This is a genomic window from Microvirga sp. 17 mud 1-3, from assembly GCF_003151255.1.
Lineage (GTDB): Bacteria > Pseudomonadota > Alphaproteobacteria > Rhizobiales > Beijerinckiaceae > Microvirga.
On the sequence record NZ_CP029481.1, the window covers coordinates 1702645 to 1757244 of the forward strand.

General features: G+C 64.1%; 63 protein-coding genes and 2 pseudogenes (2 of these 65 cut by a window edge). 53 read left to right on the forward strand and 12 right to left on the reverse strand.

Annotated features, from left to right (window positions below; translation table 11 throughout):
• The 28 genes from rpoC to C4E04_RS08095 all read left to right on the forward strand — a co-directional run.
• A protein-coding gene (gene rpoC / locus C4E04_RS07960) for a DNA-directed RNA polymerase subunit beta' (RefSeq protein ID WP_109596492.1) crosses the window boundary here: on the forward strand, positions 1-1484 show its final stretch. The gene continues 2692 nt to the left of window position 1, outside the view; only the last 1484 of its 4176 coding nucleotides appear in the window; its start codon lies off the left edge, out of view; its stop codon occupies positions 1482-1484.
• Between the two features lie 482 nt (positions 1485-1966).
• Positions 1967-2338, forward strand: a complete 372-nt coding sequence (rpsL, locus tag C4E04_RS07965) for a 30S ribosomal protein S12 (protein ID WP_109596495.1) — start codon at positions 1967-1969, stop codon at positions 2336-2338.
• 34 nt (positions 2339-2372) lie between these two features.
• Positions 2373-2843: a 30S ribosomal protein S7 gene (gene rpsG, locus C4E04_RS07970; protein ID WP_109596497.1), complete on the forward strand. Its 471-nt coding sequence runs from the start codon at positions 2373-2375 to the stop codon at positions 2841-2843.
• 26 nt (positions 2844-2869) lie between these two features.
• Positions 2870-4945, forward strand: coding sequence for an elongation factor G (fusA, locus tag C4E04_RS07975; protein ID WP_109596499.1), 2076 nt, complete (start codon positions 2870-2872; stop codon positions 4943-4945).
• A gap of 43 nt (positions 4946-4988) precedes the next feature.
• A complete protein-coding gene (gene tuf, locus C4E04_RS07980; RefSeq protein ID WP_109596476.1) occupies positions 4989-6179 on the forward strand; it encodes an elongation factor Tu in 1191 nt (396 codons plus the stop codon).
• Positions 6180-6240: 61 nt separating this feature from the next.
• Positions 6241-6549, forward strand: coding sequence for a 30S ribosomal protein S10 (rpsJ, locus tag C4E04_RS07985; RefSeq protein WP_009764298.1), 309 nt, complete (start codon positions 6241-6243; stop codon positions 6547-6549).
• A gap of 48 nt (positions 6550-6597) precedes the next feature.
• Complete coding sequence (rplC, locus tag C4E04_RS07990; RefSeq protein WP_109596501.1) at positions 6598-7326, forward strand: 50S ribosomal protein L3; 729 nt, start codon at positions 6598-6600, stop codon at positions 7324-7326.
• Complete coding sequence (rplD, locus tag C4E04_RS07995) at positions 7326-7946, forward strand: 50S ribosomal protein L4 (RefSeq protein ID WP_109596503.1); 621 nt, start codon at positions 7326-7328, stop codon at positions 7944-7946. The genes rplC and rplD overlap by 1 nt, the downstream gene beginning before the upstream one ends.
• The gene (locus tag C4E04_RS08000; RefSeq protein ID WP_109596505.1) at positions 7943-8239 is read left to right on the forward strand and encodes a 50S ribosomal protein L23; all 297 of its coding nucleotides are present in this window, start codon (positions 7943-7945) and stop codon (positions 8237-8239) included. Before rplD ends, C4E04_RS08000 begins: the two co-directional genes overlap by 4 nt.
• A 20-nt stretch (positions 8240-8259) precedes the next feature.
• Positions 8260-9096 carry a 50S ribosomal protein L2 gene (gene rplB, locus C4E04_RS08005; RefSeq protein WP_109596507.1) on the forward strand — a complete coding sequence of 279 codons (837 nt, stop codon included), beginning with the start codon at positions 8260-8262 and terminating at the stop codon, positions 9094-9096.
• 15 nt (positions 9097-9111) lie between these two features.
• Positions 9112-9390, forward strand: a complete 279-nt coding sequence (gene rpsS, locus C4E04_RS08010; RefSeq protein ID WP_109596509.1) for a 30S ribosomal protein S19 — start codon at positions 9112-9114, stop codon at positions 9388-9390.
• Position 9391: 1 nt separating this feature from the next.
• Positions 9392-9772 (forward strand): 50S ribosomal protein L22, encoded by a 381-nt coding sequence (gene rplV / locus C4E04_RS08015; RefSeq protein WP_109596511.1) that lies wholly within the window; start codon positions 9392-9394, stop codon positions 9770-9772.
• Positions 9773-9783: 11 nt separating this feature from the next.
• Positions 9784-10488 (forward strand): 30S ribosomal protein S3, encoded by a 705-nt coding sequence (rpsC, locus tag C4E04_RS08020; protein ID WP_109596513.1) that lies wholly within the window; start codon positions 9784-9786, stop codon positions 10486-10488.
• A 24-nt stretch (positions 10489-10512) separates the two neighbouring features.
• Positions 10513-10926, forward strand: a complete 414-nt coding sequence (rplP, locus tag C4E04_RS08025; protein ID WP_109596515.1) for a 50S ribosomal protein L16 — start codon at positions 10513-10515, stop codon at positions 10924-10926.
• 10 nt (positions 10927-10936) lie between these two features.
• A complete protein-coding gene (gene rpmC, locus C4E04_RS08030) occupies positions 10937-11149 on the forward strand; it encodes a 50S ribosomal protein L29 (protein ID WP_109596517.1) in 213 nt (70 codons plus the stop codon).
• Positions 11150-11160: 11 nt separating this feature from the next.
• Positions 11161-11400 carry a 30S ribosomal protein S17 gene (gene rpsQ, locus C4E04_RS08035; protein ID WP_109596519.1) on the forward strand — a complete coding sequence of 80 codons (240 nt, stop codon included), beginning with the start codon at positions 11161-11163 and terminating at the stop codon, positions 11398-11400.
• Between the two features lie 162 nt (positions 11401-11562).
• Entirely contained in the window at positions 11563-11931 is a 369-nt protein-coding gene (gene rplN / locus C4E04_RS08040) for a 50S ribosomal protein L14 (protein ID WP_009764309.1), read from the forward strand.
• Positions 11931-12248, forward strand: a complete 318-nt coding sequence (gene rplX / locus C4E04_RS08045) for a 50S ribosomal protein L24 (protein ID WP_109596521.1) — start codon at positions 11931-11933, stop codon at positions 12246-12248. Before rplN ends, rplX begins: the two co-directional genes overlap by 1 nt.
• On the forward strand, positions 12241-12807 hold the full coding sequence (gene rplE, locus C4E04_RS08050; RefSeq protein ID WP_109596523.1) for a 50S ribosomal protein L5: 567 nt from the start codon (positions 12241-12243) through the stop codon (positions 12805-12807). Before rplX ends, rplE begins: the two co-directional genes overlap by 8 nt.
• Positions 12808-12846: 39 nt before the next feature.
• Positions 12847-13152: a 30S ribosomal protein S14 gene (gene rpsN / locus C4E04_RS08055; protein ID WP_109596525.1), complete on the forward strand. Its 306-nt coding sequence runs from the start codon at positions 12847-12849 to the stop codon at positions 13150-13152.
• A gap of 13 nt (positions 13153-13165) precedes the next feature.
• Positions 13166-13561, forward strand: coding sequence for a 30S ribosomal protein S8 (rpsH, locus tag C4E04_RS08060; RefSeq protein ID WP_109596527.1), 396 nt, complete (start codon positions 13166-13168; stop codon positions 13559-13561).
• A 37-nt stretch (positions 13562-13598) separates the two neighbouring features.
• On the forward strand, positions 13599-14132 hold the full coding sequence (gene rplF, locus C4E04_RS08065) for a 50S ribosomal protein L6 (protein WP_109596529.1): 534 nt from the start codon (positions 13599-13601) through the stop codon (positions 14130-14132).
• Positions 14133-14144: 12 nt separating this feature from the next.
• On the forward strand, positions 14145-14507 hold the full coding sequence (gene rplR, locus C4E04_RS08070) for a 50S ribosomal protein L18 (RefSeq protein WP_109596531.1): 363 nt from the start codon (positions 14145-14147) through the stop codon (positions 14505-14507).
• A 63-nt stretch (positions 14508-14570) separates the two neighbouring features.
• A complete protein-coding gene (gene rpsE / locus C4E04_RS08075; RefSeq protein WP_109596533.1) occupies positions 14571-15137 on the forward strand; it encodes a 30S ribosomal protein S5 in 567 nt (188 codons plus the stop codon).
• Positions 15138-15149: 12 nt separating this feature from the next.
• Positions 15150-15359, forward strand: a complete 210-nt coding sequence (gene rpmD, locus C4E04_RS08080) for a 50S ribosomal protein L30 (RefSeq protein WP_109596535.1) — start codon at positions 15150-15152, stop codon at positions 15357-15359.
• Positions 15360-15369: 10 nt separating this feature from the next.
• Positions 15370-15843: a 50S ribosomal protein L15 gene (gene rplO, locus C4E04_RS08085; RefSeq protein ID WP_109596538.1), complete on the forward strand. Its 474-nt coding sequence runs from the start codon at positions 15370-15372 to the stop codon at positions 15841-15843.
• 106 nt (positions 15844-15949) lie between these two features.
• Entirely contained in the window at positions 15950-17290 is a 1341-nt protein-coding gene (gene secY, locus C4E04_RS08090) for a preprotein translocase subunit SecY (protein WP_109596540.1), read from the forward strand.
• A gap of 51 nt (positions 17291-17341) precedes the next feature.
• Entirely contained in the window at positions 17342-17923 is a 582-nt protein-coding gene (locus C4E04_RS08095; protein ID WP_109596542.1) for an adenylate kinase, read from the forward strand.
• Between the two features lie 22 nt (positions 17924-17945).
• Here C4E04_RS08095 and C4E04_RS08100 read toward each other — a convergent pair whose 3' ends face one another.
• Positions 17946-18284: a hypothetical protein gene (locus C4E04_RS08100; RefSeq protein ID WP_109596544.1), complete on the reverse strand. Its 339-nt coding sequence runs from the start codon at positions 18282-18284 to the stop codon at positions 17946-17948.
• A gap of 382 nt (positions 18285-18666) precedes the next feature.
• Between C4E04_RS08100 and rpsM the strand changes: the two genes are divergently transcribed.
• The 11 genes and pseudogenes from rpsM to C4E04_RS08155 all read left to right on the forward strand — a co-directional run bounded on the left by rpsM (position 18667) and on the right by C4E04_RS08155 (position 27624).
• On the forward strand, positions 18667-19035 hold the full coding sequence (gene rpsM, locus C4E04_RS08105; protein WP_109596546.1) for a 30S ribosomal protein S13: 369 nt from the start codon (positions 18667-18669) through the stop codon (positions 19033-19035).
• A 79-nt stretch (positions 19036-19114) separates the two neighbouring features.
• Positions 19115-19504: a 30S ribosomal protein S11 gene (rpsK, locus tag C4E04_RS08110; protein WP_047186967.1), complete on the forward strand. Its 390-nt coding sequence runs from the start codon at positions 19115-19117 to the stop codon at positions 19502-19504.
• 87 nt (positions 19505-19591) lie between these two features.
• Entirely contained in the window at positions 19592-20614 is a 1023-nt protein-coding gene (locus C4E04_RS08115; protein WP_371682043.1) for a DNA-directed RNA polymerase subunit alpha, read from the forward strand.
• Between the two features lie 121 nt (positions 20615-20735).
• On the forward strand, positions 20736-21158 hold the full coding sequence (gene rplQ / locus C4E04_RS08120; protein ID WP_109596550.1) for a 50S ribosomal protein L17: 423 nt from the start codon (positions 20736-20738) through the stop codon (positions 21156-21158).
• Between the two features lie 211 nt (positions 21159-21369).
• Positions 21370-22806 (forward strand): Do family serine endopeptidase, encoded by a 1437-nt coding sequence (locus tag C4E04_RS08125; RefSeq protein WP_109596552.1) that lies wholly within the window; start codon positions 21370-21372, stop codon positions 22804-22806.
• Positions 22803-23279 (forward strand): GNAT family N-acetyltransferase, encoded by a 477-nt coding sequence (locus C4E04_RS08130; RefSeq protein ID WP_109596554.1) that lies wholly within the window; start codon positions 22803-22805, stop codon positions 23277-23279. Before C4E04_RS08125 ends, C4E04_RS08130 begins: the two co-directional genes overlap by 4 nt.
• A 6-nt stretch (positions 23280-23285) precedes the next feature.
• A pseudogene (locus C4E04_RS08135) lies at positions 23286-24595 on the forward strand (replication-associated recombination protein A).
• Positions 24596-24618: 23 nt separating this feature from the next.
• Positions 24619-25002: a fluoride efflux transporter CrcB gene (crcB, locus tag C4E04_RS08140; protein WP_109596557.1), complete on the forward strand. Its 384-nt coding sequence runs from the start codon at positions 24619-24621 to the stop codon at positions 25000-25002.
• Positions 25003-25125: 123 nt separating this feature from the next.
• Positions 25126-26307, forward strand: a complete 1182-nt coding sequence (locus C4E04_RS08145; RefSeq protein ID WP_245416268.1) for an RluA family pseudouridine synthase — start codon at positions 25126-25128, stop codon at positions 26305-26307.
• A 178-nt stretch (positions 26308-26485) separates the two neighbouring features.
• Positions 26486-26890, forward strand: a complete 405-nt coding sequence (locus C4E04_RS08150; protein WP_210204610.1) for a hypothetical protein — start codon at positions 26486-26488, stop codon at positions 26888-26890.
• A 128-nt stretch (positions 26891-27018) separates the two neighbouring features.
• The gene (locus C4E04_RS08155) at positions 27019-27624 is read left to right on the forward strand and encodes a GNAT family N-acetyltransferase (RefSeq protein ID WP_109596561.1); all 606 of its coding nucleotides are present in this window, start codon (positions 27019-27021) and stop codon (positions 27622-27624) included.
• A 37-nt stretch (positions 27625-27661) separates the two neighbouring features.
• On the opposite strand, the gene C4E04_RS08160 is transcribed toward C4E04_RS08155, so the two are convergent.
• On the reverse strand, positions 27662-28996 hold the full coding sequence (locus tag C4E04_RS08160) for a globin-coupled sensor protein (RefSeq protein WP_109596563.1): 1335 nt from the start codon (positions 28994-28996) through the stop codon (positions 27662-27664).
• Between the two features lie 221 nt (positions 28997-29217).
• On the opposite strand from C4E04_RS08160, the gene C4E04_RS08165 reads away from it, so the two are divergent.
• The 3 genes from C4E04_RS08165 (at position 29218) to C4E04_RS08175 (ending at position 31858) form a co-directional block, all read left to right on the forward strand.
• Positions 29218-30285: a patatin-like phospholipase family protein gene (locus tag C4E04_RS08165; protein ID WP_109596565.1), complete on the forward strand. Its 1068-nt coding sequence runs from the start codon at positions 29218-29220 to the stop codon at positions 30283-30285.
• A 97-nt stretch (positions 30286-30382) separates the two neighbouring features.
• Positions 30383-31060 carry an HAD-IA family hydrolase gene (locus C4E04_RS08170; RefSeq protein WP_109596567.1) on the forward strand — a complete coding sequence of 226 codons (678 nt, stop codon included), beginning with the start codon at positions 30383-30385 and terminating at the stop codon, positions 31058-31060.
• An 18-nt stretch (positions 31061-31078) separates the two neighbouring features.
• Complete coding sequence (locus tag C4E04_RS08175; RefSeq protein ID WP_109596569.1) at positions 31079-31858, forward strand: ATP12 family chaperone protein; 780 nt, start codon at positions 31079-31081, stop codon at positions 31856-31858.
• 16 nt (positions 31859-31874) lie between these two features.
• Here C4E04_RS08175 and C4E04_RS08180 read toward each other — a convergent pair whose 3' ends face one another.
• Positions 31875-32252, reverse strand: coding sequence for a hypothetical protein (locus tag C4E04_RS08180; RefSeq protein WP_109596571.1), 378 nt, complete (start codon positions 32250-32252; stop codon positions 31875-31877).
• Between the two features lie 180 nt (positions 32253-32432).
• On the opposite strand from C4E04_RS08180, the gene C4E04_RS08185 reads away from it, so the two are divergent.
• Together C4E04_RS08185 and C4E04_RS20850 are read left to right on the forward strand one after the other, a co-directional pair.
• Complete coding sequence (locus C4E04_RS08185) at positions 32433-33965, forward strand: acyl-CoA carboxylase subunit beta (protein WP_109596573.1); 1533 nt, start codon at positions 32433-32435, stop codon at positions 33963-33965.
• Positions 33962-34699, forward strand: coding sequence for a hypothetical protein (locus tag C4E04_RS20850; protein ID WP_162559318.1), 738 nt, complete (start codon positions 33962-33964; stop codon positions 34697-34699). Before C4E04_RS08185 ends, C4E04_RS20850 begins: the two co-directional genes overlap by 4 nt.
• Before the next feature lie 225 nt (positions 34700-34924).
• Here the strand turns inward: C4E04_RS20850 and C4E04_RS08190 are convergent, their stop codons facing one another.
• Entirely contained in the window at positions 34925-35536 is a 612-nt protein-coding gene (locus tag C4E04_RS08190; RefSeq protein ID WP_109596575.1) for an alpha/beta hydrolase, read from the reverse strand.
• A gap of 48 nt (positions 35537-35584) precedes the next feature.
• Positions 35585-36514: a ring-cleaving dioxygenase gene (locus C4E04_RS08195; RefSeq protein ID WP_109596577.1), complete on the reverse strand. Its 930-nt coding sequence runs from the start codon at positions 36512-36514 to the stop codon at positions 35585-35587.
• 262 nt (positions 36515-36776) lie between these two features.
• Here C4E04_RS08195 and C4E04_RS08200 point away from each other — a divergent pair, with 262 nt between their 5' ends.
• The 6 genes and pseudogenes from C4E04_RS08200 (at position 36777) to C4E04_RS08225 (ending at position 41342) form a co-directional block, all read left to right on the forward strand.
• Entirely contained in the window at positions 36777-37190 is a 414-nt protein-coding gene (locus tag C4E04_RS08200) for a hypothetical protein (protein ID WP_162559319.1), read from the forward strand.
• A gap of 102 nt (positions 37191-37292) precedes the next feature.
• Positions 37293-39293: an acetyl/propionyl/methylcrotonyl-CoA carboxylase subunit alpha gene (locus tag C4E04_RS08205; protein ID WP_109596581.1), complete on the forward strand. Its 2001-nt coding sequence runs from the start codon at positions 37293-37295 to the stop codon at positions 39291-39293.
• Between the two features lie 23 nt (positions 39294-39316).
• Positions 39317-39727: pseudogene (locus C4E04_RS08210) on the forward strand (gamma-glutamylcyclotransferase family protein); the annotation flags it as partial.
• 190 nt (positions 39728-39917) lie between these two features.
• Positions 39918-40343, forward strand: coding sequence for a DUF6766 family protein (locus C4E04_RS08215; protein ID WP_109596585.1), 426 nt, complete (start codon positions 39918-39920; stop codon positions 40341-40343).
• Positions 40344-40364: 21 nt separating this feature from the next.
• Complete coding sequence (locus tag C4E04_RS08220; RefSeq protein ID WP_109596587.1) at positions 40365-40655, forward strand: acylphosphatase; 291 nt, start codon at positions 40365-40367, stop codon at positions 40653-40655.
• Positions 40656-40715: 60 nt separating this feature from the next.
• Positions 40716-41342, forward strand: coding sequence for a glutathione S-transferase family protein (locus tag C4E04_RS08225; protein ID WP_109596589.1), 627 nt, complete (start codon positions 40716-40718; stop codon positions 41340-41342).
• 102 nt (positions 41343-41444) lie between these two features.
• Here C4E04_RS08225 and C4E04_RS20855 read toward each other — a convergent pair whose 3' ends face one another.
• Positions 41445-43037 carry a M10 family metallopeptidase C-terminal domain-containing protein gene (locus tag C4E04_RS20855; RefSeq protein WP_162559320.1) on the reverse strand — a complete coding sequence of 531 codons (1593 nt, stop codon included), beginning with the start codon at positions 43035-43037 and terminating at the stop codon, positions 41445-41447.
• A gap of 68 nt (positions 43038-43105) precedes the next feature.
• Positions 43106-43513 carry a rhodanese-like domain-containing protein gene (locus tag C4E04_RS08240; protein ID WP_109596595.1) on the reverse strand — a complete coding sequence of 136 codons (408 nt, stop codon included), beginning with the start codon at positions 43511-43513 and terminating at the stop codon, positions 43106-43108.
• A 68-nt stretch (positions 43514-43581) separates the two neighbouring features.
• Here C4E04_RS08240 and C4E04_RS08245 point away from each other — a divergent pair, with 68 nt between their 5' ends.
• Together C4E04_RS08245 and C4E04_RS08250 are read left to right on the forward strand one after the other, a co-directional pair.
• On the forward strand, positions 43582-44298 hold the full coding sequence (locus C4E04_RS08245) for a DUF599 domain-containing protein (RefSeq protein WP_371682044.1): 717 nt from the start codon (positions 43582-43584) through the stop codon (positions 44296-44298).
• Positions 44267-44539: a DUF3253 domain-containing protein gene (locus C4E04_RS08250; RefSeq protein WP_109596597.1), complete on the forward strand. Its 273-nt coding sequence runs from the start codon at positions 44267-44269 to the stop codon at positions 44537-44539. The genes C4E04_RS08245 and C4E04_RS08250 overlap by 32 nt, the downstream gene beginning before the upstream one ends.
• Positions 44540-44542: 3 nt before the next feature.
• Here the strand turns inward: C4E04_RS08250 and C4E04_RS08255 are convergent, their stop codons facing one another.
• Together C4E04_RS08255 and C4E04_RS08260 are read right to left on the reverse strand one after the other, a co-directional pair.
• Positions 44543-45340 (reverse strand): YdcF family protein, encoded by a 798-nt coding sequence (locus C4E04_RS08255; protein ID WP_109596599.1) that lies wholly within the window; start codon positions 45338-45340, stop codon positions 44543-44545.
• A gap of 24 nt (positions 45341-45364) precedes the next feature.
• A complete protein-coding gene (locus tag C4E04_RS08260) occupies positions 45365-46069 on the reverse strand; it encodes a ribonuclease activity regulator RraA (protein WP_109596601.1) in 705 nt (234 codons plus the stop codon).
• A 153-nt stretch (positions 46070-46222) separates the two neighbouring features.
• Between C4E04_RS08260 and C4E04_RS08265 the strand changes: the two genes are divergently transcribed.
• Positions 46223-47173 carry a DUF6454 family protein gene (locus C4E04_RS08265; protein ID WP_210204611.1) on the forward strand — a complete coding sequence of 317 codons (951 nt, stop codon included), beginning with the start codon at positions 46223-46225 and terminating at the stop codon, positions 47171-47173.
• 10 nt (positions 47174-47183) lie between these two features.
• Here the strand turns inward: C4E04_RS08265 and C4E04_RS08270 are convergent, their stop codons facing one another.
• The 3 genes from C4E04_RS08270 to C4E04_RS08280 all read right to left on the reverse strand — a co-directional run.
• A complete protein-coding gene (locus C4E04_RS08270) occupies positions 47184-48356 on the reverse strand; it encodes an isovaleryl-CoA dehydrogenase (RefSeq protein ID WP_109596603.1) in 1173 nt (390 codons plus the stop codon).
• Positions 48357-48505: 149 nt separating this feature from the next.
• Positions 48506-53359 (reverse strand): autotransporter domain-containing protein, encoded by a 4854-nt coding sequence (locus C4E04_RS08275; protein ID WP_109596605.1) that lies wholly within the window; start codon positions 53357-53359, stop codon positions 48506-48508.
• Positions 53360-54089: 730 nt separating this feature from the next.
• A protein-coding gene (locus tag C4E04_RS08280) for a GH25 family lysozyme (RefSeq protein ID WP_109596606.1) crosses the window boundary here: on the reverse strand, positions 54090-54600 show its 3' portion. Its footprint extends 386 nt past the window's final position; the window shows 511 of its 897 coding nt (coding positions 387-897); the start codon falls outside the window, past its right edge; it ends in the stop codon at positions 54090-54092.

Genomic DNA, 54600 nt, shown 5'->3' on the forward strand with positions numbered 1-54600 from the left:
TGGCCCGCGGTACGCCGGTCAACCACGGCGAGGCTGTCGGCGTCATCGCGGCACAGTCCATCGGCGAGCCGGGCACTCAGCTCACCATGCGCACCTTCCACATCGGCGGTGCGGCCCAGATTGCCGACTCGTCCTTCATCGAGTCGAGCTTCGAGGGCACGATCGGCTTCCGCAACAAGAACATTGCGCGGAACTCGGACGGCGACCTGGTGGTCATGGGCCGCAACGTGTCCGTCGTCATCTATGGGGCGGACGGCAGCGAGCGGGCAGCCCATCGCCTGCAATACGGCTCCCGCCTGAAGGTGGACGAGGGCGACACGATCAAGCGCGGCCAGCGCATCGCCGAATGGGATCCCTATACCCGCCCGATCCTCACCGAGATCGAGGGCGTGGTGGGCTATGAGGACCTCGTCGACGGCGGCTCGATGATCGAGACCATGGACGAGTCCACCGGCATCGCGAAGCGCGTCGTCATCGACTGGCGCGGCTCGCCGCGCACGGCGGACCTGCGTCCGGCGGTCATCATCGAGGGCAAGGGCGGCAAGGTTGCCAAGCTGCCGCGTGGCGGCGACGCCCGCTACCTGCTCCCGGTCGACGCGATCCTCGCGATGGATCCGGGCTCGAAGGTCAAGGCCGGCGACGTGCTCGCCCGTGTCTCGACCGAGAGCGCCAAGACCCGCGACATCACCGGCGGTCTGCCGCGCGTGGCGGAGCTGTTCGAGGCCCGTCGTCCGAAGGATGCGGCCATCATTGCGGAGAAGTCCGGTACGATTCAGTTCGGCCGCGACTACAAGAACAAGCGTCGCCTGACGCTGACCCCGCACGATGGCTCCGAGCCGGTGGAATACTTGATCCCCAAGGGCAAGCACATCCACCTGCAGGATGGGGACGTGGTGGAACTCGGCGACTTCATCGTCGACGGAAACCCGGCTCCGCACGACATCCTGGCCATTAAGGGCGTCGAGGAGCTGGCGGCTTATCTCGTCAACGAGATCCAGGAGGTCTATCGCCTCCAGGGCGTGCTCATCAACGATAAGCACATCGAGGTAATCGTTCGTCAGATGCTGCAGAAGGTCGAAATCACCGACAGCGGGGATTCCGACTTCCTCACGGGTGAGCAGGTCGATCGTCTGGAACTCGAGGAGGCCAACGAGCGCCTCGAGGCCGAGAAGAAGAAGCCCGCCGCCGGCGTGCCGGTTCTGCTCGGCATTACCAAGGCTTCGCTCCAGACCCGCTCCTTCATCTCGGCGGCGTCCTTCCAGGAGACCACCCGCGTCCTCACGGAGGCGGCGGTCAATGGCAAGGTCGATACCCTCGAGGGCCTCAAGGAGAACGTGATCGTCGGCAGCCTCATTCCGGCCGGCACGGGCGCCCTGAACGCCCAGGTCAAGGCCGTCGCCCAGCACCGGGACGAGCTCATCCTTCAGCAGAAGCGAGCCGAATCCCAAGCTGCGGTCAACGAGTTGCCGCCCGCTGCCGAATAGGGCAGGCGGATTCGAGAATCGGGAGCCGCCTACGGGCGGCTCTCATCGTTTAGGCCAGGACAGGACTGCAGTCCTGAAGGGCTGCACCTACGGGTTGAATTTACCCGGTGGAGAGTCCAACTTCCGCGAGGGAAGCCTGGTCAGCCGGCGAAATCGGGAAAAGAGTTGACTTTTTCCGACTCGGACGCTAGAGAGACCGAACTTTCCGGCAGGCCGTAGATCTTGACTGTCAGGGCGACACGCTCCGACCCAATCGATCTAAACGCTGCCGAGTTCAACCTTGACTGACAAACGTCAGATTTGGGGCACGATCGCGGCCTAGCCGTGGTCCTCTGCAATTGCACCGCGCCAAGGGCTCAAAGCCGCCTATGGCGCGGCTTCGTTTTGTGCAAGCCATTGGCTTGTGGGGCGTTGCGTCGCAGCGTCCACCTGTTGAAGACACGCAAAGCCACCGGGTGGTGGTGGGTGAAAGAGGGCAGAGAATGCCAACGATCAGTCAGCTGATCCGCAAGCCGCGGACGGCGCAAAAGAGCCGGAATAAGGTTCCCGCGCTTGAGGCCTGCCCGCAAAAGCGGGGCGTGTGCACGCGCGTTTACACGACGACCCCGAAGAAGCCGAACTCGGCTCTCCGTAAGGTCGCCAAGGTTCGCCTTACCAATGGCTATGAAGTCATCGGTTATATCCCGGGCGAGGGGCACAACCTTCAGGAGCACTCCGTGGTCATGATCCGCGGCGGCCGCGTGAAGGACCTCCCGGGTGTTCGCTATCACATCCTCCGCGGTGTCCTCGACACCCAGGGCGTGAAGAATCGTAAGCAGCGTCGTTCGAAGTACGGCGCGAAGCGGCCCAAGTAAGCCGTCCAACTGTTATTGAGGTCGGAGCTAGCTCATGTCCCGCCGCCACAGCGCCGAAAAGCGTGAGATCATCCCGGATCCGAAGTTCGGGGACGTGGTCGTCACGAAGTTCATGAATTCCATCATGTACGACGGCAAGAAGTCCGCCGCCGAAAGCATCGTCTACGGTGCGTTCGACATCATCGAGAGCCGCACGAAGTCGAACCCCCTCGAGGTGTTCAAGCAGGCGCTCGACAATGTTTCCCCGGCCATCGAGGTGCGTTCCCGCCGTGTCGGCGGCGCCACCTATCAGGTGCCGGTCGAGGTCCGCTCGGAGCGCCGTCAGGCGCTTGCGATCCGCTGGATCATCCAGGCCGCTCGCGGCCGTAACGACAAGACCATGGTCGACCGTCTGTCCGCCGAGTTGCTCGATGCGTCGAACAACCGCGGCAACGCAGTGAAGAAGCGCGAAGACACGCACCGGATGGCCGAGGCCAACCGCGCCTTCTCGCACTATCGCTGGTAACGGTTGGACCTTGAGGAGCTTCAGCGATGCCCCGCACGCATGCAATTGAGGACTACCGTAACTTCGGCATCATGGCCCACATCGATGCCGGCAAGACGACCACGACCGAGCGTATCCTTTACTACACCGGTAAGTCGCACAAGATCGGTGAGACCCATGAAGGCTCTGCCACCATGGATTGGATGGAGCAGGAGCAAGAGCGTGGCATCACGATCACGTCCGCTGCCACCACCTGCTTCTGGAATGGCAAGCGCCTGAACATCATCGACACTCCCGGCCACGTGGACTTCACCATCGAGGTCGAGCGGTCGCTGCGTGTTCTCGACGGTGCTGTGTGCGTTCTCGACGGCAACCAGGGTGTCGAGCCTCAGACCGAGACCGTCTGGCGTCAGGCTGACAAGTACGACGTTCCGCGCGTCGTGTTCGTCAACAAGATGGACAAGACGGGCGCGAACTTCTTTAAGTGCGTCGAGGACATCGTGAAGCGCGTGGCCGGCAAGCCGGTCTGCCTCCAGCTGCCGATCGGCGCGGAGAGCGACTTCCAGGGCGTGATCGACCTCATCAAGATGAAGGCTCTGATCTGGTCCGGCGAGTCGCTCGGCGCGAAGTTCGACGAAGTCGAGATCCCGGCTGACCTGCAGGACCAGGCTGTCGAGTATCGCGGCAAGCTCGTTGAGGCTGCGGTCGAGATGGACGACGACGCGATGGTCGCGTACCTCGAGGGCCAGGAGCCCGACGAGGCGACCCTGCGCCGCCTGATCCGCACGGCCGTCCAGCGTCGCGCGTTCCATCCCGTGCTCTGCGGTTCGGCGTTCAAGAACAAGGGCGTTCAGCCGCTTCTCGACGCGGTCGTCGACTTCCTGCCGTCCCCGGCCGATCGTGAGGCGATCCAGGGCATCGACTTCAAGACCGAGGAAGAGATCATCCGCCGTCCGACGGACGACGAAGCCTTCTCCATGCTCGCCTTCAAGATCATGGACGACCCCTTCGTCGGCACCATCACCTTCTGCCGCGTCTATTCAGGCAAGGTCACCGCCGGTGAGACTCTCCTGAACTCGACTCGCGACAAGAAGGAGCGCGTCGGTCGCATGCTGCTCATGCATGCGAACAACCGTGAGGACGTTAAGGAAGCCTATGCGGGCGACATCGTCGCTCTCGCGGGCCTTAAGGATACCCGCACCGGCGACACCCTCTGCGACCCGGCCAAGGCCGTGATCCTCGAGAAGATGGAGTTCCCTGAGCCCGTCATCGAGATCGCCATCGAGCCGAAGTCGAAGGGCGACCAGGAGAAGCTGGGCCTCGCTCTCGCGAAGCTTGCGGCTGAGGACCCGTCCTTCCGCGTCTCGACGGATCAGGAATCCGGCCAGACCATCCTGAAGGGCATGGGCGAGCTGCACCTGGACATTAAGGTCGACATCCTGCGCCGTACCTACAAGGTCGACGCGAATGTGGGCGCTCCGCAGGTGGCCTATCGCGAGACGATGACCAAGAAGACCGAGGTGGACTACACCCACAAGAAGCAGACCGGCGGCACGGGCCAGTTCGCCCGCGTGAAGCTCGTCGTTCAGCCGAACGAGACGGGTGCCGGTTTCGCCTTCGAGTCGAAGATCGTCGGTGGTGCGGTTCCGAAGGAATACATCCCGGGCGTCGAAAAGGGCCTTCAGTCCGTCATCGGTGCCGGCGTCGTCGCCGGCTTCCCGGTGGTCGACATCAAGGTCGAGCTGATCGACGGCGCGTTCCACGAAGTCGACTCGTCGGCCCTGGCCTTCGAAATCGCCTCCCGTGCGGCTCTCCGCGAGGCCCTGCAAAAGGGCGCCTCGGTGCTGCTCGAGCCGGTGATGAAGGTCGAGGTCACCACGCCTGAGGATTACACCGGTTCCGTGATCGGTGACCTGAACTCCCGGCGTGGCCAGATCCAGGGCCAGGACATGCGCGGCAATGCCGTGGTCATCAACGCGATGGTCCCGCTCGCCAACATGTTCGGCTACGTCAACACCCTGCGCGGCATGAGCCAGGGGCGTGCGAGCTACACCATGCAGTTCGACCACTATGAACAGGTGCCGTCGAACGTGGCTGCCGAGGTTCAGGCGAAGTACGCCTGAACCCATTGAACAATAACTGACGATTTAAGGAACGGGTGCCACGATGGCGAAGGAAAAGTTTGAGCGGACGAAGCCGCACTGCAACATTGGGACGATTGGGCACGTTGACCACGGCAAGACGTCTCTGACGGCGGCGATCACGAAGGTTCTTGCCGAGGCTGGCGGGGCGACGTTTACGGCCTACGACCAGATCGACAAGGCTCCGGAAGAGAAGGCGCGCGGGATCACGATCTCGACGTCTCACGTGGAATACGAGACGGCCAACCGTCACTATGCGCACGTGGACTGCCCCGGCCACGCCGACTACGTGAAGAACATGATCACGGGTGCGGCGCAGATGGACGGCGCGATTCTGGTGGTGTCGTCGGCCGACGGCCCGATGCCGCAGACCCGCGAGCACATCCTGCTCGCCCGCCAGGTCGGCGTTCCGGCGCTGGTGGTGTTCATGAACAAGGTCGACATGGTCGACGATCCGGAGCTTCTCGAGCTGGTCGAGCTTGAGGTGCGCGAGCTTCTGTCGAAGTACGACTTCCCGGGCGACGACATTCCGATCGTCAAGGGTTCGGCTTTGTGCGCGCTGGAAGACCGTTCGCCTGAGATCGGCCGCGATGCGGTTCTCAAGCTGATGGCCGAGGTTGACCGCTACATTCCGCAGCCGGAGCGTCCGATTGACCAGCCGTTCCTGATGCCGATCGAAGACGTGTTCTCGATCTCGGGTCGCGGCACGGTGGTGACGGGCCGCGTTGAGCGCGGGATCGTCAAGGTCGGCGAGGAAGTCGAGATCGTTGGCCTGAAGGCGACGGTGAAGACGACCGTGACGGGCGTTGAGATGTTCCGCAAGCTGCTCGACCAGGGTCAGGCGGGCGACAACGTGGGCGTTCTTCTGCGCGGCACGAAGCGCGAGGACGTGGAGCGCGGCCAGGTGCTGTGCAAGCCCGGCTCGATCAAGCCGCACACGAAGTTCAAGGCCGAGGCCTACATCCTGACGAAGGAAGAGGGTGGCCGTCATACGCCGTTCTTCACGAACTACCGTCCGCAGTTCTACTTCCGGACGACGGACGTGACGGGCGTGGTGAAGCTGCCTGAGGGCACCGAGATGGTGATGCCGGGCGACAACATCGCCATGGAGGTCGAGCTGATTGCGCCGATCGCCATGGAGGAGAAGCTGCGCTTTGCGATCCGTGAAGGCGGCCGCACCGTCGGTGCCGGCGTCGTCGCTCAGGTCATGGATTAATTTAGAGGATCAAAGGAGCGGGCCGGTTTAGGCCGGTCCTCTCCCTTGTAGAGGTCAACCCATGAACGGTCAGAACATCCGTATTCGCCTTAAGGCGTTCGACCATCGGATCCTCGACGCTTCGACACGCGAAATCGTGTCGACCGCGAAGCGGACCGGCGCTCAGGTGCGCGGGCCCATCCCGCTGCCGACGCGCATTGAGCGCTTTACGGTGCTTCGCTCGCCGCACATCGACAAGAAGTCGCGCGAGCAGTTCGAGATGCGCACTCACAAGCGTGTTCTCGATATCGTGGACCCCACTCCCCAGACGGTGGACGCGCTGATGAAGCTCGACCTCGCCGCGGGCGTGGACGTGGAGATCAAGCTCTAAGCCGTTTGGCTTGGAGCTTTCGGTAGGACACGCCGAGAGGATACGCACATGCGCTCAGGCGTCATTGCACAGAAGGTCGGGATGACACGCGTCTTCACGGATGCGGGTGAGCATGTCCCGGTGACGGTTTTGAAGGTCGACCAGTGTCAAGTGGTCGCCCATCGGACCATGGATAAGAACGGCTACACCGCGCTGCAGGTCGGCGTCGGCAAGGCCAAGGTGAAGAACGTTTCGAAGGCTGAGCGCGGACGGTTCTCCGTCGCCAAGGTCGAGCCGAAGCGCAAGCTCGCGGAGTTCCGCGTCTCCGAGGATGCTCTCATCCCGGTCGGCGCCGAGATCACCGCCGACCACTTCGTCGCCGGTCAGTTCGTGGATGTCACGGGCACGACGACGGGTAAGGGCTTCGCGGGCGGCATGAAGCGCTGGAACTTCGGCGGTCTGCGCGCCACTCACGGCGTGTCGATCTCCCACCGTTCGATCGGTTCGACCGGTGGCCGCCAGGATCCGGGTCGGACGTTCAAGAACAAGAAGATGCCCGGTCACCTCGGTGTCGAGCGCGTGACCACGCAGAACCTGCGTGTCGTCTCGACCGATCCCGAGCGCGGTCTGATCCTTGTCGAAGGCGCCGTTCCCGGCGTTGCCGGCGGCTGGATCTTCATCCGCGACGCGGTGAAGCGGAAGCTGCCGAACGACGTGCCGATGCCCGGCAAGTTCCGTGCGGCGAACGACGCCGCGCCGGCCGCTCAGGCTGACCAGGCCCAAGAGGAGAATGCGTGATGAAACTCGACGTCACCACGCTCGATGGCAAAAAGGCCGGCTCGGTCGATCTGGACGAGGCCATCTTCGGTCTCGATCCGCGCGCCGATCTTCTCGCCCGTTGCGTCCGTTGGCAGCTTGCAAAGCGCCAGGCCGGCACGCACGCCGTGAAGAACCGTTCGGACATCGATCGCACGACCAAGAAGGTCTATAAGCAGAAGGGCACCGGTAACGCCCGCCACGGCGCCGCAAGCGCTCCCCAGTTCCGGGGCGGCGGTCGCGCCTTCGGCCCGCAGGTCCGCGGCCATGCGCACGACCTGCCCAAGAAGGTTCGTGCTCTTGCTCTGAAGCATGCGCTCTCGACCAAGGCCAAGGACGCTTCGCTCATCGTCGTCGATGACGTGCAGCTGTCCGAGGCCAAGACGAAGGCTCTGGTGGAGCGGTTCGGCAAGCTCGGGCTCGCGAACGCCCTGATCATCGGCGGTGCCGAGATCGAGGCGAACTTCCAGCGGGCTGCGCGCAACATCCCGAACATCGACGTCCTGCCGGTGCAGGGCATCAACGTCTATGACATTCTCCGTCGCGAGAAGCTCGTTCTCACGAAGGCGGCTGTCGATGCGCTGGAGGCGCGCTTCAAATGAGCCTGGACCCGCGCCATTACGATGTGATCGTAAGCCCGGTCATCACCGAGAAGGCCACGACCCTGTCCGATCAGAACAAGGTCGTCTTCAAGGTGAAGCCGGATGCGACGAAGCCGCAGATCAAGGAAGCGGTTGAGAAGCTGTTCGATGTCAAGGTGAAGAGCGTCAACACGCTCGTCACCAAGGGCAAGGTGAAGATGTTCCGCGGCACCCGCGGCCAGCGGTCGGACGTGAAGAAGGCGGTTGTGACCCTCGAAGAGGGCCAAACCATCGACGTCACGACGGGCCTCTGATCGGACGAGAGAGTGATCCGATGGCTTTGAAGACCTTCAAACCAATCACCCCCGGCCTGCGCCAGCTGGTGATCGTGGACCGCAGCGAGCTCTATAAGGGCAAGCCGGTCAAGACGCTGACGGAGGGCAAGTCGTCCTCCGGCGGCCGCAACAATCTGGGTCGTGTGACCGTCCGCTTCCGTGGCGGTGGACACAAGCGGACCCTGCGCAATGTCGACTTCAAGCGCCGCGGGCGCATGGGTGACGTGGCGACCGTGGAGCGGATTGAGTACGATCCGAACCGCACCGCCTTCATCGCCCTGATCCGCTACGCCGACGGCGAGCTGTCCTACATCCTGGCCCCGCAGCGTCTGGCTGTCGGCGATCAGGTGTCGGCTGGCGAGCAGGTCGACATTAAGCCGGGCAACGCGATGCCGATCGGCAACATGCCGGTTGGAACGATCATCCACAACATCGAGCTGAAGATCGGCCGCGGTGGCGCCATTGCCCGCTCCGCTGGCACCTATGCTCAGATCGTGGGTCGCGACCAGGGCTACGTGACGGTTCGCCTCAATTCGGGCGAGCAGCGCATGGTCCATGGCCTCTGCTTCGCCAGCGTCGGCGCCGTGTCCAACCCCGACCACATGAACACCTCGGTCGGTAAGGCGGGTCGGAATCGTTGGCTGGGCAAGCGCCCGCATAACCGCGGTGTCTCCATGAACCCGATCGACCACCCGCACGGTGGTGGTGAGGGTCGCACCTCGGGCGGCCGCCATCCGGTGACGCCGTGGGGCATTCCGACCAAGGGCAAGAAAACCCGTTCGAACAAGCGGACCGATAAGTTCATCGTGTCGAGCCGCCACGCACGGAAGAAGTAAGGACAGAGGCACGTCATGGCACGTTCGCTTTGGAAGGGTCCGTTCGTCGACGGCTACCTCCTCAAGAAGGCCGAGGCTGCCCGTGGGTCGGGCCGCAGCGAGGTCATCAAGATCTGGAGCCGCCGCTCCACGATCCTCCCGCAGTTCGTGGGCCTCACTTTCGGGGTCTACAACGGACAGAAGCACATTCCCGTCTACGTGAGCGAGGAAATGGTGGGTCACAAGTTCGGCGAGTTCTCGCCGACCCGCACCTTCCACGGCCACGCGGCGGACAAGAAGGCGAAGAGGAAGTAAGATGGGTAAGGCCGCGACTCCTCGCGCGCTGAGCGACAACGAGGCGCAAGCCGTCGCTCGTATGCTGCGCGTCAGCCCCCAGAAGCTCAATCTTGTTGCGGCCCTTATCCGCGGCAAGAAGGTTTCCACGGCTCTCGCCGATCTCGAGTTCTCGCGTAAGCGGATCGCTCGGGACGTCAGGAAGTGCCTCGAGAGCGCCATCGCCAACGCCGAGAACAACCACAACCTCGATGTGGACGATCTCGTCGTGAGCCAGGCTTTCGTCGGCAAGGCGCTTGTCATGAAGCGCTTCCACGCTCGGGCCCGTGGCCGGGGCGCCCGTATCATGAAGCCGTTCTCGAACCTCACGATCGTGGTTCGGGAAGTCGCCGAACAGGCGTAAAGGAGAACCAGATGGGTCAGAAAGTTAACCCGATTGGTCTTCGGCTCGGCATCAACCGGACCTGGGACTCGCGCTGGTTCGCCGGCAAGGGCGAGTACGCCAAGCTGATGCATGAGGACATCGCCATCCGCGATGCTCTCATGAAGCAGCTCAAGCAGGCCGCCGTTTCGAAGATCGTGATCGAGCGCCCGCACAAGAAGTGCCGCGTCACCATTCACTCGGGCCGTCCGGGCGTGGTGATCGGCAAGAAGGGCGCCGACATTGAGAAGCTGCGCAAGCTCGTGTCCAAGATGACGGACGCGGACGTGGCGATCAACATCGTCGAAGTCCGTAAGCCGGAAGTCGATGCGACCCTGGTCGCCGACTCGATCGCTCAGCAGCTTGAGCGTCGCGTCGCGTTCCGCCGCGCCATGAAGCGCGCCGTTCAGTCGGCGATGCGTCTGGGCGCCGAGGGCATCCGCATCAACTGCTCGGGCCGTCTCGGCGGCGCCGAAATCGCTCGTCTCGAATGGTACCGCGAGGGCCGCGTTCCGCTCCACACCCTGCGTGCGGATGTCGATTACGGAACGTCGACCGCCTTCACGACCTACGGCACGTGCGGCATCAAGGTCTGGATTTTCAAGGGCGAGATCCTTGAACATGACCCGATGGCGCAGGACAAGCGCATGAACGACGAAGGGGGCCGTTCGGGCGGTCGCCGCGAGCAGGCGGCGTAACCGAGAGGCCAGGAGAGGTTTGCCATGTTGCAACCGAAGAAGACGAAATTCCGTAAGCAATTCAAGGGCCGCATCTCCGGCGCTGCGAAGGGCGGTACGGACCTCAACTTCGGCCAGTTCGGCCTGAAGGCGATGGAGCCGGAGCGCGTCAACGCCCGGCAGATCGAGGCGGCTCGCCGTGCGATCACCCGCGCCATGAAGCGCGTGGGCCGCGTGTGGATCCGCGTCTTCCCGGACGTGCCGGTGTCGACCAAGCCGACCGAAGTACGTATGGGTAAGGGTAAGGGCGCTCCCGAGTATTGGGCAGCCCGGGTGAAGCCTGGCCGTATCATGTTCGAGATCGACGGCGTGAACGAGGAGACCGCCCGCGAGGCGCTCCGCCTCGGCGCGGCGAAGCTCCCGATCAAGACGCGCTTCATTCAGCGAATCGCGGAGTAAGGAGGACATCATGAAGTCGAAGCAGAGAGCCTCCGACCTCAAGGCCATGTCGACGGATCAGCTGTCGGACGAACTGCTCAACCTCAAGAAGGAGCAGTTCAACCTTCGGTTCCAGCGCGCGACGGGGCAGCTCGAGAACACCGGACGCGTTCGTGAGGTCCGCAGGGACATCGCCCGCGTCAAGACGCTGCAGCGCCAGAAGCCGGCGCCGGCGAAGGCTTAAGGGGAAACAGGATGCCGAAGCGCGTTTTGCAGGGCGTCGTTGTCAGCGATAAGCAGGACAAGACGGTCGTCGTGAAGGTGGAACGCCGTTTCACGCACCCGGTCATGAAGAAGACCGTGCGTAAGACGAAGAACTACCATGCTCATGACGAGAATAATGCGGCCAAGGTGGGCGATACGGTCTTCATCGAGGAGTCCAAGCCGCTCTCCAAACTCAAGACCTGGGTGCTCGTGGACCAGCCGAAGGCCTAAGGGCAATCGATTGGGACTTGTCTTGCAGGGGCGGTTCGTGTATACGGCCGCCTTTCTCGACATGAAGGGCAGGGGACGTCAGATCCCCATCAGGCGTAGTCCGGGAAGGCAATCGTGCCTTGGCCCGGAAACCTGTCTGAAACAAAGGAAAGGATCAAAGCCATGATCCAGATGCAGACGAATCTTGACGTCGCCGACAATTCGGGCGCGCGTCGCGTGATGTGCATCAAGGTTCTCGGTGGTTCTAAGCGTAAGTATGCTTCCGTTGGCGACATCATCGTCGTCTCGGTCAAAGAAGCCATTCCGCGTGGGCGCGTGAAGAAGGGCGACGTCATGAAGGCGGTCGTCGTTCGCACGGCTAAGGACATCCGTCGCGCCGACGGGTCCGTGATTCGGTTCGACCGGAACGCCGCGGTTCTGATCAACAATCAGAAAGAGCCTGTGGGCACTCGTATCTTCGGCCCGGTTCCGCGTGAACTGCGTGCGAAGAACCACATGAAAATCATTTCGCTGGCGCCGGAGGTGCTCTAATGGCCGCGAAGATCAAGAAGGGCGATAAGGTCGTCGTCCTGACCGGTCGCGACAAGGGCAAGACCGGCGAAGTCGTTCAGGTCATGCCGAAGGAGGAGCGTGCGCTCGTCCGTGGCGTGAACCTGGTGAAGCGTCACCAGCGCCAGACCGCCTCTCAGGAAGGTGGCATCATCACCAAAGAGGCGCCTCTGCATCTGTCGAACCTGGCTTACGCAGACCCGAAGGACGGCAAGCCGACCCGGGTTGGGTTCAAGATTCTCGAGGACGGCCGCAAGGTCCGTATCGCCAAGCGTTCGGGAGAGCTGATCGATGGCTAAGGCACAGGTTGACGGCTACACGCCGCGTCTGCGGCAGCACTACGAGGAAGTAGTGCGTCCGAAGCTCATTGAAGAGTTCGGCTACAAGAACCCGATGGAAGTTCCGAAGATCGAGAAGATCGTTCTGAACATGGGCGTCGGCGAGTCGACGGCCGATTCCAAGAAGGCTACCGTGGCCGCTGGGGATCTTGCGCTCATCGCCGGCCAGAAGCCGGTGATCACGAAGGCCCGTAAGGCGATCTCGCAGTTCAAGGTGCGCGAAGGCATGCCCATCGGCGCGAAGGTGACGCTCCGCAAGGCTCGCATGTACGAGTTCATGGATCGCCTCGTGACCGTGGCTCTTCCCCGCGTTCGCGACTTCCGCGGCCTGAACCCGCGCTCGTTCGACGGCCGCGGCAACTACGCCCTCGGAATCAAGGAGCACCTGGTGTTCCCTGAGATCAACTACGACAAGGTCGAGCAGGTTTGGGGCATGGACATCATCATCGCCACTTCGGCGAAGACGGACGATGAAGCCCGCGCCCTGCTGCGTCACTTCAACTTCCCGTTCCGGCAGTGAGGATCAACGTCCTCAAACGCGGACACTGGAGAAAATCGAATGGCTAAGAAAAGCGCTATTGAGAAGAACAAGCACCGTCGTGCGCTCGTGAAGAAGTTCGCGGGCAAGCGGGCTCGCCTCCTGGCGACCGCTAACGACGAGTCGAAGTCCATGGAGGAGCGCTTCGAAGCGCGCCTCAAGCTCGCTGAGCTGCCCCGCAATGCGAACCCGACCCGCATCCGCAATCGTTGCGAGGTGACGGGCCGTCCGCGGGCTTACTACCGCAAGCTCGGCATGTCCCGTATCGCGCTGCGCGAGCTCGGCTCCAACGGCCTGATTCCGGGCCTCGTGAAGTCCAGCTGGTAAGGGAGGGCATCATATGATCAACGATCCGTTGGGCGATATGCTCACCCGTATCCGTAACGCGCAGATGCGTCGTCGCGGCAACGTTTCCACCCCTGGCTCGAAGCTTCGTGCCCGCGTTCTCGACGTGCTCAAGAGCGAAGGCTACATCCGCGATTATTCGCAGACCGAGTTCGGCAACGGCCGGACGGAGTTCTCCATCGAGCTGAAGTACTACGATGGCCAGCCGGTGATCCGCTCGATCGAGCGCGTCTCCAAGCCGGGCCGCCGCGTCTATGCCTCCGTCGACACCATGCCCCGCGTGGCTGACGGCCTCGGCATCACCATTCTCTCGACGCCCCAAGGCGTGATGGCCGATCACGAGGCCCGTGAGAAGAACGTGGGCGGCGAAGTGCTCTGCAAGGTCTTCTAGGACCCGAGCGGATGCACAGAACCACGGAGATTACAGAATGTCTCGAGTAGGCAAGAAGCCCGTCCAGATCCCGTCCGGCGTGACGGCGACCGTCGACGGTCAGACGGTGAAGGTGAAGGGTTCCAAGGGCGAGCTTTCGTTCCTGGTCCCCGAAGAAGTGTCGGTGGCTCTTGAAGACGGCGCCGTGTCGGTCAATCCGCGCGACGAGTCCAAGATTGCCCGTTCCAAGTGGGGCATGTCCCGGTCCCAGGTTGCGAACCTGGTCGAGGGTGTGTCGAAGGGTTTCGAGAAGCGTCTTGAGATCAACGGCGTCGGCTATCGCGCCGCCGTTGCTGGCAAGGTGCTGAAGCTCTCCCTCGGCTACAGCCACGACATCGACTACGAGATCCCGGCCGGTGTCACGATCACGACGCCGAAGCCGACCGAAGTAGTCGTCGCCGGCATCGACAAGCAGAAGGTCGGCCAGACCGCCGCCGAGATCCGCGAGTATCGCGGTCCGGAGCCCTACAAGGGCAAGGGCGTCAAGTATGCCGACGAGTTCATCTTCCGCAAGGAAGGCAAGAAGAAGTAAGGACGACGTATCATGGCTGAGAAGAAAGGCGCCGAAGATCGCCGCAAGGCTCGGGTACGCCGTGCGATCCGTAAGGCAGCGAATGGTCGCCCGCGTTTGTCGGTCTTCCGTTCGTCGAAGCAGATCTATGCCCAGGTTATCGATGACGAGCGCGGCGTGACCGTGGCGTCGGCTTCGACCCTCGAGAAGGACCTGCGCGGCAAGCTGAAGACCGGCGCCACCGTCGAGGCGGCGAAGGAAATCGGCAAGCTCGTGGCCGAGCGCGCGACGAAGGCCGGCGTCAAGGACGTCGTCTTCGACCGTGGCGGCTACCTCTATCACGGTCGCGTCAAGGCCCTGGCCGACGCCGCCCGTGAAGGCGGACTTGATTTCTAAACGGCGGGTATTTCGAAACACCCTTAGCGAGCGGGCCCGCCGCCCGCGCAAGTGAGAGGTCTCATGGCGAGAGAACCTAGAGAACGTGCTGATCGCGAAGAGCGCGACAGCGAATTCGTCGACCGGCTTGTCCACATCAACCGCGTCGCGAAAGTCGTGAAGGGCGGCCGTCGCTTCGGCTTCGCTGCCCTGGTTGTGGTCGGCGACCAGAAGGGTCGTGTCGGCTTTGGTCACGGCAAGGCCCGCGAGGTGCCTGAGGCGATCCGCAAGGCGACCGATGCTGCAAAGCGTTCGATGATCCGCGTTGCGCTTCGTGAGGGCCGCACGCTGCATCACGACGTCAAGGGCCGTCACGGCGCCGGCAAGGTCGTGCTCCGCGCTGCTCCCCAGGGTACCGGCATCATCGCCGGCGGTCCGATGCGCGCCGTTTTCGAGACGGTCGGCATGCAGGACGTGGTGGCGAAGTCGCTTGGCTCCTCGAACCCGTACAACCTCGTTCGTGCGACCTTCGACGCGCTGAAGAACGAGGACAGCCCGCGTTCGGTTGCCGCTCGCCGGGGCCTCAAGGTCTCGACGCTGCAGGCCCGCCGCCGCGATACGTCCGACGCCGATGTCGGCGCCGAAGCGTAAGGAGGCTGATCCATGGCGAAGAAGCCTTCCGCCGAGACGGCGAAAACCATCACCGTTGAGCAGATCGGATCTCCGATCCGTCGCGAGGCCAAGCAGCGCCAGACGCTGATCGGCCTGAAGCTCAACAAGCTTCATCGGACCTCGACGCTTGTCGACACCCCCGCGGTGCGCGGCATGATCGAGAAGGTCAAGCACCTCGTGCGCGTTGTCGACGGGCAGTGAGGAGAGCGTCATGAAACTCAACGAAATTCGTGACAACGAAGGCGCCTCGAAGAACCGTATGCGCGTTGGACGTGGCATCGGTTCCGGCAAGGGCAAGACCGGCGGCCGCGGCGTGAAGGGGCAGACGTCCCGTAGCGGCGTCGCCATCAAGGGCTTCGAGGGTGGTCAGATGCCCCTGCATCGGCGTCTGCCGAAGCGTGGCTTCAACAACCCGAACGCTCGTGATCTCAACGAGGTCAATCTCGGCCGCATTCAGCAGGCCGTGGAGGCCGGCAAGCTCGATCAGAGCGCCCCGATCACCCTCGACAGCCTTCTCGCGGCCGGCGTCATCGCCAAGCCCCGCGACGGCGTGAAGATCCTGGGCCAGGGCGAACTGAAGGCCAAGCTGTCGTTCCAGGTGGCTGGCGCTTCCAAGTCGGCCGTCGAGGCGATCGAGAAGGCCGGCGGCTCGGTGACTCTGCTGAGTGCTGTTGCAGAGGCGTAAGCCAAGGCTTACATCGATAAAGATCCAAGCGGCGGCCCGCGTCTGATCGTGAGGCCGCCGTTTGCGTGACGATGATCACGTATCCAGTTAGTCAAGGACGAGACCCATGGCGTCAGCAGCCGAGCAACTTGCGGCCAACATCAATTTCGGTGCGATTGCCAAAGCCGATGAATTGAAGAAGCGCATTTGGTTCACCCTCGGTGCGCTGCTGATCTATCGGCTCGGCACCTATATCCCGCTTCCCGGCATCAACCCGGAAGCGCTGCGGCAGAGCTTCCAGAGCGCCAGCGGCGGTGTTCTCGGCCTCTTCAACATGTTCTCGGGCGGCGCCGTAGAGCGCATGGCGATTTTCGCCCTGAACATCATGCCGTATATTTCGGCTTCGATTATCGTCCAGCTGCTGACCTCGGTTCTACCTTCTCTTGAGGCGCTCAAGAAGGAAGGGGAGGCGGGCCGCAAGATCCTCAACCAGTATACGCGCTACCTCACGGTGTTCCTGGCTGTGTTCCAGTCCTGGGGTATCGCCGTCGGCCTGCAGAGCTCCGGAAGCATCGTCAGCGCCCCCGGGCCGTTCTTCCTCATCTCGACCGTGATCACGCTGACCGGCGGCACGATGTTCCTGATGTGGCTCGGTGAGCAGATCACCTCGCGCGGCATCGGCAACGGCACCTCGCTCATCATCTTCGCCGGCATCGTGGCCAACCTTCCGCATGCCATCGCCGGGACCCTCGAGCTCGGCCGTCAGGGCGCAATCTCGACCGTGGTCATCCTCGGCGTTGTCGTAATGGCCGTGGCGATCATCTATTTCGTCGTGTTCATGGAGCGCGCCCAGCGTCGCCTTCTGATCAACTATCCGAAGCGCCAGGTCGGCAATCGGATGTATGAGGGCCAGACCTCGTTCCTGCCTCTCAAGCTCAACACCTCGGGCGTCATTCCGCCGATCTTCGCCTCGTCGCTGCTGCTCCTGCCCGCTACCATTGCGAGCTTCCAGAGCGCGGGAGGGGACGGCACGGGCTTCATTGCCACGCTGACGGCCTATCTCGGCCATGGGCGCCCGGCCTATATGTTCCTCTATGCGGCCCTGATCGCGTTCTTCGCGTTCTTCTACACGGCCATCGTGTTCAATCCGCAGGAGACGGCCGACAACCTCAAGAAGCACGGCGGCTTCATCCCGGGCATCCGGCCGGGCGAGCGGACGGCTGAGTTCATCGATCAGGTATTGACACGCATCACGGTTCTCGGTGCAGCTTATCTTGTCATCATCTGTCTGATTCCTGAGCTTCTGGTCTCGTATGCGGCGCTGCCGTTCTATTTCGGCGGAACTTCGCTCCTGATCGTCGTCTCGGTTACGATGGATACGGTGGCCCAGGTCCATGGCTACCTGCTCGCCCATCAGTATGAGGGGCTCGTGAAGAAGGCCAAGCTCAAGGGCGCCAGACGGCGCTAAGCTGTCGCCCCGCCGAACGGCGGGGCTGTCGACGAGGTCAGGGGGACGTCGATGAGAATTATTCTGCTGGGGCCGCCGGGCGCCGGAAAAGGCACTCAGGCCGTTCGCATGGTGGAGCGTTTGGGAATTCCCCAGCTCTCCACCGGCGACATGCTCCGGGCGGCCGTTGCCGCCGGAACCCCGGTCGGCCTCAAGGCCAAGGAAATCATGGACCGTGGCGACCTGGTCTCCGACGACGTGGTTGTCGGCATCATTGCCGACCGGATCGAGGAACCGGATGCCAGGAACGGCTTCATCCTGGACGGGTTTCCCCGCACCGTCGCCCAAGCCGAGGCCTTTGACGCCATGTTGCGCGAAAAGGGCCTCAAGCTCGATGCCGTCATCGAGTTCAAAGTCAACGAGGGCGAACTCGTCGAGCGTATCGTGAAGCGCGCCAAGGAAACCGAGGCCCGCGGCGAGCCGGTCCGCAAGGACGACAATCCGGACGTGTTCAAGACCCGTCTTGAAGCCTACCGGATCCAGACGGCCCCGCTTTCGGCCTATTATGCCGACAAGGGCCAGCTCAAGACCGTCGACGGCATGAGGCCGATCGACGAGGTCACCGAAGTCGTCAAAGGCATCCTTGGCCGGTGAGGGCAGGGGCGCGTGCGCTCCTTCATCCGTCAAAGCGCGCGTCGTCACCGATAAGAAGATCGCGCGCATTTTTCGGGACAGGAAAACCGTATCCGGAGCCGGGCGTCTCGAAATAGAGCCTTCCGGTCTTATGGTAGTCGCTGAAATAGAGGCGGGCTCCGATCATCTGGAGGGTCAGGATCAGCGCCTGCATGGCGTCGACGCCATGGGCGCCACTCTCTTCCTTTCCGTTTGGCCAGCCAATCACGTAGCGGCATCGCCAGTCTTGTCCGGTGTGCTCAGGTGCGAATAGCTGCACAGAGACCTGCAGGTGTACCCCGCCATTTGTCGTGTATTGGAGCATGCGGTCTGCGATGAGCATGGCGCCTCTCTTAAGGTAAACGCTACCTGTCGGGGCTAGTGTGGGCTGTTTCGTCTTAAGTGTATGTAGATTGGCGGACAGAGTTTCAGTGACTGGATGGTCATGATGCAGCATTGCAGCGGCCTGTTGTGAGTCAAGACAAAAGCAGAACGTCGCCCTCGCGGCCTCCTTGCCGCCATTGATGAATTTTCGCTTAAATCCCTTGACGCACCTTCCCCAATGCGCTAGGCAACCGCTTCTCGCAAAAGAAGGCGCGATATGGAGGGTTTCGTATGGAGCCGCTCCGTATTGTCGTGTTCTTATCATCCGCGCAAGGGCCGGCCTCCACCGGACGCGCGATAACACCACCGAAGCGTCAAGCTTCGCCACATGGAGATGGACGATGGCCCGTATTGCAGGCGTCAACATTCCGACCAACAAGCGCGTCGTGATCGCGCTTCAGTATATCCACGGCATCGGGGCCAAGAAGGCCCAGGAAATCGTCGAGAAGGTGAACATCCCGGCCGAGCGCCGCGTGAACCAGCTCACCGACGCCGAGGTGCTCCAGATCCGTGAGGCCATCGACCGCGACTATATCGTGGAAGGCGACCTTCGTCGCGAAGTGTCCATGAACATCAAGCGCCTGATGGATCTCGGCGCCTATCGCGGCCTGCGTCATCGCCGCTCGCTCCCGGTTCGCGGTCAGCGCACGCATACCAATGCGCGCACCCGCAAGGGTAAGTCGAAGCCGATCGCCGGCAAGAAGAAGTAATTTCCCAGGTTGCCGCCTCCACGAGGCAGCATTTCTCCCGAGCGCCTGGCATCACGGGCGCGTTTGAAGGATTTGAAGTATGGCTAAAGAAGCTACCCGCGTCCGCCGTCGCGAACGCAAGAACATCGTGTCCGGCGTCGCTCATGTGAACGCCTCGTTCAACAACACGATGATCACCATCACGGACGCTCAGGGCAACACGATCTCCTGGTCGTCCGCTGGCGCGATGGGTTTCAAGGGCTCGCGGAAGTCGACTCCTTACGCTGCTCAGGTCGCCGCCGAGGATGCTGCCCGCAAGGCTTCCGAGCATGGCATGCGCACCCTCGAGGTCGAGGTGTCCGGTCCCGGCTCCGGCCGTGAGTCGGCCCTGCGCGCTCTCCAGTCGGCTGGCTTCACGGTCACGTCGATCCGCGACGTGACGCCGATCCCGCACAACGGCTGCCGTCCGCGCAAGCGTCGTCGCGTCTAAGGTCGTCCGGCGCGTGGGTTCGGCCCACGCGCGCTTCGGTTTCAAGGGTGGGTCCGTCCCGCCCTTCAAGCCGTACCTGCAAGAGGTGTGGTTGTGATCCAAAAGAACTGGCAAGAGCTGATTAAGCCCAACAAGCTCGAGGTCTCTCCCGGCGACGATCCGAAGCGCATCGCGACGATCGTGGCCGAGCCGCTCGAGCGCGGCTTCGGTACGACCCTCGGTAACTCCCTGCGCCGCGTGCTGCTGTCGTCCCTCCAGGGCGCGGCCGTGACGTCGATCCATATCGACGGTGTGCTGCATGAGTTCTCGTCCATCCCGGGCGTCCGCGAGGACGTGACGGATATCGTGCTCAACGTGAAGACCATCGCCATCAAGATGCAGGGCGAGGGACCGAAGCGCATGACCCTGCGCAAGACGGGCCCCGGCCTCGTCACGGCGGGCGACATCAACACGGTCGGCGACGTGCAGATCCTGAACCCCGAGCTGGTGCTCTGCACCCTCGACGAGGGCGCCGAGATCCGCATGGAGTTCACGGTCGATACCGGCAAGGGCTACGTTCCGGCCGAGCGCAACCGCGCCGAGGACGCCCCGATCGGCCTCATCCCGGTCGATTCGCTCTACAGCCCGGTGAAGAAGGTCTCCTACCGGATCGAGAACACCCGTGAGGGCCAGATTCTCGACTACGACAAGCTCATCATGACGGTCGAGACCAACGGCGCCGTGTCGCCGGAGGACGCGGTGGCCTATGCGGCCCGCATTCTCCAGGACCAGCTCCAGGTCTTCGTCAACTTTGAAGAGCCCCGCAAGGAGGAGGCTGCGACCACTGCGCCGCAGCTGCCGTTCAACCCTGCGCTGCTTAAGAAGGTGGACGAGCTCGAGCTGTCGGTCCGTTCGGCAAACTGCCTGAAGAACGACAACATCGTCTATATCGGCGACCTCATCCAGAAGTCCGAGGCGGAAATGCTCCGCACCCCGAACTTCGGCCGCAAGTCGCTCAACGAGATCAAGGAAGTTCTGGCCTCCATGGGCCTGCACCTCGGCATGGACGTGCCGGGTTGGCCGCCGGAGAACATCGAAGATCTCGCCAAGCGCTTCGAAGAGCATTACTAAGCTTTTGAAAGGGCCTGCCGTCTCGCGCGGCGGCCCTTTTTCCTGCCCCGCCGCAAAGGCGGATTGAAGAAGAGAGACGGTCGTTCCTTGGCACGGCGGCCGGAAAATCAAGGAGAAAGCCATGCGTCACGGATTTCGCGGCCGCCGGTTCAACCGCTCGGCCGAGCATCGTAAGGCCATGTTCGCCAATATGGCAGCTGCGCTGATCAAGCACGAGCAGATCGTCACTACCCTGCCGAAGGCAAAGGACCTGCGTCCGGTGGTCGAGAAGCTCATCACCCTCGGCAAGCGCGGCGACCTGCACGCCCGCCGTCAGGCTGCGGCCCAGCTTCGCGACGAGGATATGGTGAAGAAGCTCTTCGCTGTTCTCGGCCCGCGCTACCAGGACCGCCAGGGCGGCTATACCCGCGTCCTCAAGGCCGGCTTCCGCTTCGGCGACAACGCCCCGATGGCCGTGATCGAGTTCGTGGACCGCGACGTTGATGCGCGCGGCCAGGATTCGGGCCCGAGCCAGAAGGAAGAGATCGTCGAGGCAGCCGAGTAAGCTTCTCGACAGTAAGGTTTCGGAAAAGGCGGTCCTCAGGGCCGCCTTTTTCTTTACCGGAATAGCTTGGCGGCCCTTGAGGCACGAAAAGGGGGAATCCATTTCCGGGGTGATCTTCAGGCTGTGCGAAACCGGACGTCGCGTGGTGCTGGAATTTGGCTCTTTCGCCCCCAGGTTCTATCAAGGTTCACCCCCTGAACGGATTCGTCCCATGCGTTCCCTCCTCTTCAGCCGTACGTTCGCCGCTTTGCTCTTTGCCGCCCTCACGGCAGCCGTGCTCCCCATGGGGCAAGTCCAGGCGCAGGCCCCACAGGCCCAAACCCGCGCGCTGCCGGCGAACCAGGCACAGATCCAGCTCTCCTTCGCGCCGGTTGTGCGCGAAACGGCCGGAGCCGTGGTGAACGTCTATGCGACCCGCTCGGACCGACGGCAGAACGCCGCCATGGAGGAGTTCTTCCGGCGCTTCTTCGGCGAAAGCGCACCCAGCATGCCGCCGGGGCGCTCCCAGAGTTCGCTCGGATCCGGCGTTATCGTCGATGCGACCGGTCTGGTGATCACGAACAATCATGTGATCGAGAACATGAATGACGTGAAGGTCGCCCTGGCCGACAGGCGGGAATTCGAGGCCGACATTGTCCTTCGCGATCCGCGCATCGACCTTGCCGTCCTGAAGCTGAAAGGGGCTTCTAACCTCAATGTGATCGAGCTTGGCGATTCGGAGGCCCTGCAGGTTGGCGATCTCGTGCTCGCGGTCGGCAATCCCTTCGGTGTCGGTCAGACCGTCACCCAGGGCATCGTGTCCGCCCTGGCCCGCACGCAGGTCGGCATTTCCGACTACCAGTTCTTCATCCAGACCGATGCGGCCATCAATCCAGGCAATTCCGGCGGTGCGCTCATCGACATGAGCGGCCGGCTGGTGGGCATCAACACGGCCATCTATTCCCGCTCCGGCGGCAGCATCGGTATCGGCTTCGCCATTCCTTCGAGCATGGTCAAGGTCGTCATCAACTCGGCCAAGAGTGGAGCGAGCAGCGTCGTGCGCCCATGGCTCGGCGCCCGGCTCCAGGCCGTGGACGGGGAAATCGCCACGAGCCTCGGCCTCGACCATCCGACCGGCGTGCTCATCACGTCCATCTACGACCGCAGCCCGGCCGCGGATGCCGGCCTGAAGCGGGGCGATGCCATCCTGGCCGTGGATGGCCAGCCGGTCGATAATCCCGATGCCTTCGGCTACCGTTTCACACTCAAGGGAACCCAGGGCCAGGCGCCTCTGTCCGTCCTGCGCGACGGTAAGAAGACAACCGTTCAGGTCAGGCTTGCGCCTCCGCCTGAGACACCGCCCCGCGATGCAGTGCGGATCCGCTCCCGCTCCCCACTCTCCGGCGCGACTCTCGTCAACATTTCGCCCGCGGTGGCGGAAGAACTCCAGATCGACATGTCCGACGACGGCGTGGCCATTGCGGATCTCGACGAGCAGAGCGTGGCCGCGAGCGTCGGGTTCAAGAAGGGCGACCAGATTGTCGCCGTTAATGGAGAGCGCATCGCTTCCACCCGGGAGGTCGAGCGCGCTTTCAGCCGCAGCGGCGGCTATTGGGAGATCACTATCAACAGGGGCGGGCGGGTCTTCACCACGGTACTCGGCCGATGAGCGCCTGGACGGTTTCCGGGGAGCTTTCGGACACGGAGGCCGACACTGTCTTCCGCTGGATCGGGCAGGAGAGCTACTGGGCGAAGGGCCTGCCTCGGCAGCTCTTCGACCGTTCGCTGGCCCATTCCCTGTGCTTTGCCCTCCGGGACGGGCAGGGAGCCTTGCGCGGTTTCGCGCGGGTCGTCACGGACCGGGCCACCTTCGCGTATCTCTGTGACGTTTATGTCTGCCCGTCCGTTCGCGGACAGGGGGGCGGCAAGGCCCTGATCGGCGCGGTCATGGACTATCCGGACCTGCAGAACCTCCGCCGTTGGATGCTGATGACGCGGGACGCCCATGGGCTCTATGCTCCCTTCGGCTTCGGGCCTCCGGCCGATCCCGGCCGGGTCATGGTGCGCGTCGATCCTGAAGTCTATGCGCGCCTGAACGCCAGGGCTGATGGCGACGATTCCGGACAGGCCCTGGCCTCGTAGACGAGCATGAGCGATCTGTTTTCCTCCGCCGGTCTCGACCGGAACGCCCCCCGGCCCCTGGCCGACAGGATGCGGCCCACTACCCTGGCCGAGGTCGTCGGCCAGGAGCATCTCGTCGGAACGGACGGGATCCTGACGCGGCTTATCGCGTCGAAATCCCTCGGCTCCCTGATCTTCTGGGGACCGCCCGGAACGGGCAAGACCACGGTCGCCCGGCTCATGGCTCATGAGACCGACCTGCATTTTGAGCAGATCTCGGCCATCTTCTCCGGCGTTGCCGACCTCAAGAAGGTCTTCGAGGCGGCCCGCGGGCGGCGCTCCACGGGCCGGGGTACTCTGCTTTTCGTCGACGAGATCCACCGCTTCAACCGGGCGCAGCTCGATGCCTTCCTACCAGTAATGGAGGACGGCACGATCACCCTTGTGGGCGCCACCACCGAGAACCCGTCCTTCGAGCTGAACGCGGCGCTCCTGTCCCGCGCTCGGGTGCTGGTTTTCCGGGCCCTCGACGAGGCGGCGATCGCCAAGATCCTTGTCCGGGCGGAAGAGATCGAGGGGAAGCTTCTGCCACTGGACGAGGAGGCCCGCGCTTCCCTGATCCGCATGGCGGACGGGGACGGGCGTGCCTCCCTGACGCTGGCCGAGGAGGTCTGGCGCTCCGCGAAGCCGGGTGAGATTTTCGATGCGGCGCAGCTGCAGGAGATCATCCAGCGCCGGGCCCCGATCTACGATAAGGGGCAGGAGGGGCACTACAACCTGATCTCCGCCCTGCACAAGACGATCCGCGGCTCGGATCCCGACGCGGCGCTCTATTATCTCGCGCGGATGCTCGATGCGGGCGAGGACCGGCTCTTTATCGCGCGCCGCCTGGTGCGGGCGGCCGTGGAGGATATCGGTATGGCCGATCCCCAGGCCCTGGTGATCGCCAATGCGGCCAAGGACGCCTTCGATTTCCTCGGCTCTCCCGAGGGGGAGCTCGCCCTGGCCCAGGCGGCCGTCTATCTGGCGACCGCGCCGAAATCCAATGCTCTCTACACTGCCTATAAGACGGCGGTGCGGGCCGCGAAGGAGAACGGCTCCGTCATGCCGCCCAAGACCATTCTCAACGCGCCGACCAAGCTCATGAAGAACATCGGCTACGGCGATAACTACCGCTACGACCACGACGAGCCCGATGCTTTCTCGGGCAGGATTACTGGCCCGAGAAGATGGGCCGGCAGCATTTCTATGATCCGGTGGACCGGGGCTTCGAGCGGGAGATCCGCAAGCGGCTCGACTGGTGGGAGAGGCTCCGGAAGGAGCGGCGCGGTCAGTAGCGCATCGCAAGGGGCAGATCCTTATGACGTCCTACCTCCTCGTCTTCCTCGGCGCCGGAATCGGCGGGGCGCTCCGGCATGGGGTCAATCTCGGCTGTGCGCGGCTCTGCGGCATTTCCTTCCCCTGGGGCACGCTGACCGTGAACGTGGTCGGGTCCTTTGTCATGGGGCTGCTCGCCGGCTGGCTGGCCTTCAAGAGCGGGGAGAGCTGGAGCCAGCACCTGCGCCTGTTCCTGACCACCGGGATCCTCGGCGGCTTCACGACCTTCTCGTCCTTCTCGCTCGATGCGATCCTGATCTGGGAGCGCGGGGAGGCGGGCCTCGCGCTCGTCTATATCCTGGCCTCCTTCGTCCTTGCTCTGACCGGGCTGGCCCTCGGTCTCGCAATCGTCCGCACACTCGGATGACGGTGTCTTGAACCATGCCGCAACGATCGCACGCGATTGCCGCGTGGGCCGGGCTCTGTTACGCACTCTGACATGAGACAGAGCGGTTCAGGACGAAACGGCGGGCGCGGCGGGCGGTCGGGCATGCGGGAGAAATCCCGTACCCGTGAGGGCGCGCGCGCACGCCAGGGCGAAGCGAAGAAGCCCCGGAGCGCAAAGCCCGCGGCCGAGAGGAAGCCCCGCCCGGCGGTGGCGCCCCGTCCGAAACCTGCGGAAGCGCCACGTCAGCCGACCCGGGCCGAGGCGAAGGCTGCTGCCCAGGAGACCCTGGCGACGGGCGTCCAGACCCTTGTGGTGGAGCCGGATGAAGCGGATATGCGCGTCGACCGGTTCCTGGTGGCACGCTTCCCCCAGCTCGCCTTCACGCATATCCAGCGCATCGTCCGAAAGGGAGAGCTGCGCGTCGACGGCAAGCGGGCGCAGCCGAACGACCGCCTGCTGGCGGGCCAGAAGGTCCGCATTCCCCCGCTCAAGCTCGACCAGCCCAAGCTCGTGGCGCGCAGCACCGCCCGGGATCAGAGCGATCGGGATTTCCTGAAATCCATCACCCTCTACGAGGACAAGGACGTCCTCATCATCAACAAGCCCATGGGGCTCGCGGTCCAGGGCGGCTCCGGCACCACGCGCCATGTGGACGGGCTTCTCGATTCCATGCGGGACGCCGAGGGCCAGAAGCCCCGGCTCGTGCACCGGCTCGACAAGGACACGGCGGGCTGCCTCGTTATTGCCAAGACGCGCTTTGCGGCCTCGACCATGGCGAAATCGTTCCGCTCGCGCACGACCCGCAAGATCTATTGGGCGCTCGTGGCCGGCGTGCCGCGCGTCCGCCAGGGCCGCATCTCGACCTATCTGGCGAAGGAGGGCGAGGAGGGCGATGCCCGGATGCGGGTGGCCAAGCACGGAGACGAGGGTGCGAGCCACGCGCTCACCTATTACGCGGTCGTGGACACGGCCGCGCATAAACTGGCCTGGCTGTCCCTCAAGCCGGTGACGGGGCGCACCCACCAGCTGCGCGCCCATGCGGCTCATATCGGCCATCCCATCGTGGGCGATCCGAAATATTTCGACATCGAGAACTGGGAACTGCCCGGCGGCATTCAGAACAAGCTGCATCTGCTCGCCCGGCGTATCGTGATCGCGCATCCCAGGACCGGCAAGCCCATCGACGTGACGGCGCCCCTGCCGCCGCACATGCAGCAGAGCTTCAATCTCCTGGGATTCGACACAGGTCGATACGATCCCATCGTGGACGCGCCGGAGGAATAGGCTCGTCACAATTCGCCATATCTTTCTTCGCGAAGTCGCACTTTTGCCGCGCCTGAAGCGCAGCATGAGATATCTCGGCCAGTCCTTCTGGCAGGTCGGGGCATTGCAAGGAGAAAGATCGATGGAACATAAGCATCTAGATCAGCTCCGTAGCGTAGCCGATGTTCAGCCGAGGTCCATGACTCGGCAGGAGCGCCTTCAGCGTTGGGTCGAACTTCTTGAGCGGAACCCCACGCGTCGCCTGAACTCTCTTGGTGAAATCGAATACAAGCCCCCGGCAGAGCGGGCCTTGATCCGCGTGGACGATTCCCCGCTCTCCGTCGCCTATGAGGATCCCGTGCTTCGGGCGGAAGGTCTCACGAGCGACCGGCTCGGCGATGCCATGAACTTCTTCGAACTCTCGGACGGCCAGGCGCACTATGCCCTGTGCTCGTGCCTGAGTGGTCGGACGATGGAATCGGCCTCGTTCGCGCAGCGCCTGCGCAACACCACTGATGGAACCGGCTGGCGTCCCGTCGCGGGAGCCTGGGCTCTGGCAGGTCTGGCCATGACCCTTCCGGGTTTCGTCTACCTGTTCACCTGAGACAGGCTGCGAACAGGCTGACCGCCATATCAGGATCAGGAGACCTTCCGGTCTCCTGATCGCTGCCTTTGACTGTTGAGCCGAACGCTCCGATAAGGAGACGGCAAACGTGAGAAGGGCAGCGACACATGCTTCATATTGAGCCGGTCACCCTCGCGACCGAGCGCCTGATCCTGCGGCCCATGAGTCTGGACGACGTCCCAGCCTTCGGAGAGGCCGCCAAGGACGGTGAACTGTGGGAGAAGAAGACCACGACGGTCCCCCGACCTGAGGATTTCGAATCCTATGTGAGGAAAGCCCTGGACCTTCAGGCATCGGGCCTGGCGCTGCCCTTCACGACCGTCATCAGCGACGGGCAACAGGTTGTAGGCTCGACTCGCTACATGAATATCGATGCCGCCAACCACAGGGTCGAGATCGGCACGACCTGGATCGCGCGCTCCTGGCAGCGATCCTTCGTCAATACCCATGCCAAATTCCTGATGCTGCGGCATGCCTTCGAGGTTCTGGGCTGCAATGCCGTGGAACTGCGCACCCATCGCCTCAACGACCAGTCCCGCGCGGCGATCGAACGCCTGGGCGCGAAGCTGGATGGCATCCTGCGCCGCCACATGATCATGCCCGACGGGCATGTCCGCGACACGGTGGTCTACAGCATCATCAGCGACGAGTGGCCGGACGTGAAGGCGCGCCTCGAGGAGCGCATGGCAAAGGGCGAGGCGCAGACGGCCTGAAGACAGGACGGCCGCGCCCGAAGAGAGCGTCTCCGGTTCACGCCGCCCGCGCGGTCTCCAGGAAGCGGTCAATGTCCTCGCGCAGCCGGGAGAGCTGCCGATCCAGGGTCTCCTTGGCGTGGGAGACGTGGTGCGCTGCGGCGGCTGCGGAAGCGGTCGATTCGTTGAGCGTCTCGATGGACTGCGCCATGACCTGGGTATAGCCGCTGGTCTGCTGAACGTTCGAGGCGATGTCGGACGTGACGGTCGCCTGCTCCTCCACGGCGGCCGCAATGGCGGTCGCGATCTGGCTCATTTCGCCGACGACCCGGGCGATCCCCTCGATCTCGTCCGCACTCTTCTGGGTGGCGGCCTGGATCGCCGAGATGCGCGATCCGATTTCGGTCGTGGCCTTGGCGGTTTGCGTAGCCAGTTGCTTGACCTCGGACGCCACCACGGCGAAGCCCTTGCCGGCCTCGCCCGCATGGGCGGCCTCGATAGTGGCGTTGAGGGCAAGAAGGTTCGTCTGGGCCGCGATCTGGTCGATCAGGTCCACCACCTCGCCGATTTTCTCGGCCTGTTCGGCCAGGCTCGCGACGGATTCCTTGCTGCGCTGGGCGTTCTCCAGAGCATTGCGCGCCACGTCGGCCGAGCGGGTCGCCTGCTTGCCGATTTCCTTTACGGAGGCTGCAAGCTGCTCCGTGGCAGCGGCGCCGGACTGCATGTTGAGCGCAGTCTGCTCGGCACTGCCGGTCACTTGGCCCGCAAGGGTGCTGACCGTGTCGGTGGCCGTATCGAGCGTCGAGGCGCTCACCGAAAGCGCTTCGCTGGCCTCGCCGGAGATCTGGAGGCTCTCCTGCACGGCGCCCGAGAAGGATGCGATGGCCTCGGCCAAGGCGTGGCCGCGCTTCTGGCGCTCTTCCACGAGGGCATCCTGATAAACCGAGATCGCATAATCCATGTCGAGCATGACGGCCCGGTTCACCGCATCCATCCGGCGCGAGAGAGCGGCACCGCCGAACCGGTGCTTCGTCGCAAGATGCCGGAGAATTTCGTTGAGGATGAAGGCGTAGCCGCCGATGTACCAGCGCGGCTCGAGGCCGATCCTGTTGTGGACGAGGCCGATGCGGCGAATGCTCTCCACGTAGCTCTCATCGAACTTGCCGCTGAACAGCCGGCTCCAATGCTGAGACTGGGCGGCTACGAGCCTCTGCTGCTGCGTACCGATCAGTTTGGCCAGATGCGGCGTCTGCCGCACATGCGTATAGAAACGCTCGAGGATGCCCGGCAGGACGGGCGAAATCGCCTCCCACGCGGATCGAAGCTCCCGGCAGACATCCTCGTTGATTCCGAGGAAGCGGAGCCTCTCCGTGAGCGAAGCGATATCCTGCATGATTGTTTCCCAAGATCAAAACTTCCAGACATCTATGATCCCGGAGTTAATCCCGTCTTACGTTGCTGCCGTAGCGGAAGGAATTTGAGGATTTATGTCTCCCCACGGCTATGACAGTGGGTCTCGATCGCGGTCTCACGTCACGGTTCCGGTCGAGCGCTCCCTCGGCTAGGCTCGGTTCGCTCTGGGAATGAAGCGATGGAGCAGGGGAGGGATGTGCCATGACCGGCCGTGCAGGACAGGTTGCAGGCGGCTCCCGCGGTCTCGCGGGCCCGAAGGCCGAAAAGGCTGTGTCCCTGGCCCTGCAGGGCGGCGGCGCCCACGGGGCTTTCACCTGGGGTGTCCTCGACTACATCCTGGAGGACGGCCGTCTTGCCATCGAGGCGATCACCGGGTCGAGCGCGGGCGCGATGAACGCGGTGGTCATGCTGGAAGGATGGCTCGAGGGCGGACCGGACAGTGCGAGGAAGCAACTGCGTCAGTTCTGGAAACGCGTCAGCCTGGACGGGGACCTGTCTCCCATCCAGCGCTCCCTGTTCGACCGTTTCCTCAGCTATTGGACACCGGACGGCTCGGCGGCCCATTCCTGGGTCAATGCCTGGTCCCGGATGGCGAGCCCCTACGATCTCAACCCGCTCGACATCAACCCGCTCAAGGATGCCCTCGGCGGGCTGATCGATTTCGGCCGGGTGCGGGCCTGCGAGGAGGCCCAGCTCTTTGTGGCCGCCACCAATGTCTGGACCGGCAAGATCCACGTGTTCCGCCGCGAGGAGCTTACCGTCGACCACGTGTTGGCCTCCGCCTGCCTGCCGATGATCTTCAAGGCCGTGGAAATCAACGGCGAGCCCTACTGGGATGGAGGCTATACGGGCAATCCTGCCCTGTTCCCGCTCTTCTATGAGACCCGCTGCGACGACATCCTGCTGGTCCAGATTAATCCTATCGAGCGCCGGGAAACGCCCCGCACGGCCCAGGAGATCCAGAACCGCATGACGGAGATCACCTTCAACGCAAATCTCCTTCACGAACTCAGGGTCGTCGATTTCGTCATGCGGCTCATCGATGAGGGAAAGCTCTCGACGCAGAACTACAAGCGCGTCCTGATGCACCGGATCCACGGCAACAAGGCGCTCGACGACTTCGCCGCCTCCTCCCGAATGGATGCCCGGTGGACCTTCTTCAAGCAGCTGAAGGATCTGGGCCGCGATGCAGCGCGGCGGTGGCTCAAGGAGAATTACGCAGCCGTCGGCGAGAGGAGCACCCTCGACCTGCGGGCGGCCTATTCTTGACGGGCGCTCCCCGGCTCGGGCATGGAGGGCGAAACGCCCCTTCGGCATCCGCCCGGGACAGGCGGCACAGGCCGCCCCGCAGAAACGGAACACAGCTTTGAAACTCGTCATCTTCGATGTGGATGGGACGCTGGTCGACAGCCAGAACATCATCGTGGCGGCCCAGCACATGGCCTTTGCGGCCGTCGGCCTGCCACCGCCGACGCGGGAGCAGGCGCTGTCCATCGTCGGCCTGTCGCTGCCTGAGGCCTTCACGGTCCTTGCAGGGGCGGACGGGCCCATCGAGGAGCTTGTCCAGGCCTACAAGGACGGTTTTGGGGCTCTGCGTACCGACCCTGCCAATGCCGAGCCTCTCTTCCCCGGAGCACTCGCTTGCCTCCAGGCGCTGCGGGAACAGGATGAAGTGCTCCTCGGCATTGCCACGGGCAAATCCCGGCGTGGCGTGGTGCGCCTTCTGGAACAGCACGGTTGGCACGATGTCTTTGCAACCATCCAGACCGCGGACGACGCCCCTTCGAAGCCGCATCCGGCCATGATCCATCAGGCGATGCGCGAGACGGGCGCCGAGGCGCAGGACACCGTGATGGTCGGCGATTCGAGCTTCGACATGGCCATGGCCCGTGCGGCCGGTGTGCTCCCGCTCGGCGTATCCTGGGGCTTCCAGCCGGTCGAGGCCCTCGTGGCGGCGGGCGCCGGCCATATCGTCCATTCCTATGGGGAACTCGACAGGGCTCTGGGCCATTTCCTGGCGCAGCCCTCACCGAGCGCCGCCTGAGATCGTTAGGGCATCGAGATGAGCGACAACGACTGGTTTCCCCCGGCGGACGAGCCCGATCCGGTTCGCGCCGCGCAGGCGGGCATGAAGCCCACCCTTCCAAAGCGCTTCTACAAGGATGCGGGGGTCGAGGAGCGGGACGGCCGCCACGCCCTCACGCTCGACGGGCGCAGCGCACGCACGCCTGGACGGCAGCCGCTCGCGGTCGCCTCCCGTCCGCTCGCGGAGGCCATGGCGGCCGAATGGGCCGGGCAGGGGACAGAGATCGATCCCTCCACCATGCCGATCACCCGGATCGTCAACTCTGCCCTAGACGGTGTCGCACCGCGGATGACGGAAGTTGTTGACGATCTGGTCCGCTACGCGGGCTCTGATCTCCTCTACTACCGGACGAGCGAGCCCGAGCGCCTGGCGCAGGCCCAGAATGCGGCCTGGGACCCAATCCTCGACTGGGTGCGGGACCAGCACGGAGCCCGATTCACCCTGGCCGAAGGGGTCATGCATGTCACACAGCCGGAGCAAGCTGTTGCGGCTATCCGGCGTGCCCTGGAGGAGGTCCGCTCACCGGAGGCCCTAGCGGCGCTCCACGTGATGACGTCCCTGTCCGGCTCGGTCCTGATTGCTCTGGCCCACGCAGCCGGCGCACTCGGGGCGGACGAGGCTTGGGCGGCCGCCCATGTGGACGAACTCTACCAGGAGAGCATCTGGGGCGAGGATTACGAGGCCTCGGAGCGCCGGAAGCGGCGGCAGGCCGATTTCCTGGCCGCTTCCACTGTCTATAGGCTTGCCGGCTCCTGATCCCGACCCGCCGGGTTCAGGCCCGCTGGAAGCGGATGCCGCATTTCTTCTGGATCGAGGCCTCCTCGATGGCCTGCATGTGTCCCTTCAGGCGGGCGAGTTCGGCTGTCTGAGCGTTGTTCCCACCCACGAAGAAGGCTGCGGGCCAGAAGATGACGACTGCGGCGGTCGTGGCGACCACGTCCTTGGTCCGCTGTGAATCCTGTGCGCCGGAGGCTGCTGCGGCCGCCGCACTGACGCGCTGCGCCTCCTGGCCCAGCTCGTTGCAGCTGTAGCCGCTATAGGAAGCCGTCGACACATAGGATGCGGCCACGTCCTCCGAGCGGCTGGCACAGCCCGCGACGGCGAGTGACGCGGTGAGTGCGACGGCGGACAGGTTACGGATGGTCTGCATGGATGCCCCTTTAATGTTATGTTGTAATATGGACTGTCTATCGCCAGGATCGCCGTCTGTGAAGTGAGGTGGAACACACAGCCGTGGAGCACCGAAAGTGGGATGTGCAGGGTAGATGCCCGGGCGGCTGTGCCGTGCTATGCCGGAGGTCACACTTTCCCGACGTTCAGAGTTCATCCCATGAAAGACATCCTCGAACGGCTTGAAGACAGGCGAGCCCAGGCCCGGCTCGGCGGCGGCACGAAGCGCATCGAAGCGCAGCACGGGCGCGGCAAGCTCACGGCCCGCGAGCGCATCGAGCTCCTGCTCGACAGAAACTCGTTCGAGGAATTCGATATGTTCGTCGAGCATCGCTCGACGGATTTCGGGATGGAGAAGGCCAAGATCCCGGGCGACGGCGTCGTCACCGGCTGGGGCACGGTCAACGGCCGCACGGTCTTCGTCTTCGCCAAGGATTTCACGGTCTTCGGCGGCTCGCTCTCCGAGGCCCATGCCCAGAAGATCATCAAGATCCAGGACATGGCGCTCAAGATGCGCGCGCCCATCGTCGGCCTGTTCGATGCCGGCGGCGCCCGCATCCAGGAGGGCGTGGCGGCGCTCGGCGGCTATGGCGAAGTGTTCAAGCGCAACGTGGTCGCCTCCGGCGTCATCCCGCAGATCTCGGTCATCATGGGCCCCTGCGCGGGCGGCGATGTCTATTCGCCGGCCATGACCGACTTCATCTTCATGGTCCGCGACCGCTCCTACATGTTCGTGACGGGTCCCGACGTGGTGAAGACCGTCACCAACGAGACGGTGACCTCAGAGGAACTCGGCGGCGCCAAGATCCACACCACCAAATCGTCCGTGGCGGACGGTGCCTACGATAACGACGTGGAGGCCCTTCTCCAGGTTCGCCGCCTCATCGATTTCCTGCCGGCCAACAATATGGATGGGGTGCCGGAGATCCCCAGCTTCGACGATCCGAACCGGGTCGACGACAGTCTCGACACCCTGATCCCCGACAATCCCAACAAGCCCTACGACATGAAGGAGCTAATCCTCAAAGTCGTGGACGAGGGGGATTTCTTCGAGATCCAGGAGGCCTTCGCGCGGAACATCATCACGGGTTTCGGCCGCATCGAGGGCCGGACGGTCGGGTTCGTGGCCAACCAGCCCATGGTGCTGGCGGGCGTGCTCGACGCCGATGCCTCACGCAAGGCGGCGCGCTTCGTGCGCTTCTGCGACGCCTTCAACATCCCGATCGTCACGTTCGAGGACGTGCCCGGCTTCCTGCCCGGTACTGCACAGGAATATGGCGGGCTCATCAAGCACGGCGCAAAACTGCTCTTCGCCTATTCGGAAGCGACCGTGCCACTAGTGACGGTGATCACACGCAAAGCCTTCGGCGGTGCCTATGACGTGATGGCCTCGAAGCATGTGGGCGGCGACGTGAACTATGCCTGGCCGACGGCGCAGATCGCCGTCATGGGCGCCAAGGGCGCGGTGGAGATCATCTTCCGGCAGGACCTGAACGACCCCGAGAAGATCGCGGCCCGCACCAAGGAATACGAGGACCGCTTCATGTCGCCCTTCGTGGCGGCCGAGCGCGGCTATATCGACGAGGTGATCATGCCGCATTCGACGAGGCGGCGCATTGCCCGGGCGCTCGCCATGCTCCGCGCCAAGGAGGTCGAGCGCCCCTGGAAGAAGCACGACAACATTCCGCTATGACCTCTCAGCCCTCTTTGCCAAGCCAAGGTATGTCAGAAGGAGCGGCTTTCGCGCAGAAGGCGGCTACTCTGATAGTGAAGGCTGGATTATCTTCGATCCCGCTGGCCGCTTTGGTTTTTGATATAGGGCAGATGGCGGTCGAGCTCGCAAACGCACGACCGCAGAACCGATTTCTCAACGACGTAGGGGAACGATTAAGCCGACTAGAAGCTGACGCTGCGGTTAAAGCGTCTAGTGATCCCCTACATGCGAATGCTGCGAATGCCGCAATGCGCGCTTTGCTAACTGAAACAAATGAAAATATTGCAGCTGCTCTAGCTAGAGCCGTCGTTGAGTTGCGCAAGCGAGATCTCTCCCATTACCAAAAATCTGAATGCGCAAGGATATTTGCGTCTCTGAATGAGCCGTTTTTGCATGGCCTGCAAACTTCTAGTCGCTACAGCCATGGGCAACTAACCGAAGCCGAATCGAGTTTAATGGATCCAAATGCTGATGAAAGAGAGCAGCTAGGTTTATTGCTTAAAGAATCCATGCAAGTAACAAGCTGGCCTTCGATTTTGGATCAATTAATGTGGCTCGGCTTACTTGAGGATGTAATCGATGCCGGAGTTATTGGCGAGCCCGACTACGCTGTTACAGTTCGATCGCCAACTAAGTTGGGGAAGCTAATTCTAGAACTCTGTTATGAAGACCAAAGTCGTCCGTTGCTAGGCCGTTTCAAGCAAGAGATTTAAGCTTGAAAGTTAGATCATCGCGGCGGGTTTCAATTACTCGTCGGATATTCACTGCTGTGCAGTGTGCTGCCAGCGGTGCCAAGCCAAATCGGGGGCGAATGCTGGGACTGGCAGAATTTGTGGGGGCTCGCTGCCACACATGCTGTCGCCATTCTGAGAACTTGCGAGATCCGCAAGGGCACATGGGCCCTTGCGGAGTCAGACTGCCAAAATGGCTTCCGCCCCTCACAGGGTCGTCAGCCAGTTCTTCGTCAAGTTGAGATCCGCCTGGGACAGGCCGTGTCCGACGGGGAGCATCTCGTGCTTCACGAGGGCGCCGGCGGCCGTGAACTGGTCGGCGAGGCGCGTGGCCTCCTCGATGGGCACGATGGGGTCGAGCTGGCCCGAGACCATGAGGATCGGCATGCCCGTCAGGTCGGGCTGCGGGGGCTCCTTGAGGGGAGCCATGGGCCGCAACAGGGCCGCGCCCGCCAAAATCTCCGGCCGGAGCAGAAGGAGGGCGGCCGCGATGTTGGCGCCGTTCGAGAAGCCGACCGCCACCGGAGCCGCGAGACCATAATCGTCTCTCGCCTCGGCGATGAAATCCGCAAGCTCACGGGCGCGGGTTTTCACATCCTCCTCGTCGAAGACGCCCTCTGCCAGCCGGCGGAAGAAGCGTGGCATCCCGTTTTCCAGAATCTTCCCGCGCGGGGATAGGAGGGCTGCCCCAGGAGACAGAATCTGGCCCAGGGGCAGGAGATCGTCCTCGTTGCCGCCGGTGCCGTGGAGGAGCAGCAGGGGCGGGCGGCCGGAGGCCGTCGCGGGCACATAGCGGTGGATGAAGGACAGGTCGGTCATGGTCTCGTCTTTCTCCCGGCCTGTGGCCGGGACAGGTCTTAAAGGTCGTTATGACAGGGCCGGCAGTGCGCCCTCGATTTCGGTGCGGTGCCCCTCCAGAAAGGGCGGCAGTTTCAGCTCCCGGCCGAGCCTTTCGCGGGACTCGTCCGCCGTGAAGCCGGGCTGGTCGGTGGCGATCTCGAAGAGAACGCCCCCCGGCTCGCGGAAATAGACGGACCGGAAGTAGTTGCGATCCTTCTGCTCCGTGGTCCGGATACCGTGGTGCTCGGCCAGGCGCTTCACCATGGCTTCCTGTGCGGCATCATCGGCCGCGCGGAAGGCCACGTGATGGACCGAGCCCGCCCCGAGGCGCCCCGGCAGGAAACCCTTCGCGTCGCGGACATCGACGGTGCTGCCTAGGCCGGCGTCGCCCCTGTAGCGAACGAGGGAGCCGTCCCGGACAGTCTCGTGGAAGCCGAACACGTCCGTCAGGATAGCGCCCGTCCGTGCTCCGTCCTCGACGAGGAGCGTCACGCCCTCGAGCCCCGCGATGGCGGCATCCTGCGGGATCTCGCCTTCCGGGTCGGCTGTCTCGGCGCCCGTTCCAGGCACGCCGACGAGCGCAAGACCGGTGCCGTCAGGGTCCTTGAAGGGCAGGACGCTGCGGCCGAAGCGCTTCTCGGGGGTGCCATGCTCCACGCCCTTCTCCAGGAAGCGGTGGGTCCAGAACCCGATGGCCGATTCCGGCACGCGGAAGCTCGTTTCCTGGGCAGATCCCACGCCGGAGCGCCCTGGTGCCGCATGCTCCCAGGGGAAGAACGTCAGGATCGAGCCGGGATCGCCCGAGGAATTGCCGTAGTAGAAGTGGTAGGTGCTGGGATCGTCGAAGTTGACGGTTTTCTTCACGAGCCGGAGACCCAGGACGCGCGTGTAGAAATCCAGGTTCTTCTGGGCGGGTCCGGCGATAGCCGTGACGTGATGGATGCCGTGATCTGCCATGATGTTCTCCGCGCAACGAGGGGCCGGCGGCCCGCCTTAGCGATCACATAAGACGGGGCCACGTTCATCCCCATGGCGGAAAGGCTAACCTTGCGGGAATGCAAGCCAAGCAAGATTCCAGCAACCAAAAAGCCTCAACATCGCTTAACCTCAACGGAAGGTCGGAAGATCCCGTTAACGTTTTACGCTCTCCCGCCGTGGGAATGTCTATGCATGACAGGAAAGCGGCCGACGCATGAAGCAGTCGGAAGGAGTAGAACGGATGATCGGTGCAGATCTTCGGGCCTTCATCGAGAGCGCCCTCGACAGGCAGTTTATTTCTGCCGAGGATGTGCGCCTTCTGCAAACGGACATTCTGAGCACGGGGCTCTCGTGCAAGGCGCAAGCCGAGGCGCTCCTCGCCCTTGATCGTGCGGTGCCTTCCGATGCGAGCTGGGAACCGGTGCTCACGTCCCTGGTGGTGGATTTCGTGGTCCAGAGCCGAGGCGCAGCCGGAATGGTCGAGCATGACGATGCTCTCTGGCTCGCCACCGTGCTCGATGTGGGCGGCCCCACCCGGACCGCGATGGGCATCGCCTATGCGGTTCTCGACCGGTCCCTCCATGTGGGCGCGGCGCTGCTCGATTTCATCATGCGCGGGCGCCATCTGGAACGGCAGCAGGGAATCGCTGCCTGAAGCCCCGGCAGACGAAATGCTGACCCGGCCCTGCTTCCCGAACGCCCCGATGTGCAGTAACGGGAATGGGGCAGGAATTTGGGTGGAAGCGTTCGAGGGCTCATGTTCGACAAGATCCTGATTGCCAATCGCGGCGAGATCGCCTGTCGGGTCATCAAGACCGCCAGGCGCATGGGCATCAAGACGGTGGCCGTCTATTCCGATGCGGACCGGGACGCCCTCCATGTGGAGATGGCGGACGAGGCGGTCCATATCGGACCGGCTGCGGCTGCCCAGTCCTATCTGGTGATCGAGAAGATCGTCGAGGCCTGCCGGCAGACCGGCGCCCAGGCGGTCCATCCGGGTTACGGCTTCCTGTCCGAGCGCGAGGCCTTCCCGAAGGCGTTGGCCGAGGCCGGGATCGTCTTCATCGGGCCGAATCCCGGTGCCATCGCGGCCATGGGCGACAAGATCGAGTCCAAGAAGGCAGCGGCCGCCGCCAAGGTTTCCACCGTCCCGGGGTTCCTCGGCGTCATCGAGAGCCCCGAGCAGGCGGTCGGGATCGCCGACGAGATCGGCTATCCGGTCATGATCAAGGCCTCGGCGGGCGGCGGCGGCAAGGGCATGCGCATTGCCTATTCGTCCGACGAGGTGGCCGAGGGCTTCGCCCGAGCCAAGTCGGAGGCGGCTTCCTCCTTCGGCGACGACCGGGTCTTCATCGAGAAATTCATCACCGACCCGCGCCACATCGAGATCCAGGTGCTCGGCGACAAGCACGGCAACGTGATCTATCTGGGCGAGCGCGAATGCTCGATCCAGCGCCGCAACCAGAAGGTCATCGAAGAGGCGCCGAGCCCGCTGCTGGACGAGGCGACCCGCCGGCTCATGGGCGAGCAGGCCGTGGCCCTCGCCAAGGCGGTCGGCTACGATTCCGCCGGCACGGTGGAGTTCGTGGCCGGGCAGGACAAATCCTTTTACTTCCTCGAGATGAATACCCGCCTGCAGGTGGAGCACCCGGTCACGGAGATGATCACCGGCATCGACCTCGTGGAGGAGATGATCCGGGTCGCGGCCGGCGAGAAGCTGCGTCTTTCGCAGGCCGACGTGAAACTCAAGGGCTGGTCGGTCGAAAGCCGCATCTATGCGGAGGATCCGGTCCGCAACTTCCTGCCCTCCACGGGCCGCCTCGTCACCTACCGCCCGCCGCAGGAGGGCGAGCACGGCGGCGTGAGCGTACGCAACGACACCGGCGTCTACGAGGGCGGCGAGATCTCGATCTACTACGATCCGATGATCGCCAAGCTCGTCACCCATGCGCCGACCCGCGAGCAGGCCATCGCGGCGCAGGCGGAGGCCCTCGACGCCTTCGCGATCGATGGGATCCGTCACAACATCCCGTTCCTGTCCGCGCTCATGCAGCATCCGCGCTGGCAGGAAGGGCGGCTGTCGACCGGCTTCATCGCCGAGGAATTCCCGCAAGGGTTCAAGGTGCCGGCGCCACAGGGCGAGGTCGCCCGGCGCATCGTCGCCGTGGGCGCGGCCATCGACCACCTGCTGAACGAGCGCAAGCGGCAGATCTCGGGCCAGATGCGCCCAGCTTCCGCCGTGACGTTCGAGCGCGAGCGCGTGGTCATGCTCGGATCCGAGCGTCATGCGGTCACGGTCGAGGACATCGAGGGCGGCATAGCGGTCGTCCTGGAAGGTCAGGCCTTGCCGGTCGTCTCGTCCTGGGTGCCGGGCGAGCCGGTCTGGACCGGCAGCGTCGGTGGCGAATGGATCGCCGTGCAGGTGCGGCCGATCCTCAACGGCGCGGTCCTGACCCATGCGGGCGCTGCCGCGGAGGTGCGCGTCTATACGGGTCGCGAGGCGGAGCTGGCGGCCCTGATGCCCGAGAAGGCCGAGGCCGATACGGGCAAGAAGCTGCTGTGCCCGATGCCGGGCCTCGTCAAGGCGATCTCCGTGCAGGTCGGCCAGGACGTGAAGGCGGGCGAGCCGCTGTGCATCGTCGAGGCGATGAAGATGGAGAACGTGCTGCGCGCCGAGCGCGATGCCACCGTATCCAAGATCCACGCCAAGGAAGGCGACAGCCTCTCGGTCGACGCCGTCATCATGGAATTCGCCTGAGGCGATCCTTCGGGCAGGAGACTATGCCGCTTTACTTCGCCTATGGGTCCAACATGGACCTCGACGCCATGGCCCAGCGCTGCCCGGCCTCGAAGCCGGTCGGCATCGGGCGGCTGATGCGCCATCGGTTCTTCATCTCCGATGACGGCTATGCGTCCGTCGTGCGTGATCCGCGCGGCGCCGTGTGGGGCCTCCTGTGGGATCTCGCCCTTGCGGACGTGCCGGCTCTCGACCGCTACGAGAGCCTCGCCACGGGTCTTTACTCCAAGGTCATCCAGCCGGTCCTGACCGGGCAGGGGCCGCGGCGAGCGCTCGTCTATGTGGGGCGCAGCCACCGCCCCGGCCTGCCGAAGCCCGGCTATATGGAAGGCGTCGTGAAGGCCGCCGAGGCGGCCGGGCTCGACCGGGACTATGTGCGGGCCCTCCGTGCCTGGCTCCCCGGGGAGCCGCGAGGAGCGCCGGAGACGCCTGTCATCCCCAAGGTCCGGCCGCGCTGGGAGGCGCCCTCGGGCCTTCCGGGACGGATCCGCGAGACGCGCTAGCCTCGCATCCAAACCCTTCGGAAGCATCAGAACCTTTGCCATACGCGCGCGTTGAGTCCGCAATGTGCGTACGAGGTTCTCTATGAAGACGAAACATGCCTCCATCTGGAAGCAATATGGCTATGCGTGGGTCACGCTGGGCTTCTTCCTGATCTCGCTCGTCGGGCACTGGCTCTTCGGATGGTTCGCCTACGTCAACGAACAGCAGGCCCATGCGCAGCCGATCCAGGTCTCGGAATACACGGTCGAAATGATGCGGGACACGCTGGAGAACTGGCAGTCCGAGTTCCTCCAGCTTCTCTGGCAGGTCGGCGGCCTTGCTGTCCTGCTTTATGTGGGGTCCCCGGCCTCGAAGGAGGGCGACGACCGCGTGGAGGCGAAGATCGACGAGATCCTGCGGCGGGTCGATCCGCAAAACGGCGAAAAGATCATCCGGAGCTTTGACGAGGAATATGCGGGCCGCCACACGGATTCGCGCCTCGCCTACACCAAAGAAATGTCCCGCTGAGGGGCATGTCCACGAGGGGTCATGACGTCAAAACGTATCCTTCATGTGATCATTCACGGCCGGGTCCAGGGCGTGGGCTTCCGCGCCTGGACCCATCATCAGGCCGAGCTCCACGGCCTCGGCGGATGGGTTCGCAACCGGCGGGACGGAACGGTCGAGGCCGTCTTCTCAGGGTCGGACGAAAGCATCGAGGCTATCCTGAAGGCCTGCCGGCAGGGGCCGCGCGGCGCCGTGGTGGAGCGAATTGAGCCCGTGGAGGATGCGGAGGGCGCCGATCCCGGCTCACCCTTCGAGGTCCGGGCGACCCGGTAGCCGGCGCGTAGCCGTCATGCTGGGCACCTTCCGTTACGCAATCCTGATCCGCGAGCCACCATGCTGAAGCTCTTCTATTCTCCCGGGGCCATCTCGCTGGCGGCGCATATCGCCCTTGAGGAGGCTGGCGCTCCTTACGAATTGGTCCGCGTCGATTTCAAGGCACGGCAGCAGCGCAGCGCCGATTATCTCGCGATCAATCCCCAGGGTCGCGTTCCGGCGCTTGCGACCGGGGAGGGGGTTCTCACGGAGACCCCCGCGATCCTGGTCTATGTGGCGGAGGCCTTCCGTCAGGCCGGTCTCGCTCCGGACGATCCCTGGTGCTTCGCCCGGATGCTGTCCGTCATCAGCTACGTGGCATCGACCGTTCACGTGGACAACGCGCATATCAACCGGGGCTACCGCTGGGCGGATGATCCCGATGCCATTGCGGACATGCGCCGCAAGGCTCCCGCCGTCATGGCCGCCGACCTGCGCCTGCTGGAGGACCGGATCGGTCGTGGGCCATGGGTTCTCGGCGAGCAGTACAGCGTCGCCGACGCTCACCTCTTCGTCATGACCTGGTGGGCGGAGCCCGACGGCGTTCCGTTGAAGGACTTTCCAAACCTGCGGGCCCACCTCGACCGCATGCAGGCCCGGCCGGCCGTCCTTCGAGCCCTTGCCCAGGAGGGCCTTTCGGCCCGGTAGGTGCGATCAAGCCCATGAACGCACGTGATGCGGACATGGTCGCCGAGGGCCGGCGCCATGCCGAATAGCTGGGCGTGTCGGTACCGCGTTCCACCAGCGAAATCACGTGACCCAAAAGTCATGGTGGGTGAGGGCAAGGCCCTTCGCAATGTTGGCGAAAGCTTTGACCGGAGCATTGCCGGTTCCGTCCGGATCGAAGGACAGGACCCCCGTCACGGGATTGTAGATGATATGATCATTGGCATCATGGGCCGCGCTGCCCTTATGAAAAGCGGAGGCGGCAAGCTTGCCGGCGCGCAGGGGCTGGAATGCCGCGCCTGCCAGATTGATCGTATCTTCGCCCACGGTGAAATCGGTAATCCAGTCGGCGTTCTTCAGACCGGGCGCACGAGAGAATCTGAAGATGTCGGCGCCTGTTCCGCCGGTCAGTCTGTCCCTGCCGAAGCCGCCGTCAAGCGTATCGTTGCCACCGTTTCCGACGATGATGTCGGAGAGATTGTTGCCGGGGAGTTTTTCACCGGTCTCATCACCTTTGATCGTGCGGAACAATTGGAATTCGCGGCCTTGGATACTCTTCTTCGATCCGACCTCGGAGCCCCAGGCCGCGACCAGTTTGCCGTCTTGCAGGCTTTCAATCACTGGAGCCGTTTGTCGGGCCTTGGCCCCGGCCGAAAGGCTGGTCGCATCGGTGAGCGGATTTCCATGCCGATCGAACACCTGCGCCCGGATATCTGAGGCGCCTGCTCTCCAGCTGACAGCGACGGCGCCGTTCGAGAGAACGGTCAGGTCGACAGGTGCCAAGTCTTTGAACGAGATCTGCTTCTCATTGAGCTTTATATCTTCGGTCCGTGGGGTGCCGTTGGCATTGTAGATGCGCAGAATGATGCCGTTGTTATCATCATGATAGCGGCGAAAGGCGACTGCAAATCCACCGTCTAACAATCCTACAGTCTTTCCTCCCGATTCTCCCTGGTCGTGGTCTCCAACCTCGTTATTCCCCCACCGTGGAAGTTTATCGAGTGGCTTTCCATTGGCCGAAAACCTCTTGAAATTCTTCCATTCAAACCCACCCACGTCGCTGAAATCGGCCGAGGCAACGAAACCTCCGTTCGCTAGACCGGCAATGGACGGGTTCCCGATCGGACCGTCAGGAATATCGCGAACAAAAGATATCTTCTGCCCAACTTGCTCCCCATCAGCACTATATCGCTGAAAAGTGGGGATTGCCGTTTCTGCAATAAAATCGTTGTACGCGAGGACGAAACCGCCGTTCTTCAACGGAGCCACGGAGGGCCCTCCGACCCCCTGATCAAAAGTTCCTTTCGGAGTGGCGAGATCTTTCTGGAGATGGCTGTCGCGGTCGAGCATTCGACCACGTATTGTATGATCGCCGTCTTGCGCATTGCCGAAAAAGGTGACGAGCGAACCATTGGGCAGTGCGGTCGCGGAAACGGGGTATTTGTCTCCGGTTCTATCGTCATCCACCTTCAACTCACCGGTGCGAGGTGTTGAATCTTCATTGAAAATTCTGCCGATGACCTGCGTCACATCTGGAGTGATGGAGGCCACATAGAAGCCGCCGGTGCTTTCCTTAAGACGGGCGATGTCGATGCTGACAGCGCCATTAGCGTCGAATTCACCCCTAATGGGGAAACTGCGCGTCACCGGCTTTAGATGGTAAGAAATCGTCGACACGCCGGAGGAGCCTCATTGAATACCACCTTTTAATGAAACTATATTTCATTTAATTGGCGGTCAACGGCTCAACGCTTCGGCGCGGTCTCCTCCACGGGCCCGCCCGCCTTCTTCCAGGCCGTGAATCCGCCCTCGATATGGGCCACGGGCGTCAGGCCCATGTCCTGTGCGGTCGCCGCGGAGAGCGCGGAGCGCCAGCCGGCCGCGCAGAAGAACACGAAGGTCTTGTCCTCAGCAAAGGCGGGCTTGTGATAGGGGCTCTCGGGATCGATCCAGAATTCCAGCATCCCGCGAGGGCAGTGCAGGGCGCCGGGCAGCCGGCCCTCCCGGTTGAGTTCGCGCGGGTCACGCAGGTCCACGAAGACGATGTCGTCCCGGCCCACGAGGGGAATCGCCTCCTCGACCGTCAGGGTCCTGATCTTGGCGTTCGCCTCGTCGAGCATGGCCTTGTAGCCGCGCGTAATCTTCTGGGCCATGGCCCGCCCTCCGTTGGAAGCTCCGACAAAACTGGGCATGATGGGCCAGGAGTCAACCGGAGACGATCGTGCTGGGTTTCACCGTTCTCGACCTTGCGGCCTTAGGCTTCTTCCTGCTCGCCTGGATGGGCTACTACGCCGCCGTCGAGAGGACGCGAGCCGGCGGGAAGGGCCTCAACCCGATCATGGACGGCTATCGCTTCCGCTGGATGGAGCAGACGGTGATCCGTGAGAACCGCGTGGTCGACACCACGATTCTCGGCGCCCTCATGAACGGGACCGCGTTCTTCGCCTCCACGTCCCTCATTGCGGTTGGCGGCGTACTGGCGCTTCTGCGCTCGGCCGATGCGGTCCTACCGGTCTTCGCCACCCTGCCGTTCGGCTCTCAGACCACACCGCTCACCTGGGAAATCAAGGTGATGGGGCTGGCCGTGATCTTCGTCTACGCCTTCTTCAAGTTCGCGTGGTCCTATCGCCTGTTCAACTACATGGCGATCATCGTCGGGTCGATTCCAGTGCTTCGGGCCGATAACCATGAGGAGGCGGCCTCCGTGGCCCGGCAGGCCGCCGCTATGAACGCCGTGGCTGGGAAACACTTCAACCGGGGCCAGCGCGCATTCTTCTTCTCGCTCGCCTATCTCGGGTGGTTCGTGCACGCCTATCTCTTCATGGCGGCGACAGCCTGCGTGCTTTATGTGATGTGGCGGCGCCAGTTCATCTCGGACGCCCGTCTGGCCGCATTGGGAAGAAGCGATGACCGAAAAGGCAACCGTCCAGGAAATTGAGGAGACCATGCTGGCGCTCGTGGCAGCACGGGGCGAAGGCCGGACGGTCGGCCCGTCCGAGGTTGCCCGGGCGCTCGGCGGAGATCAACCCGATGGTTGGGGCCGGCTGATGCAGCCCGTACGGCAGGTCGCGGTGCGCCTCATGAAGGAGGGGCGCATCGTCATTCTCCGCAAAGGCCGCCCGGTCGATCCGGACGATTTCAAGGGCGTCTATCGCCTGACCGTTCCGCCGAAAGGCTGAGCGTCAGGGGCCGGGCAGGAGGGTGCCGGTCCGGCCCGCGGCGTAATAGGCGATGAGGCCGGCCCATTCCTTGGTGGCAACGTCCAGCCGGCGCAGCCCGTCCGACACGAATGCGAAAGGACGCAGGGCATCCTCCGACGTGCCCGTGCGGAAATCGACCGGATAGGCGGTCACGTCCAGCCCCACCTTGCGGAAGACGCCCATGGCGCGGGGCATGTGCCAGGCGGACGTGACGAGAAGCCAGCGTCCTCCACCTTCCGGGTCGATCAGCTCGCGCGTGAAGGTCGCGTTCTCGGCCGTGGTGCGCGAACGGTCCTCGACGATAATGCGTGTCGCGTCGATGCCGATGGACGTGAGGTAATCCGCGATGATGGGCGCCTCCGCGGCGCCCTGGCCGAAGACCGTGCCGCCACCGCCTGAGATCAGGATTTTCGCCTTCGGATAGCGGTGCGCGAGCGCGATAGTGTCGAGCACGCGCTCGGCAGATTCATTGGCCACAAGGCTGCCGCGCGAGAGGGAATCGGCCGCCTCCACGGCGCCGCCCAGGAGGATGATCCCGGTCACGGGCGTCCCGTCATCACGGAAGGCCGGGAAGCGCTCCTCCAGCGGCCGCAGGAGCGCGCTGGAGATCGGCAAAAGGCCGAGGGCGAGGGTCGCTACGGCGGCCGTGAGGGCCAAGCCCATGCCAAGCCGCCGCCAGCGCCGCGTGAGGCCCAGCACGAGCCCGAGGAGCACGAGGCTGACGAGCAGGTTCGACGGAGTCGCGAAGAACCAGACGATCTTCGAGGCGTAATAGAACACGGCCCGCCTTTCTCCTTCAGTCGCTTACGAGCGGCCCATCTCGGCCTCGTAGCGGGCCTTGGTCTCCGCATTGGGCGGATACAGGCCGGGAAGGGGGACGCCCTTTTCGATTTCGCGCATGATCCAGAGTTCGAGCCGCTCCTGCTCGACGGCGGCCTTCGCCACCTCCTCGACCATGGCGGCCGGGATCACGACAACGCCGTCTCCGTCAGCGACGATCACGTCGTCCGGGAAGACCGCGACGCCGCCGCAGCCGATGGGCTCCTGCCAGCCCACGAAGGTGAGCCCGGCCACCGAGGGAGGCGCCGCCGCGCCGGCGCACCAGACGGGAAGCTCGGTGCCTTCGACTCCGACCGCATCGCGCACCACACCGTCGGTCACGAGCGCCGTGACGCCGCGCTTCTTCATGCGTGCCGTGAGGATGTCGCCGAAAATGCCCGCATCCGTGACGCCCATGGAATCGACCACCGCGATGCAGCCTTCCGGCATGTCCTCGATGGCCGCCCGGGTGGAGCGGGGGGAGGACCAGGATTCCGGCGTCGCCAGGTCCTCGCGGGCCGGCACGAAGCGCAGGGTGAAGGCCCGTCCGACGAGCCGTTCCGGGGCGTTGAACATGGGCACCGGGCCCTGCATCCAGCAGCGCCGGATCCCCTTCTTCAGAAGGACCGTCGTCAACGTGGCGGTGGAGGATGCGCGCAGGGCGTCGGCGATGGCTTTGTCCAGGGTCATGGGCTCTCTCTTTCGGATGTTACGCACTCATACCGCTTGCAAGAGCGCTTCGCCAACCGGGAAAAAGCCGGCCGTCACATTGTCGATGCGTTGCCGTGCTCCAAAACAGAAGGCGGCCGCCCAAGGGACGGCTCCTGAACCGGAGAACGATCGATGCGCCGTGTGTCCGCCTGTCTCGCAGCTCTCGCCGTGGCCGCGACGGCCTCCGCCGCCTGGGCGGCCGATGGCAACCGCGATCTCCTCGCCGAGCGGGTCATGAAGCTTTCGCGCAGCACCCAGTGGAAGCCCGTCGAGGCGGTGCCGATCAATTTCCCGACCTTTCACCCGCAGGGCATGGTGAAGATCGGCGACGCGCTTTACGTCTCGTCCGTCGAGATCAAGACCCCCACCAAGCGCTTCCCGCAGCCCGTGGACGGGTTCGACCGGGATACGGGGGAGGGCGTCGCGCATCTGTTCAAGATCGACCTGAAGGGCAACCTCGTGTCCGAGATCACCCTCGGCGAGGGCGCGGTCTATCATCCGGGCGGCATCGACTACGACGGTCGCTATATCTGGGTGCCGGTCGCCGAATACCGGCCCAACAGTCGCTCCATCATCTATCGGGTCGATCCTCAGACTATGCAGGCGACCGAGATGTTCCGCTTCAACGACCATATCGGCGGCCTAGTCCACGATACGGACGACAACTCGCTCCACGGGGTCAGCTGGGGCTCCCGGCGCTTCTACCGCTGGCCCCTCGGGCAGGACGGCAAGCCCACCAATGCGGACGAGGCGCCTGAGAAACTGAGGAAGCTCAACACATCCCATTATCTCGACTACCAGGACTGCAAATATGCCGGCAGCCACCGGATGCTCTGCTCCGGCGTCACGGAGATGCGGGTGACCACGGAGGGTCCGCTCTTCCGGCTCGGAGGCCTCGACCTGGTGAGCCTGACGGACGGCCGCCCGCTCTTCCAGACCCCCATCCTCCTCTGGACCGCCTCCGGCTACGACATGACCCACAACCCGGTCTGGATGGAGACGAGCGACGCCGGCATCCGCGGCTATTTCATGCCCGAGGACGACAAGTCGACCCTCTACATCTACGAGGCCGAGGTGAAGTAGCGGCGCGTTCTCACGCGGTCTTCTCGAACAGCTCGCGCCCGATCAGCATGCGCCGGATCTCGCTCGTCCCGGCGCCGATCTCGTAGAGCTTGGCGTCCCGCAGCAGGCGGCCGGTGGGATAATCGTTGATATAGCCGTTGCCGCCGAGGAGCTGGATGGCGTCGAGGGCGCATTGGGTCGCCTTCTCGGCCGCATAGAGGATGGCGCCCGCCGCGTCCTCGCGGGTGGTCTCGCCCCGGTCGCAGGACTTGGCGACCGCGTAGACATAGGCCTTGCAGGCATTCATGGTCACGTACATGTCCGCGACTTTCGCCTGCACGAGCTGGAAGCTGCCGATGGGCTGGCCGAACTGCTTGCGCTCGTGGATGTAGGGCAGGACCACGTCCATGCAGGCCTGCATGATGCCCAGCGGCCCCGCCGCCAGCACGGCACGCTCGTAATCCAGGCCGGACATGAGCACGTTGACCCCGCGGCCGACCTTGCCGAGCACGTTCTCCTCCGGCACCTCGCAATCCTCGAAGACGAGCTCGCAGGTATCGGATCCGCGCATGCCGATCTTGTCGAGCTTCTGCTGGGTGGAAAAGCCCTTGAAGCCCCGTTCGACGATGAAGGCCGTCATGCCGCGCGAGCCCGCCTCCGGATCGGTCTTGGCGTAGATCACCAGCACGTCCGCCACAGGGCCGTTGGTGATCCACATCTTGCTGCCGTTGATGACGTAGCGGTCGCCGCGCTTCTCGGCCTCCGTGCGCATGGAGACCACATCCGAGCCCGAGCCGGGCTCCGACATGGCGAGCGCGCCCACATGTTCGCCGGAGATGAGACGAGGAAGGTAACGGCGCTTCTGCTCGTCGCTGCCGTTGCGACGGATCTGGTTGATGCAGAGGTTGGAATGGGCCCCGTAGGACAGCCCCACGGAGGCCGAGCCGCGGGAGACCTCCTCCATGGCGATCACGTGTTCAAGATAGCCGAGGCCGATGCCGCCGTATTCCTCCTCCACGGTGATCCCGTGCAGGCCGATCTCGCCCATCTTGGGCCAGAGATCGCGCGGGAACGTGTTGGTTTGGTCGATCTCCTGGGCGCGGGGCGCGATATGGTCCCGGGTGAAGTCGCGGACGGTTTCGCGGATCGCCTCGGCGGTCTCGCCGAGGTCGAAATTGAAGGTCTTCTCGATGTTCCGAAGCATGCTTTCCTCCCACCTCCATCACGATCCGCGGCCGCGCGAGCGGGATGGCTTATTATGGGGACATTTTGGTCAGCAATGCTGCCCCTTTCAAGCGGTCTCAAGAAGAAAAGTGGGGGACGAAAAAGCCGCCCGGAGGCGGCCTCTCGATCTCAATAGGTCCCGAAGCGCCAGACGAAGTTGCCCTTGACGGTGTGCTCCTGCGCCCGTGCGCCGATCTGCCCGGCATAGCTGACGCCCAAGCTGATCGCCTCCGAGGCCCGCCAGTCGAGACCCGCCTCGGCCACCAAGGCATCCCGGTCGACCGGCACGCCCGCCACCGTGAACGGCGAGGCTCCGCCCGCAAAGGCCAGCAGCGCCTCGGGCGCCACATCGCCATAGGCATGCCGCCAGCCGAGCAGGCCGCTCAGCGTCAGCGGCACCGTCTCGCTCAAGCGCGCCTCGGCCCTTAAGCCCACGGTCGTGGTGCCGAGATCATAGGTCCGCCCATACCCGGTCAGCGCGGCAGCCCCGCCCTGCTCCTGGAAACCGTCGGTCGACAGCCGCAGCACGGACGCGCCGACAAACGGCTCGAGCGCCAGCGCGCCGAAGCCGAGCCGGTAGCCGAGCTCGCCGAAGGCCTGCAGGGTCGAACCGTCATAGGAGGCTTTGACCGCATCGGCATAGCCCGGGAACGTGATGGTGCGGCTCAAGTCGATGTCGTGGCGGGCATAGGCCGCGCCGAGGCGCAGGGTGAGGGCGCCCCATTGGCCGGAGCCATAGAGGGCACCGAACACGCTCTCGTTGGAGCCGGAGGAGAGGCGGGCATCGACATCGAGCGCGGTGCGCAGATAGCCGCCGGCAAGGCCAAGGCGCCAGCCGTCGGTGACCTGGGCATCGGCGCCGATCAGGAAGCCGCCGGTGGAGGTGTCGAGCGCGGCGGCATTGCGGTCGGAGCGGGTTTTGCCCCGGGCCCCGAAGCCTTCCCCCCACAGGGCATAGCGCGGGGCGATGGGCTGCGGCACCACCGCGACCGGGGCCACGGCTTGGCCGGGCCGATCGGCCGCGAAGGCGGCGCCGTAGGCGCCTTGGGCGAGCAGCGGCAGGGACGTGAGCGGCTGGCGCAGGCGGGTGAGCAGGGTGGTCTGGATCAGCCCGGCCTGGGCATAGCCCGCCGTCACGGCCGAGCCGTGCGCCTCGCCCGAGAGCGCATCGAAGGCCTGGCGCGCGCCCGCGACGGTCGATCCGAGCACAGTGTTGTAGAGCCGGTTGCCGGCCCCGAGCGCCTCGACCGCATCGGCGGTGTGATACTGGTTTTCCGTTACGGCCACGGTGTGGAAGGCAACCGGCACAGGCGGCGCCGGGGGAACCGGCGGAGGCGGAGCCGGAGGGGTTGGCGGCACAGTCTTGCGGACCATGGTGAGCGTGACCGCATCAGCCGTATAGCCGAGCGTCGGCGTGATGAAGGCAAAGTCCGTGCTCTGGGTGCCCGCAAAGGTGCCGGTGCGCCCGCCCTGGGCGGTCAGGATGGTGTAGGCATGGTCGGCCAGGAAGTTGATGCCCTGGTCGGGCAGGATCTGCACGGTACCGCCGTTGAGCGTGGCGGTGCCGGTGACGGCAATGCGGTCGGAGCGGCCGGCGCCGTCGATCTCGACCGCATAGAACGAGCCGGGGCCGAACGAGAGGGGACCGGCGACATTCAGGGTGCCGATGGAATTGCCCGGTGCCACCGTGCCACCGCTCTGCAGGCTAAGCCGCCCCACCGTGCCGGTGCCGGACAGCGTGCCCCCCGTCACCGTGACGGGCGAGGAGGCGAGCGAGCCGTTGACGGCCAGTTGCCCGGCCTGGACATAGGTTGGGCCGGTCAGGGTGCTGGTGCCGGTCAGGGCAAGGCGGCCCGATCCGGACTTGAGGAGTGAGCCGCCGCCCTCGATCGGCGCATCGAAGGTCAGCGCGTCGGTATGGTTGAACGCGAGGGTGCCGTCATTGACGAGGCGGGAGGTGGAGAGGATCCCGCCCGCGCCGCCGGTCCCGACCCGCAGGGCGCCGTCCGTTCCGACGATGATCGTGCCGGCGCTGACGCGGCCGCCATCGGCCAGCGTGAGGACATCCACGTCGGGAACTCCAATCGTGGAATCGCCGACCGCGAGGGTGCCGCCGACATCGAGCCTGGAGCCGGCGCCGCGCACAGACACATTGCCGTAGCCGGTCATGGCCAGGAGCGCCATGTCGCCGGTGGTCGTCATGCGGCCGCCGTTCAGGATGTTGAAGTCGAGATCGCCGATCCCGCCGCTGACCTGGGCCATGTCGGCACTCAGCAGCGAGCCTGCCCCGGTGATCGTGACCGTGCCGCCGATCCAGGCGAATTGCGGCGTGGTTACACGACCGCCATCCGCGAGGGTCAGGGTGCCGATACCCTGTACGGACCCGCCGTCGAGATGGCCGCCCTGTTCGACCGTCAGGGTGCCGCCTGCCACCATCACGTCGCCATGGGCCTTGAAGCTGCCCCGGAGGTTCACGTCGCCACAGCTGCAGATGTCGAGGTTGCCGCCGATCTCGCTGTTGCCGGTCAGCGTCATGGCCGTCGCGGTGCCGTCGATGGCGAGCGATCCGGCGCCCAGGAACGACCCCGCGAAGGTGGTCGCCTTGTCGGACAGGCCGGTCGTCAGCGACGCGCCGCCCGCGATGGTCACGGTACCGGCGCCGGAGAGGGACCCGACCGCTTCGTCGCCCGTCGTGACGGCGAGGGTGGCGCCCGCATCGACCGTAAAGTCGGAGAGGGCCGAGAAGGCGCCCGCAGCGCCGCTCGCGAGCGTACCGGCCGAAACCACCGTCTCGCCGCTATAGGAGCCGGCGCCCGTCAGGGTCAGTGTGCCGATGCCCTGCTTGAGGACGCGCCCCGATCCGGAAATGTCACCGGCGAAGCTCCAGGCATCGGAGCGGTTGAAGGCAAGCGTGGCCTGGTTGGCGACATCGCCGGCCAGATTGCCCGAGGTGCCGCCGGATCCGATCTGCAGCGTGCCGGCCTGGATGGTCGTGAGGCCCGTATAGGTGTTCTCGCCGGACAGCGTGAGCGTGCCGGTGCCGGACTTGGTCAGAGAGCCGCCGATTCCGCCGCCCATTCCGCCATCCTGGATTACGCCAGCGACGGTGGTCGACCGGCCGTTAGCGCCGACCGTCAGCTCATTCGCGCCGAGGCGGAAGGTGCCATTGCCTTCGATTGAGCCCGCCGTCAGCTTTCGGTCGAAGGCTGGGCCGAAGCTGCCAGAGAAGTCGACAACGCCTCCGGCATTGTTGATCAGCCGCGCATTGCCTCCGGTGCTCCACCCAAAGAACTCGGTGAGACCACCGGCATTGGTGGTCACGACGCTGTTGCCGGCGTTGCTGCCCTCCTGAAACGACGTCACGCCGCCGGCATTTGCGGTGAGCGTGGCGGTTCCCGCGTTGCTGGTTCCGAGGAAGTACGTGTAGCCATTGGCGGTCGAGAAGACCATGCCGCTGGCATCGAAGCCGTTCCGGAGCTGAAGGAAGCCGCCATTGACGTTGACTGGACCGGAGCCCAGTGTACCTGTGCCGTTGGCGGCCAACGAGCCGCCACTCACGGTCGTGCCGCCGAGATAGGTGTTGACGCCGGTCAGGGTCAGGGTGCCGGGTCCCCGCTTGGTCAGGCCGCCGTTGCCGGAAATAGTGCCGGACAGCGTCATCAGGTTGCCCTGATCGTTGATGGTGCCTATGCCGCTGGCCAGAGTGATCGGGTTGGCAGGGGTCAGCCCAGCCGCCGTCGCTTGCAGCGTCGTCCCGGAGGCCATGTTCAGGGCGCCAGTCCCGAGCGCGGCACTGTGGCCCACCGCCAGAGTGCCGGCCGATAAGGCCGTGCCGCCGGAAAAAGTACTTGCGCCGGTCAGGGTCAGGGTGCCGGTGCCCTGCTTGATCAGGCCGCCGGTGCCGGAAATGTTGCCGGAAAATGTCGTGCTGGAGCCGTTACGGCTGGTGGTCAGCGTGCCCGTGCCGAGCAGGATATTGCCTGCACCCACAAGGGAGCCGATCTCCTGGTCGAAGCCGGCGAGGTCGACCACAGCGCCGGCAGCCACCGTCATGGCACTTGCGGCAGACATCGACCCGGCTGACCCGGCCCGGAGCGTCCCTTGGTTGACCGTCGTCACGCCAGAATAGGTGTTATTCCCGAAGAGGGTCAGCGTGCCGGTACCGGTCTTCTCGAAAAAATCAAATCCCACGTACTGGCCGCCGCTTCCCAGCAGGGCAGTATTGAAACTCGCGTTGGTGGGGCCTCCAAATGCCAAGACATTCCCGGTTCCGGTCGCCGTCACTTGGCCCGTAATCGTGCTGCCGCCATAAAGTTCGAGCCGGTTGTTCTGTCCGTTCAAACTCACGCCCATCAAACCTCGGCCCGTGAGCGAGCCGAGATTAGTGATCGTATTGCGGTTGCCGACCACGGCGATGCCGGTTGCCCCTTCGATGGTCCCGGCGTTGAGGATGAGACCATAATCTCCGAGGAGCGTGATGCCATTTCCGTCCGGACCTGCAGCGAAGCCACCGAACCCACCGGAGACGCCGCCGTAATTTGAGATCCTGACGCCGATTCCGGCGACCGAGATGCCGTCGCCGCCACCGCCGCCCGCACCTGGTGTGGTACTTCCCAAGCCGCCGTTACCCCCGGCTATCGTGGCGCTGGCATCGTTGAAGATTTCCGACGAATGCGCCGCATTCAGCGTGATGCCGTTGCCGCCGCCGCCGCCAGCTCCGTAAACGCCATTGAACTGAAAACCGTTGCCGCCATTGCCGCCCGTGATGGTGTTATAGTTATAGATTGTTACCCATCCAGAAAGGCCGATGCCGCTTCCGCCGCCTCCGCCCCCGCCGCCGCCCTGTTGACCGCTGAGGTTGGCAAAGCCTCCGCCCCCGCCGCCACCATTGGCGCCGCCCGTAGCGGTTCCTCCATCGGCGGGTTGACTGCCGCCGCGGCCGCCACCGGTACCGTCGGTCCCATTGCCGCCAGGAGCCAACATGGCACCGAAGCCGCCATTGCCACCGTTGCCACCTCGGCCTCCGCCCCCTCCTAAGGAGTTGCCGTCATTGCCGCCCTGGCCGCCGTTCCCATATGAGCCGTCCTCGCCGTTTCCTCCCAAGAGTGGGCCATTTATGACGTAGTTGGTCTGGGCATTTGCGCCTATAGGCATCGACAGAAGAGCCAAGGTCGACGCGGATAACAGAAGGGCGGGCCGGCGCATATTTCGGCGAGAGCGGCTTCTGCCTGCCCGTGCCGGGCCACCACCCGTTTCGAGCAATGCCAAGGCTGCCGCCAGTCCGTGCCCCAAAGACCCGGCAGACGACTCTCTCTTTGCTCTCACCATCTAGCGCCCCCGGCCTCTGTTCATAAGTTCGGCTCTTCGGCTGCTCGCCGGGAACCGTGAAGGGGACAGCCGTATATGAGAGGCCCTAAAGACCTATGCGGACATGCTTTGACAGCAATGTCGTGCCATTCCCTAACTGCGTCGGGGAGCAAATCAGCGATGCTCTCCCGGGCCGTGGGAATATGAAGACAAAATGCCTTGTCTCCTACTTCCGATAAGCTGAGGGAGAAGACTTTTTTCTAATATGTTACCCTGCGGCAACTGTCGGGCTAATGCTCCCAGTGCCTGACCTGCAACGCGGTGACGCAGTACGCTCTCCGTGCAAAAGCGACGGTCAGTCCGGCCGAGATGGTTCGACTTTCAACGCCGGCTGGGCAAGGAGCGCCTACTCGTCGATGCTCGCCGTTTGAACCGGGTCGAGATCGCGGCAGACGCCGGTTGCCTTGAGCTGGCTGTGATCGCGCGGGTCGCAGGAACTCTGGACGAACATGCGCCACTGGTTCTCGGTGCCGTAGAACGTGTTGCGGTCCACGTCGCCCGTCACACCGGGCACGCGGCCGGTGGTCGTGAACTGCCAGAAGGTCCAGCGGCGGTTGCTGTAGCGCTCGTGCGGCTCGGCCGCGACGCTGCGGATCCAGAAGGGATAGTCGTGGAACTCGCCCTCGAGGATCTCCTTATGGAACGTGATGTCCGTATAGATGATCGGCCGCTTGCCCGTATGGGCCTGCATTTCCTTGAGGAGGACGTCGATCATGGCAAGGGCCTGCTCGCGCGGCACCTTCTTGGGGCAGTTCACCGATTCGCCGTTCCATTCCACGTCGAGGACGGGCGGAAGCGCATCTGGATCCTGCGGAACGTTCTTCTTGAACCAGGCCGCCTGCTCATGAGCGGGCCGG

Coding starts and splice junctions, on each gene's coding strand:
- rpsL (WP_109596495.1), top strand. CDS start 1,967: ATGCCAACGATCAGTCAGCTGATCCGCAAGCCGCGGACGGCGCAAAAG.
- rpsG (WP_109596497.1), top strand. CDS start 2,373: ATGTCCCGCCGCCACAGCGCCGAAAAGCGTGAGATCATCCCGGATCCG.
- fusA (WP_109596499.1), top strand. CDS start 2,870: ATGCCCCGCACGCATGCAATTGAGGACTACCGTAACTTCGGCATCATG.
- tuf (WP_109596476.1), top strand. CDS start 4,989: ATGGCGAAGGAAAAGTTTGAGCGGACGAAGCCGCACTGCAACATTGGG.
- rpsJ (WP_009764298.1), top strand. CDS start 6,241: ATGAACGGTCAGAACATCCGTATTCGCCTTAAGGCGTTCGACCATCGG.
- rplC (WP_109596501.1), top strand. CDS start 6,598: ATGCGCTCAGGCGTCATTGCACAGAAGGTCGGGATGACACGCGTCTTC.
- rplD (WP_109596503.1), top strand. CDS start 7,326: ATGAAACTCGACGTCACCACGCTCGATGGCAAAAAGGCCGGCTCGGTC.
- C4E04_RS08000 (WP_109596505.1), top strand. CDS start 7,943: ATGAGCCTGGACCCGCGCCATTACGATGTGATCGTAAGCCCGGTCATC.
- rplB (WP_109596507.1), top strand. CDS start 8,260: ATGGCTTTGAAGACCTTCAAACCAATCACCCCCGGCCTGCGCCAGCTG.
- rpsS (WP_109596509.1), top strand. CDS start 9,112: ATGGCACGTTCGCTTTGGAAGGGTCCGTTCGTCGACGGCTACCTCCTC.
- rplV (WP_109596511.1), top strand. CDS start 9,392: ATGGGTAAGGCCGCGACTCCTCGCGCGCTGAGCGACAACGAGGCGCAA.
- rpsC (WP_109596513.1), top strand. CDS start 9,784: ATGGGTCAGAAAGTTAACCCGATTGGTCTTCGGCTCGGCATCAACCGG.
- rplP (WP_109596515.1), top strand. CDS start 10,513: ATGTTGCAACCGAAGAAGACGAAATTCCGTAAGCAATTCAAGGGCCGC.
- rpmC (WP_109596517.1), top strand. CDS start 10,937: ATGAAGTCGAAGCAGAGAGCCTCCGACCTCAAGGCCATGTCGACGGAT.
- rpsQ (WP_109596519.1), top strand. CDS start 11,161: ATGCCGAAGCGCGTTTTGCAGGGCGTCGTTGTCAGCGATAAGCAGGAC.
- rplN (WP_009764309.1), top strand. CDS start 11,563: ATGATCCAGATGCAGACGAATCTTGACGTCGCCGACAATTCGGGCGCG.
- rplX (WP_109596521.1), top strand. CDS start 11,931: ATGGCCGCGAAGATCAAGAAGGGCGATAAGGTCGTCGTCCTGACCGGT.
- rplE (WP_109596523.1), top strand. CDS start 12,241: ATGGCTAAGGCACAGGTTGACGGCTACACGCCGCGTCTGCGGCAGCAC.
- rpsN (WP_109596525.1), top strand. CDS start 12,847: ATGGCTAAGAAAAGCGCTATTGAGAAGAACAAGCACCGTCGTGCGCTC.
- rpsH (WP_109596527.1), top strand. CDS start 13,166: ATGATCAACGATCCGTTGGGCGATATGCTCACCCGTATCCGTAACGCG.
- rplF (WP_109596529.1), top strand. CDS start 13,599: ATGTCTCGAGTAGGCAAGAAGCCCGTCCAGATCCCGTCCGGCGTGACG.
- rplR (WP_109596531.1), top strand. CDS start 14,145: ATGGCTGAGAAGAAAGGCGCCGAAGATCGCCGCAAGGCTCGGGTACGC.
- rpsE (WP_109596533.1), top strand. CDS start 14,571: ATGGCGAGAGAACCTAGAGAACGTGCTGATCGCGAAGAGCGCGACAGC.
- rpmD (WP_109596535.1), top strand. CDS start 15,150: ATGGCGAAGAAGCCTTCCGCCGAGACGGCGAAAACCATCACCGTTGAG.
- rplO (WP_109596538.1), top strand. CDS start 15,370: ATGAAACTCAACGAAATTCGTGACAACGAAGGCGCCTCGAAGAACCGT.
- secY (WP_109596540.1), top strand. CDS start 15,950: ATGGCGTCAGCAGCCGAGCAACTTGCGGCCAACATCAATTTCGGTGCG.
- C4E04_RS08095 (WP_109596542.1), top strand. CDS start 17,342: ATGAGAATTATTCTGCTGGGGCCGCCGGGCGCCGGAAAAGGCACTCAG.
- C4E04_RS08100 (WP_109596544.1), bottom strand. CDS start 18,284: ATGCTCATCGCAGACCGCATGCTCCAATACACGACAAATGGCGGGGTA.
- rpsM (WP_109596546.1), top strand. CDS start 18,667: ATGGCCCGTATTGCAGGCGTCAACATTCCGACCAACAAGCGCGTCGTG.
- rpsK (WP_047186967.1), top strand. CDS start 19,115: ATGGCTAAAGAAGCTACCCGCGTCCGCCGTCGCGAACGCAAGAACATC.
- rplQ (WP_109596550.1), top strand. CDS start 20,736: ATGCGTCACGGATTTCGCGGCCGCCGGTTCAACCGCTCGGCCGAGCAT.
- C4E04_RS08125 (WP_109596552.1), top strand. CDS start 21,370: ATGCGTTCCCTCCTCTTCAGCCGTACGTTCGCCGCTTTGCTCTTTGCC.
- C4E04_RS08130 (WP_109596554.1), top strand. CDS start 22,803: ATGAGCGCCTGGACGGTTTCCGGGGAGCTTTCGGACACGGAGGCCGAC.
- crcB (WP_109596557.1), top strand. CDS start 24,619: ATGACGTCCTACCTCCTCGTCTTCCTCGGCGCCGGAATCGGCGGGGCG.
- C4E04_RS08145 (WP_245416268.1), top strand. CDS start 25,126: ATGCGGGAGAAATCCCGTACCCGTGAGGGCGCGCGCGCACGCCAGGGC.
- C4E04_RS08150 (WP_210204610.1), top strand. CDS start 26,486: ATGACTCGGCAGGAGCGCCTTCAGCGTTGGGTCGAACTTCTTGAGCGG.
- C4E04_RS08155 (WP_109596561.1), top strand. CDS start 27,019: ATGCTTCATATTGAGCCGGTCACCCTCGCGACCGAGCGCCTGATCCTG.
- C4E04_RS08160 (WP_109596563.1), bottom strand. CDS start 28,996: ATGCAGGATATCGCTTCGCTCACGGAGAGGCTCCGCTTCCTCGGAATC.
- C4E04_RS08165 (WP_109596565.1), top strand. CDS start 29,218: ATGACCGGCCGTGCAGGACAGGTTGCAGGCGGCTCCCGCGGTCTCGCG.
- C4E04_RS08175 (WP_109596569.1), top strand. CDS start 31,079: ATGAGCGACAACGACTGGTTTCCCCCGGCGGACGAGCCCGATCCGGTT.
- C4E04_RS08180 (WP_109596571.1), bottom strand. CDS start 32,252: ATGCAGACCATCCGTAACCTGTCCGCCGTCGCACTCACCGCGTCACTC.
- C4E04_RS08185 (WP_109596573.1), top strand. CDS start 32,433: ATGAAAGACATCCTCGAACGGCTTGAAGACAGGCGAGCCCAGGCCCGG.
- C4E04_RS20850 (WP_162559318.1), top strand. CDS start 33,962: ATGACCTCTCAGCCCTCTTTGCCAAGCCAAGGTATGTCAGAAGGAGCG.
- C4E04_RS08190 (WP_109596575.1), bottom strand. CDS start 35,536: ATGACCGACCTGTCCTTCATCCACCGCTATGTGCCCGCGACGGCCTCC.
- C4E04_RS08195 (WP_109596577.1), bottom strand. CDS start 36,514: ATGGCAGATCACGGCATCCATCACGTCACGGCTATCGCCGGACCCGCC.
- C4E04_RS08200 (WP_162559319.1), top strand. CDS start 36,777: ATGATCGGTGCAGATCTTCGGGCCTTCATCGAGAGCGCCCTCGACAGG.
- C4E04_RS08205 (WP_109596581.1), top strand. CDS start 37,293: ATGTTCGACAAGATCCTGATTGCCAATCGCGGCGAGATCGCCTGTCGG.
- C4E04_RS08215 (WP_109596585.1), top strand. CDS start 39,918: ATGAAGACGAAACATGCCTCCATCTGGAAGCAATATGGCTATGCGTGG.
- C4E04_RS08220 (WP_109596587.1), top strand. CDS start 40,365: ATGACGTCAAAACGTATCCTTCATGTGATCATTCACGGCCGGGTCCAG.
- C4E04_RS08225 (WP_109596589.1), top strand. CDS start 40,716: ATGCTGAAGCTCTTCTATTCTCCCGGGGCCATCTCGCTGGCGGCGCAT.
- C4E04_RS08240 (WP_109596595.1), bottom strand. CDS start 43,513: ATGGCCCAGAAGATTACGCGCGGCTACAAGGCCATGCTCGACGAGGCG.
- C4E04_RS08250 (WP_109596597.1), top strand. CDS start 44,267: ATGACCGAAAAGGCAACCGTCCAGGAAATTGAGGAGACCATGCTGGCG.
- C4E04_RS08260 (WP_109596601.1), bottom strand. CDS start 46,069: ATGACCCTGGACAAAGCCATCGCCGACGCCCTGCGCGCATCCTCCACC.
- C4E04_RS08265 (WP_210204611.1), top strand. CDS start 46,223: ATGCGCCGTGTGTCCGCCTGTCTCGCAGCTCTCGCCGTGGCCGCGACG.
- C4E04_RS08270 (WP_109596603.1), bottom strand. CDS start 48,356: ATGCTTCGGAACATCGAGAAGACCTTCAATTTCGACCTCGGCGAGACC.
- C4E04_RS08275 (WP_109596605.1), bottom strand. CDS start 53,359: ATGTTGGCTCCTGGCGGCAATGGGACCGACGGTACCGGTGGCGGCCGC.